The sequence below is a fragment of the Paraburkholderia sp. RL18-101-BIB-B genome (assembly GCF_046026985.1).
Classification (GTDB): domain Bacteria; phylum Pseudomonadota; class Gammaproteobacteria; order Burkholderiales; family Burkholderiaceae; genus Paraburkholderia.
In genome coordinates, this window is sequence record NZ_JARESV010000003.1 from 345131 (window position 1) to 402259 (window position 57129).

50 protein-coding genes (2 of these 50 only partly in view) are annotated in these 57129 nt (G+C 62.7%); 21 read left to right on the forward strand and 29 right to left on the reverse strand.

Going from position 1 to position 57129, the window contains the following annotated elements; translation table 11 throughout:
* Together P0D73_RS07405 and P0D73_RS07410 are read left to right on the forward strand one after the other, a co-directional pair.
* Positions 1-1005 carry the 3' portion of an efflux RND transporter permease subunit gene (locus P0D73_RS07405; RefSeq protein WP_408430603.1) on the forward strand. Its footprint begins 2133 nt before the window's first position, so only the last 1005 of its 3138 coding nucleotides appear in the window; the start codon falls outside the window, past its left edge; it ends in the stop codon at positions 1003-1005.
* Positions 1006-1007: 2 nt separating this feature from the next.
* The gene (locus P0D73_RS07410) at positions 1008-2507 is read left to right on the forward strand and encodes an efflux transporter outer membrane subunit (RefSeq protein ID WP_408430606.1); all 1500 of its coding nucleotides are present in this window, start codon (positions 1008-1010) and stop codon (positions 2505-2507) included.
* 361 nt (positions 2508-2868) lie between these two features.
* Here the strand turns inward: P0D73_RS07410 and P0D73_RS07415 are convergent, their stop codons facing one another.
* Together P0D73_RS07415 and P0D73_RS07420 are read right to left on the reverse strand one after the other, a co-directional pair.
* Positions 2869-3747 (reverse strand): lipid A biosynthesis lauroyl acyltransferase, encoded by an 879-nt coding sequence (locus tag P0D73_RS07415; protein WP_459252072.1) that lies wholly within the window; start codon positions 3745-3747, stop codon positions 2869-2871.
* 403 nt (positions 3748-4150) lie between these two features.
* Positions 4151-6652 carry a penicillin-binding protein 1A gene (locus tag P0D73_RS07420; protein WP_408430609.1) on the reverse strand — a complete coding sequence of 834 codons (2502 nt, stop codon included), beginning with the start codon at positions 6650-6652 and terminating at the stop codon, positions 4151-4153.
* A 490-nt stretch (positions 6653-7142) separates the two neighbouring features.
* On the opposite strand from P0D73_RS07420, the gene P0D73_RS07425 reads away from it, so the two are divergent.
* The 3 genes from P0D73_RS07425 to P0D73_RS07435 all read left to right on the forward strand — a co-directional run bounded on the left by P0D73_RS07425 (position 7143) and on the right by P0D73_RS07435 (position 10316).
* Positions 7143-7778: a hypothetical protein gene (locus P0D73_RS07425; RefSeq protein ID WP_408430612.1), complete on the forward strand. Its 636-nt coding sequence runs from the start codon at positions 7143-7145 to the stop codon at positions 7776-7778.
* 569 nt (positions 7779-8347) lie between these two features.
* Positions 8348-9028: a PspA/IM30 family protein gene (locus P0D73_RS07430; protein ID WP_132374200.1), complete on the forward strand. Its 681-nt coding sequence runs from the start codon at positions 8348-8350 to the stop codon at positions 9026-9028.
* Between the two features lie 88 nt (positions 9029-9116).
* Complete coding sequence (locus P0D73_RS07435) at positions 9117-10316, forward strand: tetratricopeptide repeat protein (RefSeq protein ID WP_132374199.1); 1200 nt, start codon at positions 9117-9119, stop codon at positions 10314-10316.
* 101 nt (positions 10317-10417) lie between these two features.
* On the opposite strand, the gene P0D73_RS07440 is transcribed toward P0D73_RS07435, so the two are convergent.
* On the reverse strand, positions 10418-11116 hold the full coding sequence (locus P0D73_RS07440; protein ID WP_408430615.1) for a TetR family transcriptional regulator: 699 nt from the start codon (positions 11114-11116) through the stop codon (positions 10418-10420).
* 145 nt (positions 11117-11261) lie between these two features.
* Here P0D73_RS07440 and P0D73_RS07445 point away from each other — a divergent pair, with 145 nt between their 5' ends.
* The 3 genes from P0D73_RS07445 to P0D73_RS07455 all read left to right on the forward strand — a co-directional run bounded on the left by P0D73_RS07445 (position 11262) and on the right by P0D73_RS07455 (position 15821).
* Positions 11262-12752 carry a flavin-containing monooxygenase gene (locus tag P0D73_RS07445; RefSeq protein ID WP_408287417.1) on the forward strand — a complete coding sequence of 497 codons (1491 nt, stop codon included), beginning with the start codon at positions 11262-11264 and terminating at the stop codon, positions 12750-12752.
* A gap of 106 nt (positions 12753-12858) precedes the next feature.
* Positions 12859-13848: an alpha/beta fold hydrolase gene (locus P0D73_RS07450; RefSeq protein WP_408430617.1), complete on the forward strand. Its 990-nt coding sequence runs from the start codon at positions 12859-12861 to the stop codon at positions 13846-13848.
* A gap of 566 nt (positions 13849-14414) precedes the next feature.
* Positions 14415-15821, forward strand: a complete 1407-nt coding sequence (locus tag P0D73_RS07455; RefSeq protein ID WP_408430620.1) for a methyl-accepting chemotaxis protein — start codon at positions 14415-14417, stop codon at positions 15819-15821.
* Between the two features lie 159 nt (positions 15822-15980).
* On the opposite strand, the gene P0D73_RS07460 is transcribed toward P0D73_RS07455, so the two are convergent.
* The 5 genes from P0D73_RS07460 to P0D73_RS07480 all read right to left on the reverse strand — a co-directional run bounded on the left by P0D73_RS07460 (position 15981) and on the right by P0D73_RS07480 (position 20602).
* Positions 15981-16346 carry a fimbrial protein gene (locus tag P0D73_RS07460; RefSeq protein ID WP_408430623.1) on the reverse strand — a complete coding sequence of 122 codons (366 nt, stop codon included), beginning with the start codon at positions 16344-16346 and terminating at the stop codon, positions 15981-15983.
* Between the two features lie 152 nt (positions 16347-16498).
* Positions 16499-17317: an ABC transporter permease subunit gene (locus tag P0D73_RS07465; protein WP_132374193.1), complete on the reverse strand. Its 819-nt coding sequence runs from the start codon at positions 17315-17317 to the stop codon at positions 16499-16501.
* A complete protein-coding gene (locus P0D73_RS07470) occupies positions 17317-18246 on the reverse strand; it encodes an ABC transporter permease subunit (protein ID WP_408176150.1) in 930 nt (309 codons plus the stop codon). Before P0D73_RS07470 ends, P0D73_RS07465 begins: the two co-directional genes overlap by 1 nt.
* Positions 18243-19409 (reverse strand): ABC transporter ATP-binding protein, encoded by a 1167-nt coding sequence (locus P0D73_RS07475; protein ID WP_408430626.1) that lies wholly within the window; start codon positions 19407-19409, stop codon positions 18243-18245. Before P0D73_RS07475 ends, P0D73_RS07470 begins: the two co-directional genes overlap by 4 nt.
* A gap of 92 nt (positions 19410-19501) precedes the next feature.
* The gene (locus P0D73_RS07480; protein ID WP_132374191.1) at positions 19502-20602 is read right to left on the reverse strand and encodes a polyamine ABC transporter substrate-binding protein; all 1101 of its coding nucleotides are present in this window, start codon (positions 20600-20602) and stop codon (positions 19502-19504) included.
* Positions 20603-21123: 521 nt separating this feature from the next.
* Here P0D73_RS07480 and P0D73_RS07485 point away from each other — a divergent pair.
* From P0D73_RS07485 to P0D73_RS07495, 3 genes are all read left to right on the forward strand, one after another.
* Complete coding sequence (locus P0D73_RS07485) at positions 21124-22428, forward strand: Nramp family divalent metal transporter (protein WP_408176147.1); 1305 nt, start codon at positions 21124-21126, stop codon at positions 22426-22428.
* 277 nt (positions 22429-22705) lie between these two features.
* Positions 22706-24034: a phospholipase A gene (locus P0D73_RS07490; RefSeq protein WP_408430630.1), complete on the forward strand. Its 1329-nt coding sequence runs from the start codon at positions 22706-22708 to the stop codon at positions 24032-24034.
* A gap of 159 nt (positions 24035-24193) precedes the next feature.
* A complete protein-coding gene (locus P0D73_RS07495) occupies positions 24194-24397 on the forward strand; it encodes a DUF1289 domain-containing protein (RefSeq protein ID WP_132374188.1) in 204 nt (67 codons plus the stop codon).
* A gap of 149 nt (positions 24398-24546) precedes the next feature.
* Here P0D73_RS07495 and P0D73_RS07500 read toward each other — a convergent pair whose 3' ends face one another.
* The 3 genes from P0D73_RS07500 to P0D73_RS07510 form a co-directional block, all read right to left on the reverse strand.
* On the reverse strand, positions 24547-25203 hold the full coding sequence (locus tag P0D73_RS07500; protein ID WP_408430633.1) for an OmpW/AlkL family protein: 657 nt from the start codon (positions 25201-25203) through the stop codon (positions 24547-24549).
* Positions 25204-25274: 71 nt separating this feature from the next.
* Positions 25275-26465 carry an NAD(P)H-dependent flavin oxidoreductase gene (locus P0D73_RS07505; RefSeq protein WP_408430636.1) on the reverse strand — a complete coding sequence of 397 codons (1191 nt, stop codon included), beginning with the start codon at positions 26463-26465 and terminating at the stop codon, positions 25275-25277.
* Positions 26466-26594: 129 nt separating this feature from the next.
* Complete coding sequence (locus P0D73_RS07510) at positions 26595-28019, reverse strand: aldehyde dehydrogenase family protein (protein WP_132374185.1); 1425 nt, start codon at positions 28017-28019, stop codon at positions 26595-26597.
* Positions 28020-28322: 303 nt separating this feature from the next.
* Here P0D73_RS07510 and P0D73_RS07515 point away from each other — a divergent pair, with 303 nt between their 5' ends.
* A complete protein-coding gene (locus P0D73_RS07515; protein WP_408430639.1) occupies positions 28323-28814 on the forward strand; it encodes a hypothetical protein in 492 nt (163 codons plus the stop codon).
* A 321-nt stretch (positions 28815-29135) separates the two neighbouring features.
* A complete protein-coding gene (locus P0D73_RS07520; RefSeq protein ID WP_408430641.1) occupies positions 29136-30332 on the forward strand; it encodes an acyltransferase family protein in 1197 nt (398 codons plus the stop codon).
* An 87-nt stretch (positions 30333-30419) separates the two neighbouring features.
* Here P0D73_RS07520 and P0D73_RS07525 read toward each other — a convergent pair whose 3' ends face one another.
* A complete protein-coding gene (locus P0D73_RS07525) occupies positions 30420-32012 on the reverse strand; it encodes an ABC-F family ATPase (protein ID WP_408310817.1) in 1593 nt (530 codons plus the stop codon).
* A gap of 83 nt (positions 32013-32095) precedes the next feature.
* Positions 32096-33037, reverse strand: a complete 942-nt coding sequence (locus tag P0D73_RS07530) for an NAD(P)-dependent oxidoreductase (protein ID WP_408430644.1) — start codon at positions 33035-33037, stop codon at positions 32096-32098.
* Positions 33038-33210: 173 nt separating this feature from the next.
* Here P0D73_RS07530 and P0D73_RS07535 point away from each other — a divergent pair, with 173 nt between their 5' ends.
* Complete coding sequence (locus P0D73_RS07535) at positions 33211-33417, forward strand: dodecin (RefSeq protein ID WP_091793652.1); 207 nt, start codon at positions 33211-33213, stop codon at positions 33415-33417.
* A 123-nt stretch (positions 33418-33540) separates the two neighbouring features.
* Here P0D73_RS07535 and P0D73_RS07540 read toward each other — a convergent pair whose 3' ends face one another.
* The 4 genes from P0D73_RS07540 to P0D73_RS07555 all read right to left on the reverse strand — a co-directional run bounded on the left by P0D73_RS07540 (position 33541) and on the right by P0D73_RS07555 (position 38445).
* Positions 33541-34635 carry a BMP family ABC transporter substrate-binding protein gene (locus P0D73_RS07540; RefSeq protein ID WP_408287450.1) on the reverse strand — a complete coding sequence of 365 codons (1095 nt, stop codon included), beginning with the start codon at positions 34633-34635 and terminating at the stop codon, positions 33541-33543.
* 53 nt (positions 34636-34688) lie between these two features.
* Entirely contained in the window at positions 34689-35618 is a 930-nt protein-coding gene (locus P0D73_RS07545; RefSeq protein WP_012433315.1) for an ABC transporter permease, read from the reverse strand.
* Between the two features lie 43 nt (positions 35619-35661).
* Complete coding sequence (locus tag P0D73_RS07550) at positions 35662-36768, reverse strand: ABC transporter permease (protein WP_132374181.1); 1107 nt, start codon at positions 36766-36768, stop codon at positions 35662-35664.
* A gap of 75 nt (positions 36769-36843) precedes the next feature.
* The gene (locus tag P0D73_RS07555; RefSeq protein ID WP_408176137.1) at positions 36844-38445 is read right to left on the reverse strand and encodes an ABC transporter ATP-binding protein; all 1602 of its coding nucleotides are present in this window, start codon (positions 38443-38445) and stop codon (positions 36844-36846) included.
* 251 nt (positions 38446-38696) lie between these two features.
* On the opposite strand from P0D73_RS07555, the gene P0D73_RS07560 reads away from it, so the two are divergent.
* Entirely contained in the window at positions 38697-39629 is a 933-nt protein-coding gene (locus P0D73_RS07560) for a LysR substrate-binding domain-containing protein (RefSeq protein ID WP_074764203.1), read from the forward strand.
* A 63-nt stretch (positions 39630-39692) separates the two neighbouring features.
* On the opposite strand, the gene P0D73_RS07565 is transcribed toward P0D73_RS07560, so the two are convergent.
* Complete coding sequence (locus P0D73_RS07565) at positions 39693-41090, reverse strand: 8-oxoguanine deaminase (RefSeq protein WP_408310811.1); 1398 nt, start codon at positions 41088-41090, stop codon at positions 39693-39695.
* Positions 41091-41627: 537 nt separating this feature from the next.
* Between P0D73_RS07565 and uraH the strand changes: the two genes are divergently transcribed.
* The 4 genes from uraH to P0D73_RS07585 all read left to right on the forward strand — a co-directional run bounded on the left by uraH (position 41628) and on the right by P0D73_RS07585 (position 45401).
* Positions 41628-41981 (forward strand): hydroxyisourate hydrolase, encoded by a 354-nt coding sequence (gene uraH, locus P0D73_RS07570; RefSeq protein WP_132374179.1) that lies wholly within the window; start codon positions 41628-41630, stop codon positions 41979-41981.
* A 346-nt stretch (positions 41982-42327) separates the two neighbouring features.
* Entirely contained in the window at positions 42328-43521 is a 1194-nt protein-coding gene (locus P0D73_RS07575) for a urate hydroxylase PuuD (protein ID WP_408176135.1), read from the forward strand.
* Positions 43522-43788: 267 nt separating this feature from the next.
* The gene (locus P0D73_RS07580; RefSeq protein WP_011488637.1) at positions 43789-44055 is read left to right on the forward strand and encodes a helix-turn-helix domain-containing protein; all 267 of its coding nucleotides are present in this window, start codon (positions 43789-43791) and stop codon (positions 44053-44055) included.
* The gene (locus tag P0D73_RS07585) at positions 44052-45401 is read left to right on the forward strand and encodes a type II toxin-antitoxin system HipA family toxin (RefSeq protein WP_408430647.1); all 1350 of its coding nucleotides are present in this window, start codon (positions 44052-44054) and stop codon (positions 45399-45401) included. The genes P0D73_RS07580 and P0D73_RS07585 overlap by 4 nt, the downstream gene beginning before the upstream one ends.
* A gap of 128 nt (positions 45402-45529) precedes the next feature.
* Here the strand turns inward: P0D73_RS07585 and P0D73_RS07590 are convergent, their stop codons facing one another.
* The 10 genes from P0D73_RS07590 to P0D73_RS07635 form a co-directional block, all read right to left on the reverse strand.
* A complete protein-coding gene (locus P0D73_RS07590; RefSeq protein ID WP_408176132.1) occupies positions 45530-46042 on the reverse strand; it encodes an ureidoglycolate lyase in 513 nt (170 codons plus the stop codon).
* Complete coding sequence (alc, locus tag P0D73_RS07595; protein WP_408430650.1) at positions 46039-47052, reverse strand: allantoicase; 1014 nt, start codon at positions 47050-47052, stop codon at positions 46039-46041. Before alc ends, P0D73_RS07590 begins: the two co-directional genes overlap by 4 nt.
* 73 nt (positions 47053-47125) lie before the next feature.
* A complete protein-coding gene (uraD, locus tag P0D73_RS07600; protein ID WP_408430653.1) occupies positions 47126-47647 on the reverse strand; it encodes a 2-oxo-4-hydroxy-4-carboxy-5-ureidoimidazoline decarboxylase in 522 nt (173 codons plus the stop codon).
* Positions 47644-48594, reverse strand: a complete 951-nt coding sequence (gene puuE / locus P0D73_RS07605; RefSeq protein WP_408310801.1) for an allantoinase PuuE — start codon at positions 48592-48594, stop codon at positions 47644-47646. The genes uraD and puuE overlap by 4 nt, the downstream gene beginning before the upstream one ends.
* 238 nt (positions 48595-48832) lie before the next feature.
* The gene (locus P0D73_RS07610) at positions 48833-49699 is read right to left on the reverse strand and encodes an aspartate/glutamate racemase family protein (protein WP_132374172.1); all 867 of its coding nucleotides are present in this window, start codon (positions 49697-49699) and stop codon (positions 48833-48835) included.
* Between the two features lie 26 nt (positions 49700-49725).
* Positions 49726-51207, reverse strand: a complete 1482-nt coding sequence (locus P0D73_RS07615; RefSeq protein ID WP_408250989.1) for an NCS1 family nucleobase:cation symporter-1 — start codon at positions 51205-51207, stop codon at positions 49726-49728.
* A gap of 334 nt (positions 51208-51541) precedes the next feature.
* A complete protein-coding gene (locus tag P0D73_RS07620) occupies positions 51542-52282 on the reverse strand; it encodes a GntR family transcriptional regulator (RefSeq protein WP_408430658.1) in 741 nt (246 codons plus the stop codon).
* Between the two features lie 312 nt (positions 52283-52594).
* Positions 52595-53521, reverse strand: a complete 927-nt coding sequence (gene ldcA, locus P0D73_RS07625; RefSeq protein WP_408310793.1) for a muramoyltetrapeptide carboxypeptidase — start codon at positions 53519-53521, stop codon at positions 52595-52597.
* A gap of 28 nt (positions 53522-53549) precedes the next feature.
* On the reverse strand, positions 53550-54107 hold the full coding sequence (gene tadA / locus P0D73_RS07630) for a tRNA adenosine(34) deaminase TadA (protein ID WP_408176192.1): 558 nt from the start codon (positions 54105-54107) through the stop codon (positions 53550-53552).
* Between the two features lie 173 nt (positions 54108-54280).
* Positions 54281-54682 carry a DnaJ family domain-containing protein gene (locus tag P0D73_RS07635; RefSeq protein ID WP_132374168.1) on the reverse strand — a complete coding sequence of 134 codons (402 nt, stop codon included), beginning with the start codon at positions 54680-54682 and terminating at the stop codon, positions 54281-54283.
* A 262-nt stretch (positions 54683-54944) separates the two neighbouring features.
* Between P0D73_RS07635 and P0D73_RS07640 the strand changes: the two genes are divergently transcribed.
* Positions 54945-55178, forward strand: coding sequence for a hypothetical protein (locus tag P0D73_RS07640; RefSeq protein ID WP_408430660.1), 234 nt, complete (start codon positions 54945-54947; stop codon positions 55176-55178).
* A gap of 43 nt (positions 55179-55221) precedes the next feature.
* Here the strand turns inward: P0D73_RS07640 and P0D73_RS07645 are convergent, their stop codons facing one another.
* Positions 55222-55827: a 2'-5' RNA ligase family protein gene (locus P0D73_RS07645; RefSeq protein WP_408430663.1), complete on the reverse strand. Its 606-nt coding sequence runs from the start codon at positions 55825-55827 to the stop codon at positions 55222-55224.
* Between the two features lie 322 nt (positions 55828-56149).
* Between P0D73_RS07645 and P0D73_RS07650 the strand changes: the two genes are divergently transcribed.
* Positions 56150-57129 carry the 5' portion of a putative DNA modification/repair radical SAM protein gene (locus tag P0D73_RS07650; protein WP_408430665.1) on the forward strand. The gene runs 229 nt beyond the window's last position, so only the first 980 of its 1209 coding nucleotides appear in the window; the start codon lies at positions 56150-56152; its stop codon lies off the right edge, out of view.

A 57129-nucleotide genomic window follows, 5' to 3' on the forward strand; every position in this document is an offset into this window, starting at 1 on the left:
CAGTTCGATTGGGACGAACCCGCCGAGCGCTCGGTGCGTTTCGAAGTCGATCAGAAAAAAGCGCGCGAACTCGGCGTGAGCTCCGACGACATTTCGAGCTTCCTTGCGATGACGCTCTCCGGCTACACGGTCACGCAGTACCGCGAACGCGACAAACTGATCAGCGTCGATCTGCGCGCGCCGAAGGCCGAACGCGTCGACCCCGCGCAGCTCGTCACGCTGGCCATGCCCACGCCGAACGGTCCCGTGCCGCTCGGTACGCTCGGCCATTTGCGCAACGACCTCGAATACGGCGTGATCTGGGAACGCGACCGTCAGCCGACCATCACCGTGCAGTCCGACGTCGCGCCCGGCGCGCAAGGCATCGACGTCACGCATGCGGTGGACAAAGCGCTGAGCCAGATTCGCGCTACTCTGCCGGTCGGCTACCGGATCGAAATCGGCGGCTCGGTCGAGGAAAGCGGCAAAGGCCAGACGTCGATCAATGCGCAGATGCCGATCATGATCATCGCCGTGCTCACGCTGTTGATGGTCCAGTTGCAAAGCTTCGCGCGCGTGCTGATGGTCGTGCTAACCGCGCCGCTCGGGCTGATCGGCGTGGTGCTCACGCTGCTGCTGTTCGGCCAGCCGTTCGGCTTTGTCGCGATGCTCGGCGTGATCGCGATGTTCGGCATCATCATGCGCAACTCGGTGATTCTGGTCGATCAGATCGAGCAGGACATTGCCGCGGGGCATAAGCGCTTCGATGCGATCGTCGGGGCGACCGTGCGGCGGTTCCGGCCCATTACGCTGACCGCGGCGGCCGCCGTGCTCGCGCTGATTCCGCTGTTGCGCTCGAACTTCTTCGGCCCGATGGCCACCGCGCTGATGGGCGGCATTACGAGCGCCACGATCCTCACACTGTTCTATCTGCCCGCACTGTACGCCGCGTCGTTCCGCGTGCGTGTCGATGAACGCGAGCCGCAGACACCGTCCGCGTCCGGCGCGACGCATACGGGGAATTGAGCATGGCCACCTTCGCACTCTCCCGATACCCGCGCATCGCCGCGCTCACCGGCATGGCATGCGCGCTTGCCGCTTGTTCGTTCGGACCGAGCGGCGAGCCGCCCGCGATGCCGCAACCCGCGCACTATGGCGCTCAGGATCAACCGACGCAAACCGTGCCCGCACAAGGCATCACGCAACAGTTCGTGCTCGGCGCGAAGCCGGTGCCCGAATGGTGGAAGCTGTATCGATCGGACGCGCTGAACGCGCTCGTCGATGAAGGCTTGCGCAATAGTCCGACGCTCGCGGCGACGGACAAGAGCCTCGCCGCCGCGCGTGAGCAGTTGCGCGCGCAGATCGGCAGCTCGATGTTGCCGACCATCGACGCCGGTGGCCAGGTGACGCGCAATCGCGCGCTGGCGATTCCCGAGATCGGGCCGAACACGTTTCTGTACAACGTCTTCGTCGGTCAATTGCAGGCGCACTATACGTTCGACCTGTTCGGCGCGGCGCGGCTGGCCGACGCGGCGCTCGCCGCGCGCGTCAACGTTCAGGCGTATCAATTCGACGCCGCGCGTCGCGCGCTGGCCGCCAATATCGTGACCGCGGCGATCACCAGTGCCGCGCTGCATGCGCAGATCGAGACGACCGAACGGCTCGTGACGATCGCCAACGATCAGGCGCGCGACACGCAGCGGCGCTATGCATTAGGCGCGGTCTCGCATGCCGATCAGTTGAACGCGCAACAAAGCGCGGCCAGTCTGTCCGCGAGCTTGCCGGGCCTGAAGCAGCAATGGCTGACCACGCGCCACGCGTTGGCGGTGCTGCTCGGCCGCACACCGGACGCCGCGCCGGACGATCTCGAACTCGCGCAACTGCATGTGCCTGAGCAGGTGCCCGTCGTGGTGCCATCGGAACTGCTGCGCGCGCGTCCCGACATTCAGGCCGCCGATGCCGCCTTGAAAGCCGCGGCTGCCGACGTCGGCGTCGCCACCGCGCAGATGTTCCCAAGCCTGTCGCTCAGTGCGTCGATGGGCCAGGGCGGCTTTAGCTGGCCGGTGGCGCTCTCGGGCGCGGGCGCGATCTGGAGTATCGGTGCGTCGCTGTCGCAGCCGCTGTTTCATGGCGGCGCCCTGTTCGCGCAACGGCGCGCGGCGATCGACACGTATGACGCCACGGTCTCGCAGTACAAGCAGACGGTGCTGACCGCGTTCCAGAACGTCGCCGACACGCTCGCCGCGCTCGAACACGACTCGCAGGCGCTGGACGCCGCGAATATTGCTGCGCGCTCGGCGCAAGGCATCTTCGACGAAACCTCGGGGCGTTATCGGTTGGGTGCGTTGCCGATCGCGTCGGCGCGTTCGAGCGAGCAGCAGTTGCGCAACGCGCAACTCGATGAGATCCGCTATACGAGCGCGCGTCTGACGGATACGGCGGCGTTGTTTCAGGCGATGGGGAATCCGCCGGTTGAGTCGGCGACGGTTTCGGCGGTTCCAGCGGCGAAGGCGAGCGTTGCCGAATAGTCAAGCTGGATTCCTGTGCAGTTCACTGCGGACTTATCCCCACTTTTTGTTGATGAGGCTGTTGAAAACTATCTGACAAGCTGACTAACACCTTGAACTCACGGGGAATTGTGCTGACGGTACGGAATGAACCAGCGGGCGCTGCAGGGCGGTCTTTCTCGGGATAAAGCCACTGAGATGCTTCAACGTTATTCCCCTGCCAGTTGATTCCTGCTGCCTCGCACATATCAGCCCCGCAAGAAGAAGTCGTGGACCGGTCGAGGGTGCGAGCCGTTAAGCTGACGATCGCATGGAAAGCTTTCCAGCCGGCTCCTTGGGGAGCGCCGCGCCGGCTTCAACCATGCGCCCTCGCCGCCCCGCATCAATAAACACTCGCCTCACCCGCCGGCCGATTCTTGAACCGCTTGTGCACCCAATAATATTGATCAGGAATCCGTCGCACCTGCGTCTCGAGAAATTCGGTGATGCGCCGCGCGTCGACGGCCACGTCGTCGGACGGGAAATCGCTTAGCGCTTCGAAGATGCTCAGCTTGTACCCGCGATAATCCGGCAGCACTTCTGTCACGAACGGCACTACCCGCGCATTCGCCGCGCGCGCCATCCGCGAGACGGAGGTCAGCGTGCAGGCCGGCACGCCGAAGAACGGCACGAACACCGAATCCCGCAAGCCGAAATCCATGTCCGCGGCCAGCATCACCGGCTTGCCGTCGCGCAGCACGCGCAACGCTCGCCGCACGCTATCGCTGCGTGGAATCATCTCCGTGCCGAAGCGGCCGCGCTGCCGCTTGGCCATCGCGTCGAGCAGGAGATTCGACATCGGCGTATAGAGCGAAGCGACCGGATGCCGCGTCGAGTACATCATGCAGCCCGCCTCGATACCGACGAAATGGAAGCCGACGAAAATTGTCGGCTGACCCGCCATGTCGGACAGATCGATCGCGCTCTCCACTTCGACGAGGCGTGCCAGCGCCTGCGCATTGCCGAACCATTGCGGCCCGCGCTCGACATAACTGCGAATCACGTGACAGAAGTGCGCGCGCGCCAGACGTTCGCGCGCCTCGTCGCTCATGTCCGGGAAACACAGCTTCAGATTGGTATGCACGACACGCCGGCGCGTGCTGGGAATGCGGTACAGCAACGCGCCGATACCGCTGCCGATTCGCGCGACAACGCTATACGGCAGAAAGGCAAATGCGCGCAGCAGACCTGTCATCAGACAGATCAGGATTCGACTTTTCACAAGGCGGGACCCGGTGGATGCTGGATGGCAAACACGTCGGCCGCGGCAACCTCAACATTGCCAGCGGACGAAGTGGCATGCGCGCGCGTCATACCGGGTCTCGCGCGGCGCGGGGGTTCGAGAATGGACGTCTCGCTCGAGGCGAGATGCAGTGGTGCTGGAGACCGAAACCGGTTAGGGATCAGGCGTCCTTCAGGACCCTTGATAAAAGCACCGCCGGTGTGATTAGAACACACCGCGCATGCCGGGCACACAATCTGCTGGGTGGCCCACCCGACAAGCGGCGCGAAAACCGCACCGGGCGGCGCTTTCCTGCTCTTTCAAAACCTTGCGTGGGCGGGGCCGCAAGACTCACACGGCCCGCAAATCTCCGTTGCTTTCCAAGGGTATCCCCTGGAGAACATCACGGCTTGTTCGATTCGAACAGATCCATGATTTGCTTCTTCTCGTTCGACGAGACACTCGGCGGCGGCACCGCCGGCGGAGTCATGCCCGCCGGGCCCACGCCGCCGACCGCATCGCTCACGCCGGCGGTCGGATTCGCGGAATCCAGACCGATGCTGGCCACGAAACCATTGCCCGGCGTCATGTCGGTATAGAACAGCTCGCCGTCGACCGAGGTCACGCCGTCCGGCTGCGCCGGTTCGCCTTGCGGCACTCCGCGCAACGCGCGCTGCATGTATTCCACCCAGATCGGCAACGCCAGCTGCGCGCCGAATTCGCGGCTGCCGAGGCTCTTCGGCTGGTCATAACCCATCCAGGCCACTGCCACGAGCGACTGCTGATAACCAGCGAACCAGCCGTCCTTCGCGTCGTTGGTCGTACCCGTCTTGCCCTGCAAGTCCGAACGATGCAGCGCGTTGGTGCCCGCGCCCGTGCCGGCCGTCGCCACCGAATGCAGCAGGCTGTTCATGATGTACGCGTTACGCGGTTCGAGTGTACGCGGCGCATCGCGTCCAGCGGTCAGCGGCTGCGCTTTGGAGAGCGGTTCGCCGCGCGCGTCGGTCACCTCGTTGATCAGATACGGATTGATCCGGAAGCCGCCGTTTGCGAACACCGAATACGCGCCCGCCGACTGCAGTGGCGTGACGAGGCCCGCACCGAGCGCCATCGGCAGATACGGCGGAGTCTTGTCGGCGTCGAAACCGAAACGCTGCGTGACGAAGTCTTGCGCGTACTTGGTGCCGATGAACGACAGAATACGGATCGACACGAGGTTCTTCGACTTCTGCAACGCGAGACGCAGCGGCATCGGACCGTCCGGCTGGTCGTCGTCCTTCGGCTCCCACGCGTCGCCGCCCGGCGTGCTCGACGGGAAATACAGCGGCGCGTCGTTGATGATCGTGGCCGGTCCGAGACCCTTGTCGAGCGCGGCCGAATAGATGAACGGCTTGAAACTGGAACCCGGCTGACGCCACGCCTGCGTGACGTGGTTGAACTTGTTCTTGTTGAAGTCGAAGCCGCCCACTAGCGCGCGAATCGCGCCGTCCTGCGGCGTGAGCGACACCAGCGCGCCTTCCACCTGCGGCAATTGCGTGATCTGCCAGTTGCCCTTGTCGTCGGCAACCAGACGCACGATCGAGCCTGGCTTGATCTTCGTGGCCGCCGTGGCGCGCGCGCTCAACCCGCCCGCCACGAAGCGCAGACCGTCGCCGCTGATCGTCACCTGCGTGCCGTCCACCAGTTGAGCCTTGACCTGCTTCGGACTCGCGTCCGTCACCACGGCGGCGATGATCTCGCCGTTGTCGGGGTGATCGGTGAGCGCGTCGTCGATGGTCTGATCGCGGTCGTCGCCCGGCGCGGGCAGTTGCACGAAACCTTCCGGCCCGCGATAGCCGTGGCGCCGCTCGTAATCCATCACGCCCTTGCGCACCGCGCGATAGGCGGCGTCCTGATCGGCGGAGTCGATCGTGGTGGTGACGTTCAGGCCGCGCGTATAGGTTTCGTCCTTGTACTGCGCGTACATCATCTGCCGGACCATTTCGGCGATGTACTCGGCATGCACGCTATATTCGTTGCCCGGATTCTTGGTGTGAATCTCTTCCTTCACGGCCTGATCGTACTGATCCTGGCTGATGTATCTCAGCTCGAGCATGCGCCGCAGAATGTACTCCTGACGGATCTTCGCGCGCTTCGGATTGACCACCGGGTTATACGCGGACGGCGCCTTCGGCAAGCCGGCCAGCATCGCCGATTCCGCCAGCGTGATGTCTTTCAGATCCTTGCCGAAGTACACGCGCGCGGCCGCCGCGAAACCATAGGCGCGCTCGCCCAGATAAATCTGGTTCATGTACAGCTCGAGAATCTGATCCTTGGTCAGCGCGCGCTCGATCTTGTACGCGAGCAGCATTTCGTAGATCTTGCGCGTGTAGGTCTTCTCGCTCGAAAGGAAGAAGTTGCGCGCCACCTGCATGGTGATCGTGCTCGCGCCCTGCGACGCGCCGCCGTGCGCGAGGTCGGCAAAACCGGCGCGCAGAATGCCCAGGAAGTCGACGCCGCCGTGCTCGTAGAAGCGATAGTCTTCGATCGCGAGCACCGCTTTTTTCATCTGATCGGGAATGTCCTGGAAGCGCACGAGACTGCGCCGCTCCTCGCCGAATTCGCCGATCAGCACATGGTCGGCGGTATAGACCCGCAGCGGCACCTTCGGACGATAGTCGGTCAGCGCGTCGAGCGACGGCAGTTGCGGCCCCATCACCACCAGCGCATAGCCGACGATCAGCGCGCCCACCACCGCGATGGTCGCAAGCAGGCTCGCGAACCAGACGGCAATGGTCGCGCCGAGGGAACGGCGGCCGGCCTCGGCGTCGCGCGAAGCTGCATTGCGTCCTGGAGTGCGTTGGTAGGAATCCCGGTCTTCACCAGACGGAGAATTGGATGAATGCGGTCGTTTGATGATTGGCATGACTGGAGTAGTGGGCGCATGACTGAACGCCTTTCTGCATGCGCTCCTGGCGCACACATGGATCGTGATCGAGCATCGTAGCCTGAGGCGCAAACCACCGCACGGCCCTTTGCCCCCGGCCGGCCGCACGGCGCGCCTGGACCGGGCCCGGCGCAACGTAACAGCGCATTTTAAAAGAAATCACGCGCGGTCCAAGTTAGTTTTTTTGTAAGAATTCCCTTCGCGCGAAAGGAGTCTGTAGTTCCGGGCAGTCTTGCGAGCGTTTTCCACGTGGCCGGAGTTATACACAGAAAATGTTGAAAGGCCTGTGGACAAGCCGCCCGCAAACGCTACAACTCATTGATGTCACGGGATTTTCATGTCGCGCCCGTTCCGCATCGGGGCTACTCGTCATATGATGGACTCGGCGCGCGCTAACACCCGCTCGCGCCACGGCGTCCGCCAAATGCACGCTTTGAACCGCCCATGCCAACAAGTATGCGAGCCGACTATGAACAAGCCCAGCGAACGCATCGTCGTATTCGTCACAACCGCGCAGAAACGCGCGATCACTTCCACCGCCGAGAATCTGGGGATTAGCGTCAGCGAGCTGATGCGCCGCGCGGTGTTGAGCTTCGGCGCAACCAGCGAGCAGGTGAAAGCGGCGAGCATCGTCGACCGGTTGCGCGCGCCCCGCGCGCCGGACGCGCTCGACGCCGCGCTGCAACGGGTCGCGCGCGGCACGCGGCATGCGCGCGCCGCATTGCCGCCGGCTTTACAAACGCGCGGCGACCGCGCGACAGGGGCGTCCGCGGATAGCGCGGCGGGTTCCAATGCGCCGGCGCCGGCTGCGAACGTGTTGCCGGGTGCGCCAGCACGGCAAGCAGAGGCTGAACTCGCGCCGTTGTTGCCGGCAGGTCTGGCCGCTGCCCTCGCCGCCGGCATCGACGAGGAAGCCGCGGCAACCGCCGAAGCCGTCGCGCGCATGGCAGCGGCCGAAGCAGCTTCGGCGGAAGGATCCACGCCCCAGCAAACCGATCCGGAAGCGCAATTGCGCGGCGTGCTCAAACGCCCGCGCCTCGACACCCCACGCGACGACGACGATCCGCTCGGCGATCCGAGCACAAAAGGCGGCCGTTTCGCGTAGTGGGCACGTGCGCCGCATATCGCACGACGTGTGGCGACGCGTTGCATATCGTTACATCGGCGTCATTCAAAATGCGCGAGCTTTCGGCATTGCAAGCTTGGCATTCACCGAGCGATTGGCAGCGGCTGTTGCGCATTGAAAATACCGTCGGCATAGGCGTCTTTAGTGTCGTTGAATGCACGGCTACTGGACGTATTCAGCCCGACTCGCTTGCGGTGACAACGGACGCAAACACGGCGCACACGCACCGCGTCCATTCACGCCAGCGACACTTGCCGCGCGCAAAGTTGGCCAACTTGTCATCGCGCCCTTTAAGTCGGTTTTAAGAGAGCGCGTGGTGTAATATCCGCGAGCGGCTGAATGACGCGCCGCGCGATTTAACCTTTGAGCTGTTTGTCACTCGATATTCGAATCGAACAATTTACGTCGCCGCTATTGCAATCGGCGCGCACGCCCCGAACTCCGGTCCGAACGTTGCGCAGCTTCGCGCGCAGCGGCGTAAAGTAGCAGTTGAATGCAGTTAAGCGCGCGGGATTATTCAGCGCCGTTTACATTCTTTGGAGGTTTTCATGTCGCTTTTTGACAGCATTTCGCGCACGCTTAAAGGTCTCCTGAACGACGCAGCCGATTCCGTGCAGGATCCGTCGCGCGACTCGCGCCAGATCGTGCGCGAACTCGACGAGAGCATCGCCAAAGCCGAGAACTCGCTGATCGAGATCCAGGCGCAAGTGGCCACGCAGCAAAGCAAGCGCGATGTTGCCGCGGACAAGGCGAAGAAATACGAAGACGGCGCGAAACGCGCGCTGCAATCCGGCGACGAAGCGCTCGCCCGCGAAGCCCTCGGCGCGCAAGCCACGGCCGAAGCCGAACGCGATGCGCTCGCGAAGGAACTGACTACGCTGGAGCCGTCGGTGGCGCAGCTCAAGAGTCAGATCGAAGACATGCGCACGCGTCGCAACGACCTGAACGCACGCTCGAACATTCTGCAAGCCAAGCAGCAGATCGCGCAGGCGAAAGACGTGGCAGCCACGGCATTGGGCGGCATCGGCGGCAAGAATCTGTCCGAAGATTTCCAGAAGCTCGAAGACAAGGTCGCGTTGTCGAATGCCCGTTCGGACGCACGCCTGAATTCGGCTGATGTGAAGAGCGGCAAGGCGCTCGAGGACAAGCTCGCGGATCTGAACCGCGGTCCGTCCGTCGAAGATCGTCTCGAAGCATTGAAGAAGCAGATCAATACGCCGGCCCAGTAATTGCGTCGGCAGCAGTACATACCGGCGGCCTTCGTGTGAGCCGCCGGAATCGACTGAAGGAGACGGGCGCAATGCGCCCGGTCCGTAAATGAAAAAATTTCTCGCAACCGCGTTTGCCTCACTGCTGTTCGTGTCGGCCGCGGCGTTCGCTGTGCCCACCGTTCAGCAGATCGAATCGGCCATGTCGCAAGGCAACTGGCAACAGGCCGACGCCGGTCTGAGCGAAGTGCTGCAGGCGCATCCGAACAATGCGCGCGCCCACTATCTGTACGCCCAGGTGCTCGATCGCGAAGGCCGTTCCGCCGACGCGCTCGCCCAGGTACAGCAGGCCAAGACACTCGACCCGCAAATCCGCTTCACGGACCCGACCCGCTTCGCGCAAACCGAAGCGCGTATTCGCAAGGACGCGGAACGCGCAGGCGCCGCGGGCGGCAACACGACCAGCCGCGCGCCCAACCCGTTCGCGCAGCAGCAGACGGCGCCGTCCGTGCAGCAACAGTCGGCGATGGTCCCGCAAGCGCCGCAACGGCATGGTCCGGGCATGGGTATGTGGATCGGCATTCTGGTCCTCGTCGGCGTGATCGCGCTGGTGCTGCGCTGGACCTTGCGACGCGCCCGCACGCAAGGCGATACGCGCGCCGACGACGAGCGTCGCGTGCAACTCAAGCGCGCCACGGAGATGCTCAACACCGTCCGTTCGCTCAAGCTCGATGTGAAGCTCTCCACCGTGCAGGGTCATGAGGCGCTGGAGAAGGAAGTCGAAGCGACTGAAGACCAGTTGCGCGGCCTCGTCGAAACACTGTCGGGCAGCAAGAATCCGCTGCCGCCGTATCAGCTCGACGAACTCGAGCAACGCCTCGGCAGCATGCGCGCGCGCCTCGAAGGCCGGCCCGATCCGTATGCCGCGCCGGCCGCCAGCTCGCAGCAGCAGTCGCCGTATGCGCAGGAAGCCGAACGTTTCGGCAATCCGCCGCAAGCGCCCTATCCACAGCAAGGACCGTATCAGCAACAGCCGCCTGTTATCGTGCAGCAAGGCGGCGGCGGTTTCGGCGGCGGCATGGGTGGTCTGCTGACCGGTGTGCTGCTCGGCGAAGCGCTGAACTCCGGGCGTGAGCGCGTGGTTGAGCGCGATGTGGTCGTCGACGACGAAGCGCGCCGCCGTGGCAACGATGGCGGCAATGGCGGCGGCCTCGACTTCGGCCAGGGTTCGAACGACTGGAACGACAACGGCGGCGGTGTCGACCTGGGCAGCAGCGACGACTCCGGCAGCTGGAACGACAACACCTGAGCTTCGCTGCGCGGCTGAAATTGAATCAGCCGGACAAGCATGCGTCACGAAAACAGGCTCCATTACGGAGCCCGTTTCGTTTTGGCGATTCGTTTAAGGCTTCACACGTGTATCGGTGCCAACGCCCTTTCCGGCTCGTGCTGCGCCATCAACACCGCCCCCGCGAACAGCCTGACGATGAAGCGCTCCGCATACGCGATCAGCGCATCGCGGCGCGCGTCGTCCGCGTCGTCCGCGTCGATATAGTCAGCCGACAGATGAAAGAGTTGCAGCACGATCTGCGTGCAGACTTCGTCGACGGTTTCACGCGTAAGCGTCGGCATCAATTCCAGTTGCACCACGTCGTCGGCCATTTCCGCCGACACCTCGTGCAGGTTCGCGCGCACCGCCTCGCGCAATGCCCGCGATGTACCATGATATTCGGCGAGCGCGCTCAGAAACGCCTCGCGGTTTTCCAGCGCGAACGCAAAGAACGCGACGCAGGCGCGACGCGGCACGCTATGCGGTTCGTCGTGCGCGGCGAGCCAGCGCTCACGCCGCAGCATCGGCCGCAAACGGCGGCTCACGGATTCGACGGCTTCGCGCGCCAGATCGTCGAGCGTGTCGAAATGACGATAGAACGTATTGGGATTGAGCCCGGCCTCGCGCGCCAGTTCGCGCAAACCCAGGCTCGTAAAACTGCGGCCGCCGGCGGTCAGACGCAACGCGGCTTCGATCAGTTTGCGCTTGCCGGCCGGCAATTCCTGGCCCGCGGCAGCGCCGTGCTCCGCGGCGGCTGCCGCTTCCGGTACGGATGTCATGTGTTTTCAATCGATGCGCGCCTGGCGCGTTTAATAGCAGTACTCTAAACGATCTTGACGTCAGGTGCACAGTTGTCTACCCTGCGCGTTATGCTGCAGTAGACACATGTAGACGCCTGAAACTCGCCCCCTGCCGGAGACCGCCGTGACGCCTGCCTCATCCGCCCCACCTGCCGCGCCACGCATCGCGATTATCGGCAGCGGCTTTGCCGGCATCGGCATGGCGATTCGTCTGCTGCGAATGGGCATCACGTCGTTCACGATTTACGAGGCGGCCGGCGATATCGGCGGCACCTGGCGCGACAACACCTATCCCGGCGCGACCTGCGACGTGCCCTCGCATCTCTATTCGTTTTCGTTCGAGCCGAATCCCGCGTGGTCGCGCGCGTTTGGCGGCCAGGCGGAAATCTTCGCCTATCTGAAGCACTGCGTCCGCAAATATGGCGTGGAGCGTTACGTGCGCTGCAACGCGCGCGTGGCTGCGGCCCGTTTCGACGAAGCGCGCCAGGTTTGGCACGTCGAGATCGACGTGAACGGCGTGCACGAAACCATCGAGGCCGATGTGGTGATCGCCGCAAGCGGTCCGCTGTCCCGTCCGGCGATGCCGCGGATTGCCGGGCTCGAACGCTTCGAAGGCAAGCTGTTTCATTCGGCGCGCTGGGACCATGCGTATGCGCTCGAAGGCAAACGCGTCGCGGTGATCGGCACCGGCGCGAGCGCGGTCCAGTTCGTGCCGCAAATCCAGCCGCGCGTCGCGCAACTCGATCTGTTCCAGCGCACCGCGCCTTGGGTCATGCCCAAGCCCGACAAGCCGATCGACGCGCGTGCCCGATGGCTGTTCCACCATCTGCCGTTCACGCAGCGCTTCGTGCGCAGCGCGATCTACTGGCAGCTCGAATCGCGCGCCATCGCGTTCGTGGTCAATCCGAAACTGATGAAGGTGCCGATGAAGTTCGGCCTGAGTTATCTCGAACGACGCGTCAAGGACCCTGCCCTGCGCGCCAAGCTCACGCCGAACTATAGGTTCGGCTGCAAGCGCGTGCTGCTCTCGAGCGACTACTATCCCGCGCTTAGCCAGCCGAACGTCGACGTGGTGACGAGCGGCATCCGCGAGATCGTCGCCGACGGCATCGTGACCGAAGACGGCGTGCATCACCCCGCCGACGCGATCATTTGCGGCACGGGCTTTCAGGTCAACGACGTCGGCGCGCCGTTCGACGTGACCGGCGTCGACGGCGCGGATCTCAGCGCCCTGTGGCTGCGCGACGGGCCGGAAGCCTACCTCGGCGTCAGCGTGGCGAACTTCCCGAACTTCTTCATGCTCGTCGGCCCGAATACCGGGCTCGGCCACAACTCGCTGCTCTACATGATCGAGTCGCAGGTGCAGTACATCGCCGATTGCCTGCGCGTACTGCGTCGCCGCAACGCACGCACGATGAATCTGCGGCCCGACGTGCAACGCGAATTCAACGCGCGTTTGCAGAAGGATATGCAGCACTCCGTGTGGGCGAGCGGATGTCGTAGCTGGTATCAGACCCGCAGCGGCAAGGTCACCGCCTTGTGGCCCGGCTTCACCTTCAGCTTTCGCAAACGGACGCGGCGTGTGCGTCCGCACGACTATCGCTTCGCGCCCTGAGGCCATGCGCTGCGGCTGATGGACTGGGAGAGCGAGACGCCGCCAATGCAATCCGATTCGCGGCCAGGCGAACCACAAAATCGAACTGCACGGGAGACAACAAAACATGGCAAGTATCGACTCCGGCACGCCCGCCTCGACATCCCCGCTGCCGCCGCGCTCGCTCGCCGCGCGCCTCGGCATCACCAGCGTGCCGCGCGACGAATTGCGCCGGCGCTACACGCAAAGCGGCTCCAGATTCGTGAAGATCATGGGCGCCGACGTGCATTACGTCGACGAAGGCAGCGGCGAACTCATCGTGATGATTCACGGCTTCGCGTCTTCGTTGCACACGTGGAATCGCGTCGCCGATGAACTCAGGCACGAGCATCGCGTGATCCGCCTCGACCTGCCGCCGTTCGGCGTGACAGGACCGCTGCGCTCCGGCAGCGGCGAAATCGAAACGATGAATCTGCACACCTATCGGCGTTTCATCGACACGTTCCTGCAGGCACTCGGCATCTCGCGCGCGACCTTCATCGGCAATTCGCTCGGCGGGCTGATTGCGTGGGACTATGCGGTGCGCCATCGCGAAGCCGTTGAACGGCTCGTGCTCATCGACTCGGCCGGCTTTCCGATGAAACTGCCGATTTACATCGCCCTGTTCAACAGCGCGCTGGTGCGGGTCAGTTCGCCGTGGTTGCTGCCTGAAGTCATCGTCAAGAGCGCGGTGCGCAACGTCTATGGCGATCCGCGCAAGATCGACGCGGTGACGCTGCGGCGTTACGTCGAGTTCTTCCACGGTGAAGACACGCGCACCGCGATCGGCAAGATGGTGCCCACGCTCGACTTCAAGGACGTCGACACCGACGTGCTGAAGACACTCGATGTGCCGACGCTGGTGCTGTGGGGTGCGAAGGATCGCTGGATTCCGACTGCGCACGCAGCCGAATTTGCAAGCCGCATTCCGGGCGCGAAGTCGGTCATGTATCCGGGGCTCGGCCATATTCCGATGGAAGAAGCGCCCGAGCGCGTGATGGCCGATCTGCGCGCGTTTCTTGGCACGCGCGGCGCGGATGTTTCAGTTGACGAAGGCACCCGTCGCGCGCCGGCCTGACCTGGCTGCTTTCTTCCTGTTGTTCCAATCATTCGATCGATGCTTCGCGCGTGCACGCCGAGCGGATCTCGCACGCCCTTCCCTCGCGCCGCGCCGACGCGCTCAGCCGCCGCCCAGCAAACGCAACAGTCCCCAGAGAAATTTGCAGAGCATGACGATCAGCTGCCACAGGTGATAGAGCTGTTGCCAGCCCGAAACGCGCGCGAAGGAGTCGATCATCGGTTGCCGGTAAGAAACGGAAAGGTCTACGGGTAAGGCTGTGGATCACAGTTTGACCGCACATCATAACGACTGCGGGATACCCCGTATCAAGTCGCTTGAAAGTCCGCCGTAAACGCATCGAGAAGACGCTGCATCCGTTCAGGGTGGCTGCGCCAACTGAATGCGCCGAGCGCGCCATCAGCAAACTGTTGCATGGGACCAGAGTAAGTGCTTCGCATGGGACCGGAGTAACGCGCAAAGCGCGAACTCCGGCCGACAGCTAAAGCGCCAACTCTGGTCGACCGCTTTGCATGGGACCAGAGTAAGCGCTAAAGCGCCAACTCTGGTCGACAATGGAGACCACCATGACGCGTTTCAGCTTTCGCCGGGCGGCCCGTTCGCACACGGTCGTCGGCGATATTGCCGCGCAAGCCGGCAAACTGGGTATCGAGATCTGCGACGTATCGGGACACGTCGAGGAAGTGGCCGCGCGCGTGCAACGTCAGGCGCAAGTATGCCGCGCGCTGCGCGAATCGGCTGCGCAGACGCTCGCGGGCAATCATCGCATTGCCGCTGCCGCGCGGAAAATGAGCCACGTATCCACTGAAGCCGCGACCGGCGTGCAGGAATCGCAGCAGACGCTCGAAGCGTCGCTTGCCGACATCCACGGACTCGTGGAAGGCGTGACGGTCATCGAAAGCCAGATCGGCGCGCTGCGCAGCGCGTTGGCGCACGTGAGCCGCGTCTCCGAGGAGATCTCGCTGATCGCGCGTCAGACTCATCTGCTGGCGTTGAATGCCGCGATCGAAGCCGCGCGCGCCGGCGACTCCGGTAAGAGTTTCGCGGTGGTCGCGGCCGAGGTGAAGAACCTCTCCGCGAAGACCGCGCAAGCCACCGGGCAGATCGAGACGACGCTGGCGCAGCTCACGCGACAGACCGAGCAGTTGATCAGCGAAGGTTCCGTGAACACCGCGCGGGCGCACCGGGTGCGCGAAGGCACGCGCAAGATCGGCGACGTCGTGCATGCAACTGGCGATGCGATCGCGCATCTGAACGACGAGGCGGGACAGATCGCCGTGCTGACCGGCGAGATCGAATCGCAGTGCGGCGGACTCGAGGCGCAGGTGCTGGAAATGGCGAGCGGCGTCGAGGATTCGAGCGAAAACTTCGTGCAGGCGAAAGACCGTTTGGGGAATCTGCTCGGTGTTTCCGAAACCCTGATCGAACTGACCGCCGCGACCGGTGTGGAAACGGCGGATACGCGTTTCATCGAGGCCGTGCAGCACGCGGCAGCCGCCGTGAGCAAGGCATTCGAAACGGCCGTGGCGCGTGGTGAAGTGTCGCTTGAGGATCTGTTCGATCAGCACTATGTGCCGGTGGCTGGAAGTAACCCCCCGCAGTTTTTGACGCGGTTTACTGCGTTGACCGACCGAGTGTTGCCGGCTATTCAGGAGCCTTTGCTTGATCTCGATCCGCGAGTAGCGTTTTGTGCGGCTGTCGATTTGCGGGGTTATTTGCCGACGCATAATCTGAAGTTCTCTTTGCCGCAGCGTGATGATGATGTGGTCTGGAATACGGCGAATTGCCGGAACCGGCGGATGTTCGATGACCGGACCGGGATTGCTGCGGCTTCACATACCAAGCGGTTTTTGCTGCAGACGTATCGGCGGGATATGGGGGGTGGAGAGTTTGTGTTGATGAAGGATGCGTCGGCGCCTGTTTTTGTTAACGGGCGGCATTGGGGTGGGGTTCGGGTTGGGTATAAGGTTTAAGTTTTTTTGGTTTTGTTCCGGTTTGTTTCTTATTGTGTTGGCCTTCGGACAAAGTTGCACTGTTCGCTTTCCGCATCAAACAACGCGATCTGCAACTGACCTCACACGTATCGGAGAGTGACATCGAGCGGAAGGTCTGCTTGATGATGCCTGGTGATCCTACTCGTACGCCATCGTGAAAGTCGCCAGACCTCGCACCGTGCCGGGGGTCAGCGCGTCGTCCGTACGGACGTACTGAACGGTCAGCGGAATCGTCATCGAACTGCCTGACGCAGTGCCGGCAAACCATTGATTCTGATTGCCCGCCGACGCGGAGTCTGTGCCATAGGCGATAGTCGTTGATCCATTCAGCAGCTGCAGGCCTACGCCCGCCGCGGTAGAGTCTGGCGCAAGGCTCAGCGTGGTGGAACGATTCGAGATATTGGACGCATCGGTGAGCGTTACGCTGACGGCGGTGCCTTGGTCGCAATTGTTTAGTGCGATATTGAATGGCGTGGCTGTTTTCTGACCAGATGCTTTGCGCAAGGTTGTCGAATCGCACGAATCGCACGAATCGCAGGTTAGAAAAAAGGAGGGTTTCCCCCAACGTTGCCCCCGTGCGGGGCAACGCTAATAGACCGACATGAATTGAAGGAAGGCCAACACCACAAGACCAACCCCAATAAAAACCAAAAAATTCAAACCGCCATCACCGCCCGCTTCCTCTCCGCCCGCTGCATAAAATAATTAGCAACCACGACCCCAACAGTCACCACAGCAATAAACAGCGTAGCCAAAGCATTCATCTCCGGATTCAACCCCAACCGCACGCGGGAAAAAACCACCAGCGGCAAAGTCGTCGACCCAGGCCCCGACAAAAACGCCGACAACACCAGATCATCGATCGACAGAGTAAACGACAGCAACCACCCAGAAACGAGCGCTTGAGAAATCAACGGCAACGTAATAAAGAAAAATACCCGCAACGGCGTAGCCCCAAGATCCAGCGCCGCCTCTTCAAGCGAAGGATGCAACTCCTTCACCCGCGACTGCACGATGATCGCCACATAAGAAATACACAGCATCACATGCCCGATCCAGATCGTGAAAATGCCACGCCCGGCGGGCCATCCCAACCACTTGGCCATTTCGATGAACAGCAGCAGCAGCGAAATCCCCTGAATCACCTCAGGAATCACCAACGGCGCATTGATCATCCCGGTATACAGCGTGAAGCCGCGAAACCGCCCCATCCGCGCGAGCACGAAGCCGGCCCACGTCCCAATGATCACCGACGCAAACGCCGTCAACAGCGCCACCCGCAACGACAACCACGCCGCCGCGATCAGCTCGTCATCCTGCAACAACGCCGCATACCAGCGCGTAGAAAACCGCGTCCACACCGTGACCAGTTGCGATTCGTTGAACGAATACACAATCAGACTGACGATCGGTATATAAAGAAACAGAAACCCGATCCCCAGGGCAATCAACTGCAAAATCCGGTTCGGCTTCATCAGCGCCTTTCCTCCATCGCCTTCGCCTGCGCGTACTGGAAAAACGCCATCGGCACCAATAACAGCAACACCATTGCGCACGTCACGGCGGACGCCATCGGCCAATCGGCATTGTCGAAGAACTCATTCCACATCACGCGGCCGATCATCAACGTGTTCGCGCCACCCAGCAATTCGGGAATCACGTACTCGCCCACCGCCGGAATGAACACCAGCAAACAACCGGCGATAATGCCGTTCTTCGAGAGCGGCAAGGTGATCTGCCAGAACGCCTTCCACGGTTTCGCGCCGAGATCGTAGGCGGCTTCCAGCAGCGTCATGTCCATCTTCACCAGATGCGCGTACAACGGCATGACGAGGAATGGCAGATACGAATAGACCATGCCGATATAGACGGCGGTATTCGTGTGATACAGCTCGATCGGCGTGTGAATCAGCCCGATCGACATCAGGAAGTTATTCAGCAAGCCGTTGTTCTTCAGAATCCCGATCCACGCATACACGCGAATCAGAAACGACGTCCAGAACGGCAGCATCACGGCCATCATCAGCAGATTGCGGCTGGCCGGATTCGATCGCGCGATGTAATACGCCATCGGATAGCCGATCAGCAAACAAAACAGCGTCGAGATCGCGGCGACCACCACGGAATTCACGTAGGTCGCGAAATAGAGGCTGTCGGTCAGCAGAAACGCGTAATGCGACAGGTCGAGCGTGATGTGAATCGCGCCGTCCGCGAATTTGGTCAGCTCCGTGTAGGGCGGAATGCCGAGCTGCAAATCGGCAAAGCTGATCTTGACGACCAGCAGGAACGGCACGAGGAAGAACAGCAGCAGCCAGATGAACGGACCGGCCACCACCGCGGTGCGGCCGGTCAGATTGAAACGCCGCACCGGCCACGTGGCGAAAGAATTGAACGAGCGCTTCATGACGTCAGCACCACGCCGGCCGATGCGCTCCAGCGCACGTACACTTCATCGCCCCACGTAGGCGGATCGATCTCGGTCAGCGCGAGGCTCGTCACGTTGGCGATCACGGTTTTGCCGGCGCCGAGTTTCACGTGATAGAGCGAATAGCCGCCCATGTACGCGATATTCGTGACAACGCCCTTGCCCCAGTTGTACGCGCCTTCAGGCGGTTTGCGCGTGAGCGCGATACGCTCGGGGCGCACCGAAATCGTCACCGGCATACCGAGCGGACCGGTGATGCCGTGGCTCACATACAAACGGCACGGCAGGTCGGGCGTTTCGATGAACACATGATCGGGCTCGTCTTCGACGGTATGGCCTTCGAACAGATTCGTCGAGCCGATGAACTCGGCCGAGAAACGGCTATTCGGATACTCGTACACTTCGTGCGGCGTGCCGAGCTGAACGATCTCGCCTTCGCTCATCACGGCAAGGCGGTTCGCCATGGTCATCGCCTCTTCCTGATCGTGCGTCACCATCATGCAGGTCACGCCGACCTTGTCGAGAATGTTGACCAGTTCGATCTGGGTGCGCTGACGGATCTGCTTGTCGAGCGCGGACATCGGCTCGTCGAGCAGCAGCAGCTTGGGCCGCTTGACCAGCGAACGCGCGAGCGCCACGCGCTGCTGCTGGCCGCCCGACAGCTGATTCGGCTTACGCTTCGCGAAGCGGCCCATCTGCACGAGTTCGAGCACGGTCTGCACGCGATCCTTCAGCTCGGCCTTCGGCACACCTTCCTGCTTCAGACCAAAGGCGACATTGCCCTCCACCGTCATGTGCGGAAACAGCGCGTACGACTGGAACATCATGTTGACCGGCCGGCGGTACGGCGGCAATTGCGCGAGGTCTTCACCGTCGATCAGGATCTTGCCCGAGGTCACACTTTCGAGTCCGGCCATCATGCGCAACAAAGTGGACTTGCCGCAGCCGGAACTGCCGAGCAGCGCGAACAGCTCGCCCTTCTTCACCGACAGATTGACCCCTTTGACCGCCACGGTCTCGCCGAACTTCTTCACGACATCGACGACCTGGACGAAGTTCTCCGTGGCGTCGTCTGTAACGGCGTTCAGGCTCGGGGACGGCGCGACAGCCCCTGCCAGCGCGCCCGACTGGTCACTACTCATCACAATGCTTTACTCCGGCGTTTGACGAACAAAGCCCCCGGTGAACACCGAGGGCTTCATGATGATGCTTACCCGTTCACTCTGGCCGCGGGTCAGCGGCCGGACTTGAATTCAGTCCACAGCCGCGTTTGCAGCCGCTGGATTTCCGGCGGCAACGGCTTCAGCAGGAACAGGGTCTTGATGACGTCAGGCGGCGGATACACGGCCGGATCGTTCGCCACGTCCTTGTCCACGTACTTGCGCGCTTCGAGGTTGGCGCTCGGGTAGTAGACGGCGTTGGTGATCGCGGCGTGAACCTGCGGCGTTTCGATGTAGTTGATCCACTCGAGCGCGGCTTCCTTGTTCTTCGCGTCCTTCGGAATCGCCATCACGTCGAACCACACCGGCGCGCCGCCCTTCGGAATGTAATACTCGACCTTGTAAGACTTCTTCGCTTCGACCGCGCGATGCTTGGCAATCACGACGTCGCCCGACCAGCCGTACGCGAAACACACGTCGCCGCCGACCAGGTCGTTGATATAGCCCGACGAGTTGAACTGCGTGATGTACGGGCGGATCTTCTTCATCATCTCGAGCGCGGCGCGGTAGTCGGCCGGGTTCGTGCTCATTGGATCCTTGCCGATGTAGTGCAGCGCGGCGGCGAACATCTGGTCCGGCGCGTCGAGCACGGAGACGCCGCAAGCCTTCAGCTTCGAAATGTTTTCCGGCTTGAAGAGGACGTCCCAGCTATCGAGCGGCACGTTCTTGCCGAGAATCTGCTGCGCCTTGGTGACGTTGTAGCCAAGGCCGGTGGTGCCGTATGCCCAGGGCACCGTGAACTTGTTGCCCGGATCGGCCCCGGCGACGAGCGCCATCAGCGAAGGATCAAGGTACTTCAGATTCGGCAGCTTGGATTTGTCGAGCGGCGCGAAGATACCGGCGGCGATCTGCTTGCCGGCGTAGTTGCTGGTCGGCACGACGATGTCGTAGCCGGAATTGCCGGTGAGGAGCTTGGCTTGCAGCGTGTCGTCGCTGTCGTAGTTGTCGTATTTGACCTGGACGCCGGTCTGCCTTGTGAAGTTCGGGATGGTGTCCTTGGCGATGTAATCGGACCAGTTATACACGTTGAGCTGCGTGTCTTTCGCAGCAGCCGTCAACCACGGCGTCGCGCACAAGACCAGCGCCGCCACCTGCCCCACTACCCGTCTTTTCATTCCGTTCTCCAATCCTGACCGGCCCGTTGCCGACCGTCCCCACCTACGCCGCGGCACTGCGCCCGCGGCTCCCCTGAAAAACCCGAAAAGTACCATCAATTATTGCGCGCTCCAAAAAAATTGCCAGGCTGTCGCGCAAACGGTACAGCGCAAGCCGCACCGCTGGAAAATTGGCCGCAATTTTAGCGGGTTATGCGCGCGTGTCTACCCGAAAAAAACACCCTTAACGGCCGCGCCGTTATCTTGTTGTCAAGTTGACGCCGTGTAGGGCGCGCCTCGCTCGCGCAAACGGTGGTGACCGATGGCCGCATGGCGTGACTTTTATGCCGGACGGCTAAGGTCGAAGCGCACTCAAGCCGCGAAGCGTTCGACAGTGCACAATAGCTCTCGAAGGCTCTCGAAGGCCGAACGACAGCGCGCCGCAAATCGCGTTATCGCTTCCTGGCCTCGACGCGCCGCCCGCCGCACACGCAGCGGGCACGTGGCTTGCAAGAGGATGCAGTCTTGAACCTCAGGCATCGATGAACACGAATCCGTTCGCATTGCGTCCCAACCGCCGCAGGCGTCTGCCGGGCGATGGGCCGGCACGTCCGCCGCACTGGTTCTCGTTCGTCGGCGCGGGCGCGTTGATCGCGGTCGGCTATATCGATCCGGGCAACTGGGCGACCGCGCTCGGCGCCGGCGCCGGCTACGGCTATCGCCTGCTCGGCATGGTGCTGCTGTCGAGCCTGATGGCAATGCTGCTGCAATGGCTGTCGTCGCGCCTGGGCGTCGTGACCGGGCGCGATCTCGCGCAGGTCTGCCGCGAACGCACGGGCCGCCGCGGCACCCTCTTCCTGTGGCTGACCAGCGAGGTTGCGATCATCGCGTGCGATGTCGCCGAGGTGGTCGGCAGCGCCGTCGCATTGCAAATGCTACTTGGCGTGTCGCTCACGGTCGGGGTGCTGATGTCGGCGGTCTGCACCTTCGCGCTGCTCGCGCTCCAGCAGAAAGGCGGCCGCAAACTGGAAGCGGTGATCGCGGCGCTGATCGGCTTCGTCGGCCTGTGCTTCGTGGTCCAGCTTGCACTGGCGCGCCCGGACTGGCACGCGGCGCTCGCCGGCAGCGTGCCGAGCGTCGAGTTGCTGCGCAATGCGGGCATGGTGTGGCTCGCGGCGGGCATCGTCGGCGCGACGGTGATGCCGCACAACCTCTATCTGCACTCGGCGCTCGTCAAGCATCACGCGCCGGACGGCAGCGACGCGCAGATCAAGGTCGCGCTGCACGTCGTCAATCTGGATACCTTTGGCTCGCTTTCGTTTGCTTTCGTGATCAATGCGGCGCTGCTGATCGTGGCCGCCGCCGTGTTCTATGTGAGCGGCCATCGAGACGTGACCGATCTCGCGGATGCCCACCGCCTGATCGCGCCGCTCGTCGGCACGCATTGGGCCGGCATCCTGTTCGCGGCGGCGCTGCTCGCCTGCGGACTGAGCGCGACCGTCACCGGCACGCTGGCCGGCCAGGCGGTCATGGAAGGCTTTCTGCGCATCCGGCTGCCGCGCTGGAAGCGCGCCCTGCTGACCCGCGGGCTGGCGATCGGACCGGCGCTCTTCGCGGTCGCGCTATTCGGCCAGCACGGTTCCAATCAGTTGCTGGTGGCAAGCCAGGTGGTGCTGAGCCTGCAATTGCCGCTCGCGGTCGTGCCGTTGATCCGCTTCACGTCGGACGCGGCGCTAATGCGCGGCTGGCGCGTGCGCGGCGCGCCGCTCGTGCTCGCGTGGCTGTCCGCCGCGTTCATCATCATGCTCAACGGCGCATTGTTGTGGCAACTGACGTTCGGCAGCTGAAAGACCGTTTCTCGACCAGGCTGTCAATGAAGTGACTTTGTAAGTATTCTCTGAGTATCTCGCCATGACCGGCGACGCTGCCCGCTGCTGCGGCGCGCCGGCCGTGCGGCCTGTTTCCATCTCGGCTGCCGGGTTTCTTGCGGCAGCCGTTTTTGTGCCCATTTTTTGCGCCCTTCAGCGCTTCCGCGCGATCGGTCCGGTGTGCCTTGCACGTGTCGTCTTTCGATGGCTGCCGCGTCCGTTTCGCTCGCTGCCCTTGCTCCAGGACGACAGCCCCATGCGCTTTGACGCCTCGATCGACCGCCTTGCCCGCAACGCCTTCCCTCAGTTTCGTCAACTCATGGCGCGCTTCTCCCGCGTCACGCTGCTCGCCACGCTCGTCGTCTGCGCTGTGCTGTCCGGCGAGGCGCGCGCAACGGTCGCGATGCTGCAACCCGCTCGCGTGGCCGCGGCCAACGAGCCGTTGCAGATCACGCTGCTCTACTCCGCCGACGACGCCAAGCCCCTGACCATCACCGTCCCGCCGACCATTCGCGTGACGCTGAGCGCCGGCGAAGTGTCACCACAGCCGCTCGATTTGCAGCGCGAAGCGGGCGTGCCGGACACGTTGCATCTGCGCTCGGGACAATTCCGCAAAGTGCGTTTCTCGGCGCCCTGGCCGCAGTCGGCGCGTGGCGAGGTGCGCATCGACCCAGTGGGTTTCGATGCGTCGCCGGCGCTCGTCGCGATCAATCGCGGACCGCAGCAGGACGCGATTGCCCAGGCGGAACGCGCGGAAACTCAAGCGACCACGCCCGCTGAAGCCGCGGCGACGGCAGCCGTGGTCGGCGGCCCGACCGGCGACGCGATCTCGCCGCCTGGCGACTCGCTCGCGACCACGGGACGCGGCGTGCTCTCGCACCTCTCCTATTACGATCCGATGTACATCGCCTTCGGTCACAACGGCGACACGAACGCGCGGCTGCAATTGAGCTTCAAATACCGCATCCTGATACCGGACGATTTGCGCTCGAAGGCCTTCCTCGACAACCTGTACTTCGCGTACACGCAAACTTCGATCTGGGATCTGTCCGCCGATTCGCGCCCGTTCCGCGACACGACCTACTCGCCGCAATTGTTCTACTACGTGCCGGATACCGGCTGGCAGAGCCCGTTCTTCACTCGCATGGGTTTTGCGGCAGGCGTCGCGCACGAATCGAATGGCAAGGCCGGAGCGGACTCGCGCAGCATCAACATGCCATTCATCCGGCCGACCTGGGAATTCGGCGATCTGACGGCCAACCACCTGAGCGTGTCGCCGAAGATCTACTACTACCTCGGCACGAGCAGCAACCCCGATATCGCCGACTATCGCGGCTACGTCGACTTGCTGGTCAAATACGGCAGTCCGGACGGCTGGCAACTGGCGACCACGCTGCGCAAAGGCACCAAGCACTGGTACGGCAGCGTGGATACGCAATTCACCTATCCGCTCGCCAAACTGCTGGGCAGCGCGTGGGGCGGCTATGTCTGGGTGGGCTACTTCAACGGCTACGGCGAGGACCTGCTCGACTACAACAACCGTCAGCACTGGATGGCGCGGATCGGCTACAGCATCGCGCGCTGACACGAGCGGGCGCTACCGTGTCTCGAAACATGCGGCAAAACGTGCGGCGGATGCTGCCAACCGTGCGCGAACCGCAGCCATGCCGGTCGCGTACGGCGAGGCGCATCGCGCGCATCGGTTAACATAGCGGAACTTCGCTTCTCCGCCCCAAGGTTTCCGATGGCCTCGAATCTCCACGATCTTCCCGACAGCCCGTGCATCGGCGTCTGTTCCACGCTGTTCGACGACGTCTGCAAAGGCTGCGGCCGCACTGCCACCGAGGTGTCCAACTGGGTTTTCCTGAGCGACGAGGAAAAGCGCGCCGTGTGGGTTCGCATCGAGCAGGAAGGCTCGGCGATGCGCTTTGCGAACGACAAGCTATAGGATTGCTTTCCCAGCTTCCCCGGTCGCATGGTTGCGCTCGGGTCGCGCTCAAACTTGAAACCTGAAAGAAAACGCCGAGGCGCGAACCGCGCCGCGGCGTTCCTGCATGGCGACTACGGCTGATCAAGCGCGCAAGCAACGTGTGACGATCAGAACCGCATCCCGACACCCAACCCAACCACCACCGGATCGATGCTCAAGCGGCCGAGCGCCTGACCGCCGAGCGAAGCATCCGTGTGCATCCAGATCTTCTTGATATCCGCGTTGACGAACAACGACTTGGTGACTTGCACGTCGACGCCCGCCTGCAACGCCGGCCCCCAACTGTGATTGGTGATCGAGATCGGCCGGCCGCCCGCGTTCAGGCCGTTGTTATAGAACAGCGTGTAGTTGAGACCCGCGCCGACATACGGACGAATCCGCCCCGCGTGGTTGAAGTGATATTGCAGCAGCAGCGTGGGCGGCAACACATTCACGCCGCCGAGACCGCCGAGGCTCGAAGTCACTTGATGCCGCGACGTGCCGAGAATCAGCTCGACGCCGAGGTAGTCACGGATCATGTACGTCAGATCCAGCTCCGGCACGATCGCATTGTTCACACCCACGTTGAGCGTGGTCAGCGATCCGGTCGTGCTCACGTTCGGCATGATGCTGATCGCGCGCAAACGCACCAGTACGTCGCCGGCGTGAATGCCGCTCATCGTGTCGTCGCCAGCGGCATGCGCTTGCGGCGCGAGCGCGCCCGCGAACAGCAGGCTCGAAGCGATGACGGTCGTTCTGATTCTGTTTCTGGATGAGTACTTCATGTGCTTCCCCGCTTTGTTTGTTTGCGTGCGGGGATTGTCGAAGTTCTCGTCGCGCGGCAGGTTGACGCGTATCAACCCAGCGAGAATGCCCAGCGCCCTGCGACAGCCGGTCGCGTCGAGCCTGTGAGCAGCAGTTCGAGCAGGTCGTGCACGCTGCGAATCGCCGTGCCGAACGGCAACGCTTCACGGCCGCGGAAGAACAGACCATTTGCCACATCGCCGCGCAATGCCGCCGCGAGCCGTGTGTCGATGCAGAAGTGGCCGAACTTCTCGATACCGTCGCGCCAGCCGCACGCGCTGAGGCATTCGAGCGCAGTCGGACAGACGTGTTTGAGCGCGCCGACTTTTTCGCGGATCTTCGTCTCGTGGCGCAAATAGCGCATCAACCATGGCGTTTTCACGGCGCGCGCGGGCAGTCCCGTCACGCTGACGAATTCGACGATGTCCTCCGGCGTGGCTTCGGCCAGCACGCGCTTGAAGTTCGGATGCGCGTCGCCTTCCTCGGTGACCGCGAACGGAGTGCCGAGCTGCACGCCGCTCGCGCCCGCGCTCAACAACTTACGGACGGCTTCGTGACTATTGATGCCGCCCGCAACGATCAAGGGCACGTCTTGACGGTTCAGGCCGAGCGAGGTGAAGACCGTGTCGAGTTCTTCGAGGATGCGGAAGAAATCGAAGCGTCGATCGTGCTGATCGGCCAGGTTGTTGACGCCGAGATGGCCGCCCGCATGCGCCGGATGTTCGATCACCACCGCGTCGGGCAAACGGCCTTTTTTCATCCACTTCTTCAGCACCAGCGCAACGCCGCGACTGTCCGACAGAATCGGAATCAGCGCAATGTCATGGCCCTGGGTCATGTCCGGCAGATCGAGCGGCAGGCCCGCGCCCATGACGATCGCGTCGGCGCCGCTCTCGCACGCGACGCGCACGTAGTCGGCTTGCGCGCTGAGCGCTTTCATCACGTTGACGGCGATCATGCCGCGGCCTTCGCTCAGTGATTTGGCGGCGTGGATTTCGCGGGCCAGCGCGGTGAGATTGGCTTCTTCCAGCGTGGCCCGATCGGGCGACTCGCGGCAACGTTCGATCAGATCGCGATGATGATGCCGCAAGTCGATACTGGCGATGGTGCCCAGCCCGCCTTCACGGGCGACACTGCCGGCCAGCCGGTGCGCCGAGATGCCGACGCCCATGCCGCCTTGCACGATCGGCAGTAACGAGCGGCCGCGAATGACGAGCGGTGGGAAGGAATGAGAGGTGAGCATGACTGGCCCGATGGCGGATTATCAAAACGCTGATAATCGTCGGTCGGGCGCAGTCTGCGTTGCTTCAGGTCAATGAGCCGGCGAATGTCCAGGTCATGTGTGCTCTTCGGTTGACGTCGGTCAGCTGAATCACGCCTTGAACTGCATGGACTTGAGTTCGAGATACTCTTCGAGTCCGTAGACCCCGTTTTCGCGGCCGAAACCCGACTGCTTGAAACCGCCGAACGGCGCGGCCATGTTCCACGTGCCGCCGTTGATATCGACCTGGCCGGTTCGAATCCGCCGAGCGACGCCGGCGGCACGCTCGTCGCTGCCGGCCCATACCGCGCCGCCGAGACCATACGGCGAATCGTTGGCGATCCGAACGGCTTCCTCTTCGTCCTTATAGGTCAGAATCGACAGCACCGGGCCGAAGATTTCTTCTTGCGCGATCGTCGCCTTGGGATGCACGCGGCCGAACACGGTCGGCTTGACGAAGAAGCCTTTCGATAGTCCATCAGGCAAGCCCGCGCCGCCCGTCACCAGGTCGGCGCCCTCCTCGATCCCCTTCGCGATGTACTGCTGCACGCGCGCCTGCTGTGCCGCCGACGCCAACGGGCCGAGACGTGTCGTTTCATTGCGCGGATCGCCGGCGACGTAGGCCTCGGCGGCCTGCTTCGCCAGCGCGCGTGCTTCGTCGTAGCGCGATTCGGGCACCAGCATGCGCGTATGCGCCGAACAGGTTTGCCCGGAGTTCAGGAAGCACGCGCTGACCGTGCCTTTCACCGCCGCGGCAAAATCCGCATCGTCGAGAATCACCGACGCCGACTTGCCGCCGAGTTCGAGCGCCACGCGCTTGACCGTCGCCGAAGCCAGCTCGGACACACGTTTGCCGGCGCGAGTCGAGCCGGTGAACGAGACCATATCGACCGACGGATGGCTCGCCAGCACCTCGCCCACCACCGGTCCATAACCGCTCACGAGATTGAACACGCCGGCCGGCAGCCCGGCTTCGTGGATCGCCTCGGCCAGCACGAACGCATTCAGCGGCGCAATCTCCGACGGCTTGAGCACCACCGTGCAACCTGCGGCGAGCGCGGCCGCGACCTTTAGCGTGACCTGGTTGAGCGGATAGTTCCACGGCGTGATCGCCGCCACCACGCCGACCGGTTCGCGCACCACCAGCGAATTTCCGACGCGTTCCTCATACTGGAATTCGCTCGCGAGCTTCGCGTACGCGCCCCAGTTGTAGACGGGGCCGCCCACCTGAATGGCGCGCGCGAGCTTCAGCGGCATGCCGACTTCGCCCGCGATCAAGCCGGCCAGTTCGTCGGTGCGCGCTTTCAGGTTCGCGGCGATCTTGCGCAGATATTCGCCGCGCTCGGCGGCGGGCGTCGCGGCCCAGCCGTCGAACGCCACGCGGGCGGCGGCGATCGCGCTTTCGGCATCGGCCTCGACGCCTTCAGGGATGCGGCCCATGATCTCTTCCGTGCCCGAGTCGATCACGTCGATCGTGCCGGTGCCGCACGGTGCGATCCACTTGCCGTCGATATAGAGTTGCTCGTAGGTCTTCATGATGGTCGGTCCCTGTCTGTGTCTCCGGAATGGTCTTCTATTCTAACCAGCGCTGTGGGGAAGGCCGATGCGCGAGGCGCGTGCCATGAAAAAAGCCCGCTTCGAAGAAGCGGGCTTTGCGGGTGCAACGTGATGCGGCGAAGAGTGGCTCCTCGGGCCGTGGCAGTCTCAGAAGCCCAGCGTACGTGCAGACGCGGCGACGAATAAACCACGCAATCGGGTAGCCAGCCGCGCTTCGCTCGCTTACTATCCGACTTCATAAGAAAGTGCCGCCCTCCGGCGCGCGCATCGTCGAGACCAACCATGAACCCCACACGACACACCGAACTTCGGCTGATTGCCGCATTGCTTGCTATCGGTATCACGGCAAGTCCCACGCATGCGGCTGAGTCTTCGGCGGAAGCCACATCTGAGACCGAACTCAACACCACGGCAGCGCCACACTCGGCGGTTAATCTCCCAGGCGGTCTCGGTGACTTCTGCTTCTTCGCACATCTCCCGCCCGTGAGCCAGAAATACAGGATCATCAAAGATCTGAAGATCGGCAAGGGCACCTACGGCAGCGTCGAGGACATCCTGCCCAAGATGGCTGAGTACGCCCAGGTGCGCGGTGCGGACGCGATCGTCGAGTACACCGGATCGCAGCGTTTCGGCTTCTGGCCGTGGCGCATGGTCCGCCCGGTAGTGCGCGGCGTTGCCGTGCAGTGGACGGAGCCTAAGCCACCGGGTTGCGAGTCCATCGGCGGCACGAAGTTAAGCACAATCCTGTCGTCGGGTCAGCCGCCCGCGCAGTAGTGCGGCGGGTAGGGCCCCGCGATGCGTCAGTCTTGCTGCACACCCTGATTCAACAGGAAGTCTTCTTGGTTGGCGCCGAAGTCGCTGGGCCGTCGGTCATCATTTCGATGGTGCGATTAGCGAGACCGCTCACGAACTCACGGTCGTGCGACATGGCGCCAATGCATCTTCGAAATCAACCACCCAGAATATGCACGGACTCCATCAACGTGCGTGGGACAAAAAAACCGTCGGGAAATCGTTGGTACTGGATGTAGTACCATCCGGCATCGACAAATGCCAGGTCCCCGCTCGGAAAGCCCCGGCCAGGGGAAAACTTTTATGAATATGCTTTCAATATGGCCTACCCTGGTCATTCTCGGTCTCACGATCCTCATTCTGTCGCCGAAGCGGGCTTTTTCGTTTCTCGATACCGCCCCTGTTGCGCATCAACATCGACTGGATTCGATTGACGGATTGCGTGGGATTCTTGCTTCAGCGGTTGTATTTCATCACTTTGTGATGACCGCATACAACATGAAGCAAGGAACATCCGGGTTGCCGCCATCACCTTTCTATGCGTTCATTGGGCCAGGTGCAGTGTCGATTTTCTTCATGATTACCGGGTATTTGTTTTGGGGACGCCTGCTTGATCGCCAGGGAAACATTAAATGGCTTGAGCTGTATATCAATCGCGCATTCCGGATTTACCCTCTCTACCTGCTGCTGATTGTCGCGTATTTTATATTTGTCATTCGTCATGTGGGCATCGCTACCGCTCAGACGCATGGTGAAACGGTTGCACAACTCTCGCAATGGCTTTTTTTCGGCCTCGTCAATCAACCTATCCCATTTCTCAAACATCCTGAGTATCTGGGGGTAGTCGGACAAACGTGGAGCCTTCATTACGAATGGCTCTTCTATATGTCACTTCCGCTGCTCGCAATTGTCGCCCGCGAAAAGGCTACGGTTGCAATCACCGCTTCAACCTTGATCGTTTTGCTCTTTGGCAGTGGTGTGGTCGACGATCTGAACGTCGTCTTCATCGAGCACTTTGTAATCGGAATGCTCACGGCGAGCCTGCTTCGCTCATACCCCAAACTTAGGGGACATGGTGTTATTCGCTCAGTTTTCGCGATTGTCGCCGTTGCCTCGGCAATCTTCCTTTCCGGTAGCCCTTATTCGAAGCTCGGAACCGTTCTTCTTGGCATATCTTTCTTTCTCGTGGCTTCAGGTGCTTCGGTATTTGGAATATTGACCGCCTCGGGCACGAAGCGGCTTGGCAATGTGAGTTACAGCATTTACCTGTTGCATGGGCTGGTTATCAATGTCCTGATGCAATTCCCCCGTTACAACGCGAATCTTGTATTCACCGTCCAAAGATTCTGGCTCGTTACGTTTCTGACCTATGGTTGTATCATCGCTATCTCGATTGCTACCTATTACGTCATAGAGCGAGGCGGCATTCGCCTGGGGCGCCGGGTCATTCAACATCTTCCGACCGGCGCCACAAGATCGAGCAGCGTGCTGGTCGAATAGCATCGGGCCCGATGGGCCGCCAGCAATAAAAAAAAGGCGTGCAACCGTTTCGAGTTGCACGCCTCTGATAGTCAGAAAACCGACGATTTACTGCACGCCCTGGCTCAGCAAAAAGTCTTCGTAATTGCCACCAAAGTCGTTCAACGTGCCATTGGTCTTCACTTCGATGACGCGATTCGCCAGACCGCTCACGAACTCACGGTCGTGCGACACGAAAATCAGCGTGCCTTCGAACTTGTCGAGCGCGATCTGCAGCGACTCGATCGATTCCATGTCCATGTGGTTGGTCGGCTCGTCCATCAGCAGCACGTTGTGGCGGCCCAGCATCAGCTTGCCCCAGATCATGCGGCCCTTCTCGCCGCCGGAGAGCACCTTGACCGACTTGCGGATGTCGTCGGCATTGAACAGCAGCCGGCCGAGCGTGCCGCGCACCATCTGCTCGTCGTCGCCTTCCTTGCGATAGCCGTCGATCCAGTCCATCAGCGTGACGTCGTCCGGAAACTCTTCGTACGTGTCCTGCGGCATGTAGCCGACGTTCGCGTTCTCGGCCCACTTCACCGTGCCGTGATCGAGCTCCAGCCTGCCCAGCAGCGAGCGCAGCAGCGTGGTCTTGCCCGCGCCGTTCTCGCCGATGATCGCGATACGCTCGCCCGGCTGCACGCTGATGCTGAAGTCGTTGAAAATGCTGCGCTCATACTTCTTCGAGATCTTGTCGGCCACCACCGCGATGTTGTGCAGCTTCTTCTCGTACTCGAAGCGAATGAACGGGTTCTGCCGCGACGACGGCTTGAATTCCTCGATCTTGATCTTGTCGATCATCTTCAGGCGGCTGGTGGCCTGACGCGCCTTCGACTTGTTCGCCGAGAAGCGGCGCACGAAGTCCTGCAGATCGGCCACACGTTCCTTCGCCTTCGCGTTGGCGTTCTGCTGACGCTCGCGCGCCTGCGTGCTCGCCAGCATGTAGTCGTCGTAGTTGCCCGGATAGACCTTCAGCGTGCCGAAGTCCATGTCGGCCATGTGCGTGCAAACCTGGTTCAGGAAGTGTCGATCGTGCGAGATGATGATCATCGTCGAGTTGTACTGGTTGAGCACGTCTTCCAGCCAACGGATCGAGTTGATGTCCAGGTTGTTGGTCGGCTCGTCCAGCAGCAGCACGTCCGGCTTCGAGAACAGCGCCTGCGCGAGCAGCACGCGCAGTTTCCAGCCGGGCGCCACGTTGCTCATCGGGCCATTGTGGTCCTCGATCGCAATGCCGATGCCGAGCAGCAGTTCGCCCGCGCGCGCTTCGGCGGTGTAGCCGTCGTACTCGGCGAACTTCGCTTCGAGTTCGGCGGCGTGCATGTAGTCGTCGTCCGTCGCGTCGGGGTTCGCGTAGATCGCGTCGCGCTCGGTCATGGCGGCCCACATTTCCGTGTGGCCCATCATCACGACGTCGAGCACGCGCACGTCTTCGTAAGCGAACTGGTCCTGGCGCAGCTTACCGAGGCGCACGTTCGGCTCGAGCATGACGCTGCCCGAACTCGGCTCCAGGTCGCTGCCCAGAATCTTCATGAAGGTGGATTTGCCGCAGCCGTTCGCACCGATCAGGCCATAGCGGTTCCCTTCCCCGAATTTGACCGAGATGTTCTCGAAGAGGGGCTTTGGCCCGAATTGCATGGTGATATTGGCGGTAGACAGCACGGCGCGTCCCTTTGAATGTGATATCGGCGAAAAACCTAACATTCTAGCAGGTTATCGCGAATTCAACCCGCACGCGCGTCGCGCTACCGGGTTTGGGCGCCGCGCGGCGTCTGCAAAACGTCGATGAAGGCCGACAGGTCGGCCTCGCCGAGCCCCATCGCCGCGCCGAGCCGCAGCAATTGCTGGACCGTCGACGACACCGGCATCGGCGTGCCCGTCTCGTACGCGGTGGCCGCCACCGTGTCGATATCTTTCTGAAAGGTCCGAAACGCGCCGATCGGCGCGAGGCCGCTTTGCGTCATGCGCGGCACGAACGTCTGCAGCAGCACCGAATCGGCCCAGCCGCCGGCGAGACCCTCAGTCAGCCGGGAGGCGTCGAGGCCGCTGCGCTGCGCGAGGCTCACCGCCTCGGCAATCGCCGCCAGCGTCGCGGTGACGATGGCCTGATTGCACAGCTTCGCGGTCTGGCCCGCGCCAACGTCGCCCATGTGCGTGACACGCGCGGCGTAGGCGCTGAGCAGCGGTTTGACGGCCTCGACGTCCGCTGCGGCGCCGCCCGCCATGACCGCCAGCGTGCCGGCCGTCGCGCCGGCCACGCCGCCGGACACCGGCGCGTCGATCCAGCCGACGCTGCCGACCGCCTCGCGCTCGCCCTCGCCTGCGTCCGCGCGAACCGCCGTTAGCGCCGCCGCGCGCTGCGCGAAGGCGCGCGTCGCGGCCGGCGGAATGCTGGAGTGATCGACGATCCAGCGCAACCGGCCCGGTACGGGCACATCGGCGCTCAGCAGGCCCGCGGCGCCGAACACGGTTTGCTCCACTGCCGCCGCGTCCGCCACGCACAGCAGCACGGCTTCACACCGTGCGACGAGTTCGCGCGGTGTCTCGACCACTTGAGCGCCGTCCGCCAGCAGCACTTCCGCCTTGGCCCGCGTGCGATTCCAGACATGCACCGTATGCCCCGCGCGCAGCAGATGCCGGATCATCGGCGCGCCCATCAAACCAGGACCGCAAAAACCAATTTCCACTTTGGAACCTCGTCGCATGTCAGATTGAGTTGCGCGGACATGATAACGGCGGCGTCCCGCCACCGCATACCGGGCACGGCATGTGCGGCATGACTTGCTCACGCGGGGGCCGTTCGCGGCGCTTCCGTTGCCTATACTTTTTGAACACCAACGAAGATCAAAGGAGGAAGTCCATGTCCGAACACGTCTATAAACAGATCGAACTGACCGGCTCGTCGACCAAATCGATCGACGACGCCATCAGCACGGCAATCGCGAAAGCGTCGAAGACGCTGCGCAATCTGCACTGGTTCGAAGTGACGGAAACGCGGGGCCAGATCGAAAACGACAAGGTGGCGTATTGGCAGGTGACCATCAAGGTTGGTTTGCGCATCGACTGATGTGCCGGCCGCCTGGCCATCGGCGCGTTAAAAACCCAAGGCAAAAAAAGCTGCGTCCGTACAGGACGCAGCTCCTCAAAGCAGCGGTTGCTGAGACCGCCGCCTGGTCGACCTTTGGCGGCGTTACTTCGGCAGAGTGCCGTCCACGCCTTCCACATACCAGTTCAGGCGTTGCAGTTCCGGATCGGTCAGCGTCTTGCCGGCCGGCACCTTCACCGCGCCGGATTGATCCTTGAGCGGACCCGTGAACACGTCCCACTTGCCGCCCGCCAGTTCGTCGCGCTTGGCCGCGACCTGCTTCTGCGCGTCAGCCGGAATCGCGGACGTGTTCAGATCTTCCAGGTTGACGGCTTTCTGCGGAATGCCCCACCACACCGGATCGTTCTTCCACTTGCCATCCAGCACCTGCTGGATCGCCGCGTTGTAATAGACACCCCAGTGCGCGACCACCGAACCGAGGTGCGCGTCAGGACCGAACTTCTTCATATCCGAATCCCAGCCGAACGCGTGCACGTGCTTGGCCGACGCCGTGGCGAGCGTGGCGCTCGAATCGGTGTTTTGCAGCAGCACGTCGGCGCCCTGGCCGATCAGCGTTTCAGCCGCCTGCTTTTCCTTGCCCGGATCGAACCAGCTATTGATCCAGATGACCTTGGTGTGCACCTTCGGATTCACCGAGCGCGCGCCGAGCGTGTACGCGTTGATGTTGCGGATCACTTCGGGAATCGGCACCGACGCCACGAAGCCGAGCGTGTTGGTCTTCGTCACGTAGCCCGCGGCGACGCCGGCCAGGTACGCGCCCTGGTACATGCGCACGTCATAGGTGCCGAAGTTCGGCGCTTTCTTGTAGCCGGTTGCGTGCAGGAAAACGGTATCCGGGAAATCCTTCGCGACCTTCAGTTCGAAGTCCTGATAGCCGAAGCTCGAACCGATGATGATCTTGTTGCCCTTGTTCGCCAGATCGCGGAACACGCGCTCGGAGTCGGCCGATTCCGGCACGTTTTCGATGCGCGTGATCTTGATCTTGTTGCCGAACTTCGCTTCTGCTTCCTTCGAGCCCTGATCGTGCGCGAAGGTCCAGCCCGCATCGCCCGGATTGCCCAGGTAGACGAACGCGACGCCCGGCGCATCGGCGGCCTGCGCGCTTTGCGCGAGCGGCGCGGCGAGCGCCAGCGAGGCCGCGCCCCAAGCGAAAGCGGTCAGCAGATTTCTTCTCTTCATGTTTTCTCCTGTCGTGTTTATCGAATGATGTGAAAAGCGGAGTCGATGGTCGGTCAGCCCGCCGAGAAAAACGGTTTGCCCAGCGAGGCCGGCGCATTCAGACGGATCGTGTTCGGATTGCGCGAAATCAGCACCAGCACGACGACCGTCGCGACGTACGGCAGCATCGCGAGAAATTGCGTCGGCACCGGCACGCCGATCGCCTGGGCGTAAAACTGCAGGCCCGTCACGGCGCCGAACAGCAGCGCGCCGATCAGCAGGCGCCCCGGGCGCCACGTCGCGAACACGACCAGCGCGAGCGCGATCCAGCCGCGGCCCGAGGTGAGCTGTTCCTGCCACAGGTGCAGATTGACGATCGAGTAGTACCCGCCCGCGAGTCCGGCCATGCCGCCGCCGAACGCCACCGCGCCGTAACGCACACCGATCACCGGAAAGCCGACCGAGTGCGCGACCTGCGGCGATTCGCCGACCGAGCGCAGCACGAGGCCCGCGCGCGTGCGGTACAGGAACCAGCCGATTACCGCGAACATCAGGAACGCGAGGTAATCGAGCGGCGTGAGGCTGAAGAACGCTGGACCGAGCACCGGGATCTTCGAGAGGCCGGGAATCGTCCACGTGTCGATGGTCGCGCGCACCGCAGCCGACGTGTACGGCTTGCCGACGTACGCCGAGAGGCCGATGCCGAAGATCGTCAGCGAGAGACCCGTGGCGACCTGATTGGCGAGCATGGTGAGCGTGAGAAACGCAAACAGCAGCGACATCGCGAGACCGGCGCCGATCGCGGCAAGCACGCCGAGCCACGGGCTGCCGGTGATCGCGGTGACCGCGTAGCCGGTCACAGCGCCCATCAGCATCATGCCTTCGACGCCGAGGTTGAGGACGCCCGATTTTTCGGTGACGAGTTCGCCCGCGCCCGCGAACATCAGCGGAATCGCGGCGGTGACGGCGCTCGATGTGAGCGAGCTGGCTTGTTGAATGTCCATGTGGATCCGGCGATAAATCAGTGAGCGAATGTCAGAGAGCTGATCAGTGAACCTGGGCGGCCAGCGTTCGGCGGCGCACGCGGTAGTTCACGAACAGGTCGGCACCCAGCAGGCAGAACAGCAACAGCCCCTGGAACACGCCGGAAAGCGCCTGCGGCAGTTGCATCGAGGTTTGCACGGCTTCGCCGCCGAGGTACAGCAACGCCATCAGCAGGCTCGCGAGCACGATGCCGAGCGGATGCAGCCGCCCCACGAACACGACGATGATCGCGGTGAAGCCGTAACCCGGCGACCACGTGGCCTGCAACTGCCCGATCGGACCGGAGATCTCGCCCATGCCGGCGAGGCCGGCGAGACCGCCGCTGATCAGCAGCGACGTCCAGATGGTCTTCTTGTCGGAGAAGCCGGCGTAGCGTGCGGCGAGCGGCGCGAGACCGCCGACGTTCATGCGGTAGCCCGCGAAGCTCTTGCGCATGAAAACCCACACGAGCGGAATCGCGATCAGCGTGACGAACACCGATGCGTTCAGACGCGTGCCGCGCAGCCATTTCCAGTGCCAGTCGCCGGAGAAGGTCGGATAGAGCGCGTCGCCGCTGAACATCTCCGAGAGTGGGAAGTTCATGCCCTGCGGATCGCGCCACGGGCCGCTCACCAGGTAGATCAGCAGTTGCGTGGCCACATACGTGAGCATCAGGCTGACGAGAATCTCGTTGGTGTTGAAGCGGCTTTTGAGCAGCGCCGGAATCGCCGCCCACGCCATGCCGCCGAGCACGCCGGCAATCATCATGGTCGGCAAAATCCACCAGCCGGTGGCCTGATCGAAATAGATCGCGACGCCGCTCGCGGCGATGCCGCCGAGCAGCATTTGCCCTTCGGCGCCGATGTTCCAGACGTTGGCGCGATAGCCGATGGCGAGACCCAAGCCGATCAGGCACAACGGCGATGCCTTCAGCAGCAGCTCGGACCAGCCGTTCACGCTGGACAGCGGTTCGATGAAAAACGCGTGCATGGCCTGCAGCGGATCGCGGCCGACGAGGCTGAAGATCAGAAAGCCGATCGCGAGCGTGAGCAACGCGGCGATCAGCGGCACGGCGAGCTGCATGGTGCGCGAAGGCGTCGTGCGTGCTTCGAGTCGATACGGAAGAATCATGGGTAGCGTGTGATTGATATGGTTCTCGTTCTGATGCCGGGCGACGTCACGCGTATTCGCGCGACAGACGCCCGCTCAGGCATGCGCCGGTTGTTCCGCCGAAGGCGCTGCGCCCTCGCGATCGCCGAACAGCCCCGCCATCCAGCGGCCGATTTCCTCGGCGTTGGTCGCTCCCGTGGCGCGTACCGGCGAGAGTCTGCCGCCTGCCAGCACCGCGATGCGATCGCAGATGTCGAACAACTCTTCTAACTCCTCCGAGATCACCAGAATCGCCACACCGCGCGCCGACAGATCGAGCAACTGCTGGCGAATGAACGCCGCCGCGCCGACGTCGACGCCCCACGTAGGCTGCGCGACCACCAGCACCTTGGGCGCCTGCAGAATCTCGCGGCCCATGATGTATTTCTGCAGATTGCCGCCCGACAGACTTTGCGCGAGCGCTTCCGAGCCGCCGCAGCGCACGTCGAAAGCGTCGATGCAGCGCTTCGCAAACGCGCGCATCGCGCCGGCCTTGATCCAGCCCGAACTCACCATCTGTTGACGATGCGCGGTGAGCAGCGCGTTTTCCGACAGCGTCATGGCCGGCACCGCGCCGCGGCCAAGACGCTCTTCCGGCACGAAGCCGAAGCCGAGCGCGCGTCGGCCGCCTGCGCCGAGGCGTCCCGCCGCCTTGCCGCAAATCGTGACCGCGTCGGCACGCACGCCGCGCTTTTCGCCCGACAGCGCCGACAGCAGTTCCGCCTGTCCATTGCCCGAGACGCCCGCGATGCCGAAGATCTCGCCCGCATGCACGCCGAACGACACGTCACGCAGCGAGGTGCCGAACGGGTCGTCGCTTTCCACCGAGAGTTGCTTCACGTCGAGCAGCACCGCGCCCGGGTTGTGTTCGCGCCGCGTGTAATCCGGCAGCGAATGGCCGACCATCAATTGAGCGAGCGACGCGTGGGTTTCGCCCTTCGGCTTCACGTGACCGGTCACGCGGCCGCCGCGCATCACCGTTGCGGTGTCGCACAGTTCCTGGATTTCGTCGAGCTTGTGGCTGATGTAGAGAATGCTGCAGCCTTCGGCGGCGAGCCGCCGCAGCGTCTCGAACAGTTTGCGGACCGCTTGCGGCGTCAGCACCGAAGTCGGCTCGTCCATGATCAGCAGACGCGGGTTCTGCAGCAGACAGCGCACGATCTCGACGCGTTGCCGCTCGCCCACTGTCAGACTATGCACGTGACGCTGCGGGTCGATGTCGAGCCCGTAGTCGGCCGAGACTTCGCGGATGCGCTTGGACAGCGTCTTCAGATCGAACGGTTCGTCGAGTGCGAGCGCGATGTTTTCGCCGACCGTGAGCGTCTCGAACAGCGAAAAATGCTGGAACACCATGCCGATGCCGAGCTTGCGCGCCGCCGCCGGATTGGCGATCTCGACCGTCTGGCCTCCCCAGCGAATCTCGCCGGCGTCGGGCCGCACCGCGCCGTAGATGATTTTCATCAGCGTGCTTTTGCCGGCGCCATTTTCGCCGAGCACGGCATGGATCTCGCCCGGCGCGACGATCAACGTGACGTCGTCGTTGGCTCGCACGGCCGGGTATTGTTTGGTGATGCCTTGAAGCACCAACCGGGGCGCCGCCTGTTCCGGCCTGTCTGCCGGCTGCGCGGCGGCGCCGTCGCTATAAGAAGAGTCGCTCATGTGATTCCGTAGTACGTCAGTGACTGCCGGTTACAGCGCGTCCGTCCACCTTGCCGGCGGCCGATCCGTCACCACAACCGGATGACAATACCTAATTCGACCCAGTCAGTCGAGCCGCCAAAATTCCCCGCAAACCCGCGCCGCAGCGCGCTCTGCGGGTATCCCACTCTTGACGCGGCGTCTCGTTCATATTAAAAGTCATATACCCCCACGCCCGTTCGATCAGCCAGCACATATATTTCGGAGAAGTCATGAGTCAGCAACGCGAGGCGATCGATACGTATCTATTACGCGTCTTGCACACCCTCTTGATGGAACGCAGCGTCACGCGCGCGGCCGTCAAACTGAATCAATCGCAACCCGCCATCAGCGCGGCGCTGCGCCGTTTGCGCGACATCACCGGCGACCCGCTGCTGGTGCGCGGCAAATCCGGCATGGTGCCGACGGAATACGGCCTGCGCCTGCTCGAACCGGTGCAGAACGCGCTGCGCGAGATCGAACGCATCAAGTTTCAGCAGCACAACTTCGATCCGGCCACGTCCATCCGTTGCTACCGGATCGGCTGCCCGGACTACCTGAACGTGCTGTTCGTGCCGACGGTGGTCGAACGCTTTCGCCAGGCCGCGCCGAACGCGACGCTCGAGTTTCACTCGCTGGGACCGGCCTTCGACTACGAACTCGCGCTCGAGGACGGCAAGCTCGACATCGTGGTCGGCAACTGGCCAGAGCCGCCGGAGCAGTTGCACCTGTCGAACCTGTTCGTCGATCAGATCGTCTGCCTGATGAGCAACACGCATCCGTTCGCCAAACGCGGCGGCCTCACGCTCGACCAGTACCTGAATGCGCCGCATCTCGCGCCTACTCCTTATTCGGTGGGCCAGCGCGGCGCGATCGACGTGCACCTCGCGCGCGAGCGCTTAAAGCGTCATGTGGTCGTGACCTTGCCGTACTTCAATCTGGCGCCGTACGTACTGATCAAGTCCGATCTGATCTTCACGACGACGCGTCTCTTTGCCGATTACTACGCCAAGTTCCTGCCGCTCACGGTCGTGCCCGCACCGCTCGATTTTCCGCCGATGCAGTACTACCAGTTGTGGCACGAGCGCGTGCATTACTCCGATGAAGTGCGCTGGTTACGCAGCCTGGTTGCTGAAGCGACCAAGACGTTGATCGACAAGCCTTGAGTCTTTGCGTTTGTGGGTTATCGGCGGTTACGTGTCTCGTCGCCGATAACCTCACCCTCCCCGTTACGCCGCCGCTTCGTAAAGCGTCTTCGCCAACCGGTTGTGCTGCTCGATGACCGGTCCGAGTTCCAGCGTCGTCAACTGCCCTTCCTTCACGACCACCTTGCCGCCGATCACGCTGTAGCTCACTTGTGACGGCGCGCAGAACACGAGCGCCGCGACCGGGTCATGCAACGCGCCCGCGAAGAGCGGCTGACGCAAATCGAACGACACGAAATCCGCCGCCATGCCGGGTGCCAATGCGCCGATGTCGTCGCGATTGAGCACTTTCGCGCCACCGAGCGTCGCGATTTCCAATGCCTCGCGCGCGGTCATCGCATCCGGCCCGAAGCCGACTCGCTGCAACAGCAACGCCTGACGCACTTCGGCGATCATCTGCGCGCCGTCGTTCGACGCCGATCCGTCGACGCCCAAACCCACCGGCACGCCCGCCAGACGCATGCGCTTGACCGGCGCGATGCCCGACGCAAGCCGCATGTTCGAACACGGACAATGCGCAACGCCGGTGCCGGTGCGCGCGAACAGCTCGATGCCCGCGTCGTCGAGTTGCACACAGTGCGCATGCCACACGTCATGACCGACCCAGCCGAGGTCTTCCGCATACTCCGCCGGCGTCATGCCGAACTTCTCCCGGCTATACGCGATGTCGTTGACGTTCTCCGCCAGGTGCGTATGCATCGACACGCCATACCGCCGCGCCATGACCGCCGATTCACGCATCAGATCGCGGCTCACCGAGAATGGCGAGCATGGCGCGACCACCACGCGCAGCATCGCGTAACGGCCTTCGTCGTGGTATGTCTCGATCAGGCGCTGCGTGTCCTTCAGAATGTCCGTTTCACGTTCGACCACCGAATCCGGCGGCAGGCCGCCGTCTTTCTGCCCCACGCTCATGCTGCCGCGCGCCGCGTGAAAACGCATGCCGATCCGGCGCGCCGCCGCAATGCTGTCGTCGAGCCGGCTGCCGTTCGGATAGATATACAAGTGATCGCTCGAAGTCGTGCAACCGGACAGCAACAGCTCGGCCATTGCTGTCAGCGTCGAGACTTCGATCATCTCCGGTGTGAGGTTCGCCCACACCTTGTAGAGGTTGGTCAGCCAGCCGAACAATTCGGCGTTCTGCGCGGCGGGAATCGCGCGCGTCAGGCTCTGATACATGTGGTGGTGCGTGTTCACGAGACCCGGAATCACCAGATGTCCACGCATGTCCAGCACTTCGTCGGCGGTTTGCGGCAGTTCCGCCGTCGGTCCGACCGCGACGATGCGGTTGTCCTCGATATACAGGCCGCCGTCGCGCAGTTCGCGCCGGGCGCCGTCCATCGTAACCAGCACGTCCGCGTGCTTCACCAGCATCGTTTTTTTGGGCTTATTCGTTTGATTAGCCGCTTGTTCCATCGTCATTCGTTTCTCCGCTTCATTGCTTCCGTGCAAAGCCGTTCGAACGCGATGTGACGGCACGCCACCGTGCCGCCGCGTCCCGTCGAACGCCGTTGGCCCGGTTACCCAGCGTGTTTCCGCCGTCTTCGGGGTGCGTCGCGGCTGAATCGTCGTCGATTCGCGTTTGCTGCAACGCACAGACGTAACCTTCGACGGCCAAAATAATGCTGACAACTCACGCCAATGCGATACCCAACTTCACGCCGTCGATATAGTGGGCCTTTTTTGGCGCCGGTACGATCCGCCGGTAAGGCAAATGCGCTGTAATAGTCGAAGGAATCGAGTCGTTGCGGCGTTCAGCAGGCTGTCCGTCATGCGCCAGCTATTATCTTTCCTATCTCGCGCGCGCTGGACGGAACAACCTTTTTACAATGGCTGTCACGGCGCTCGCTTCAATTCGCCGACGGGTATGTAGCCACTGACGTGGAGCCTCGATCCGCCGCAAACGTATCTGGATCGGGCTGCCGCCGAAACCTCGCATTCACATAAGGAAAATTGCGAATGGGAAAGCTCACTACCCATGTGCTCGACACCGCGAACGGCCGTCCCGGCGCGGGCATCAAGGTCGAACTCTTCGCGCTCTCAGGCGATACGCGCCGCGCGCTCAAAACCACTACCACCAATGACGACGGTCGTTGCGACCAGCCGCTGCTCGAAGGCGAGGCGCTAGTTGCGGGCGAATACGAACTCGTGTTCGGCGCCGGCGACTACTTCGCGTCGATCGGCACGAAGGTGCCGGAGCCGCGCTTCGTCGATCGCGTCGTGTTGCGCTTCGGCGTGGCCGATGCCAGCGCGCACTATCACGTGCCGCTGCTCGTGTCACCGTGGTCGTACAGCACGTATCGCGGCAGCTAGGAGACATCTGCCACGAGGTGCGGGAAAGGTGTTAGACAAAGCGAGGTCGAGTTCGCGCAGCATACCGGTCGCGCTCGATTGCATTGCGCAGATGCTCATGGAGACACATGCGAGCACCCGCGAAACGCAATCGAACGCATGCGGCTCGACCCGCTTCGCCCCATACGCGACCCAACCGACGAGCCAATAAAAAATGGCGCTGTGCGAACTGAGCGCATCGCGTCTTCACCCCGCAGTCTGCGCAGTGACGTGCCGCTCGTGCTGCCCTGCCAGCGACCCCTCAGCCGGGTTTTAGAAGGCACACAACGTCATTGCGTGTACAACGAATCAGAAGTGGAGGAGTTTCATGGAAGGCTTTATCACAGACTGGTTGAATCTGGCGATTCGCTGGTTCCACGTCATCGCCGCGATTGCATGGATCGGCGAATCGTTTTATTTCGTCGCGCTCGACAACAGCCTGAAACCGCCGATCGACCCGAACCAGCGCAAGCGCGGCGTGTTCGGCGAACTGTGGCACGTGCACGGCGGCGGCTTCTACAACATGCAGAAGTACACCGTCGCGCCGCCGGAAATGCCGGACGATCTGCACTGGTCGAAGTGGCCGTCGTACACCACGTGGCTGTCGGGCTTCGGTCTCTTCACCGTGCTGTATCTGTTCTCGCCGAGCACTTACCTGATCGACAAGAACGTGCTGGATATGGGCCCGGTGGTCGCGGTCGCGTCGGCGCTCGGCTTCCTCGCCGCCGGCTGGATCGTGTACGACTCGCTGTGCCGCATTCTCGGCAACAAGGACAAGGTGCTCGGTATCTGTGTCGGCGTGTACGTGCTGATCGCGGCGTGGCTCGCGTGCCATATCTTCGCGGGCCGCGCGGCTTACCTGATCATGGGCGCGATGCTGGCGACGATCATGTCGGCCAACGTGTTCTTCGTGATCATTCCGGGCCAGCGCAAGATGGTCGACGCGATGCTCAAGGGTGAAACGCCGAACCCGATCTACGGCAAGCGCGGCAAGCAACGCTCGGTGCACAACACGTATTTCACGCTGCCGGTGGTGTTCGCGATGCTGTCGAACCACTACGCGATGACCTACACGCATCCGTACAATTGGGCCGTGCTGCTGGTCATCATGCTGGCCGGCGCGCTGATCCGTCAGTTCTTCGTGATGCGTCACCGTGGCCAGGTGCTGTGGTATCTGCCGCTGGTTGGCATCGCGCTGATGTTCGTCGCCCTCTTCTGGACCATGCCGAAGCCGATCGTGCCGCAAGCGCAAGCGGCGAATGCGCCGACGGTCAAGGTAGCCGACATCGCACCGGTGCTGCAGCAGCGCTGCGTGGCTTGCCACTCCGCGCATCCGACGATGATGGGCAGCGCCCCGGCCGGCGTGCTGCTGGATACGCCGGATGAAATCTCGCAGAACGCGCAGCGGATCTATCAGCAAGCGGTGACGCTGAAGGCCATGCCGCTCGGCAACGTGACGCACATGACCGACGAGGAGCGGATGAAGATCGCCGCGTGGTTCGAAGGTGGAGCGGTGAAGTAGTGACCGGGCCGGGCGCGTTGCCCGGCGTGGCGATGGATGAAGCTACAAACGGCGGGCTTTTCGCGCGAGCGGGAAGCCCGCTTTTCTTTGGCCGCGTCGGTGTCGGCTCCTCAAAGGCGCGTTTTGGTATCTTGTAGCCTGCGGGCTACAGGATACCAAAAACTGGTCAGAATGTAGCCCTTGAGACACAAATCTTATCGGCTGTTTTGTACCTCATGGGCTACAATAACGAACTAATTAGTCAAAATTGCTGCCGTGGGACTACAAATGACCAATCTCGCCGATGTATCGGACATGCTGAAGGCCGTGCGCCGCGAAAGCAATCTGTCGCAAGAGGAACTGGCGCACCGGGCGGGCGTCGCGCGCACCACCGTCGCGCGTATGGAAACGCTCGCCAAAAACGACATGAGCGTGTCCGTGCTCGTGCGCCTCCTCGAAGCGGCAGGTTACGACCTCAAGTTCGTCGCGCATGGACACGGGCGCACGCTCGAAGACATCCTCGCTGAACAACGCAATCCGGACGCGAACTCATGAGGCTCGACGTTCAGGTACTGGGCAAGAACGTCGCCACGCTATTTCGCGAGCGCGACGACTACGTCCTCAAATACAACCGCGACGCGAGCGCGGCGGACTTCGTCAGTCTGGCCATGCCGGTGCGTGAAGAGGCCTGGCGCTGGCCGCGCGACCTGCATCCGTTTTTCCGGCAAAACCTGCCGGAGGGCTATCTGCTGAATCTGATCCGCGAGCAATTCGGGCCGTTGCTCGACGGCACCGACCTGTCGCTGCTCGCCGTAGTCGGCGCCATGGGGATCGGCCGCGTCACCGTGACACCCGAAGGCGTCGCGCCGGGCACGGAACTGCGAGCGCTCGACGTGCAGGACATTCTGCACGGCGACAACACGGCCGAACATTTCGCGCAACTCGTGCGCGAATATGCGCGCGCGGCCATCTCGGGCGCCGTGCCGAAGTTCATCGCGCCTCAAGACGCGACGTCCGGCACGTCTACGCCGATGCCGCTCGGCAAACCGACCATCCGGACGAGCCGCCACATCGTCAAAGGCTCGGACGACAACACGCCGTTTCTCGGCTTCAACGAGTTCTATTCCATGCGCGTGCTGGAACGGCTCGGCGTCGCGCCGGTCGCGCGCACGCAGATGTCGGACGATGGCCGGGCGCTGATCGTCGAGCGCTTCGACGTCGACGCACAAGGATTACCGGCCTACGGCGTCGAAGACATGTGCGGTCTATTGGGTTTGCCGCCACATGAAAAATACAACTCGACCAGCGAGAAAATGCTCAATGCCGCGCGAGCGTATCTGCTCGATCGCAACACCATGCGACAGCAACTGGAATATCTCGGCTGGCATTTGCTGACGAACTACGTCGTACGCAACGCGGACTGCCATACGAAGAATGTGGCGTTGTTCTATACGTCGGTCGACGATGTCGCGTTCACGCCCGTCTACGACATCGTCACGACGCAGGCGTACCCACGCTACGCGGCCAATCCGCCAGGCTTGCCGATCGACGGCCGCAAAACCTGGGCGGCCGGCAAAACGCTGGAGCGTTTTTTCAACACGCGCATGGGCATCGCGCCACGACAATACGCGCAGATGGTCGAGGCGCTGTGCGATTCGGCCGTCGCCGTCGGCCATGAGTTGATCGAAGCGGCGCGCAACGAGACGCAATGGCACACCGTCGCGAAGCACATGCTTCACGCGTGGGACGACGGCATGGCGTCCTTGCGTTCGCCGAAGAAGAGCCTGCAATTCAAAGGGCTCAAACCGGCTATCGAAGCCGCGGGTTTTTCCGCGCCTGAACCAGCGGAACGCGCGCGCGAGGTGATCGGGCATTCGCCACTTCTTGCCAAACGCAGCTAAACGCAGCTAAACGCGGAACGACAGCGTCGCGCTAACTTCGCGGTTCGCCGCCAAAACAAAAAACCCACAGCACTGATGCTGTGGGTTCTTTTTAAGTCAACCGGCTCGCTACGTCAAAGCGATAAAACTCAAACAGCCACCGCGCTCAACGCATCTTCCGTGAGCCACAACGACTCCGCGAGATCCTGCTCATTGAGGTTGAGGCCATCTCCGCCACGATCGACGACGATAAAGTCGCTCACGTCGCCCAACGCGATCAGCGGATGGTGCCATACGCCCTTCGCATAGTTCACGCCCTGCCAGCCGCTCGTCACGAACGCGCGAATCTTCGACGCATCCAGTTCGCCCGCCGGCGCCACGACCACCAGATACGGCTTGTCGTTCAGTGGCACGAACGCCTGACTGCCGAGCGGATGACGTTCGAGCATCTTCAGTTCGAACGGCAGCGTGCGCGGCTGCCCGCGAAACAGGTTCACGAGCGTGCGGCCATTCTCGTCGTCGACGTCCACTTTCGCGAGATCGTGATAGCGGATCGTCGTGCCGAGATTGATCGGAATCTGCTTCGCGCCTTCGAGTTCGATCACGTCGCCGAATGCGGCGAACGCTTCCTTCGTCAACGGTTCGATCGCGAGCGTTTTCATGATGCGAGCGTACCCCACAGACGCAGACGCGACACGCCGCCGTCCGGAATGATGTTAAAGCCCACGTGCGTCACCGGACCCAGCGCTGCGATTTCGCTTTCGAAATAGTGCTGGTTGTCCATCTTCAGCTTCTGTTCGCCGAGCAGCACCGGCCAGAACATGGCTTGCGTGATCAGCGAACTGTCCGTGCCGCCCGTCACGTACGCGGCCTGAATCGAGCAGCGGTCCGGATAATTGCCCTTGAAGTGCGCGGTATCGACTTCGATCTTCCTGATCACGCCCGGTTGCGCCAGCGCGATGATCGCCCAGTCGTTGCCCGGCTCGCGACGGCGGCGCGTTTCCCAGCCGTCGCCCATGTTCACGCCGCGGCCCGGCATCAGGATCGTCGACGCAGCGCCGAAATGCTGGTTGTTCGCCGCGACCAGATACGCGCCGTTTTCCATCGCGGCCAGATCGAACTGCTCGGTGCGGCTCGCGCCGGCCCAGTCGACTTGCGGTTGACCATACACACGCAGTCGCGCGATACCGCCGTCCGGATAGATGTTCACGCGCAGGTGCGTGTACGCATTCGCGTCGCTGACTTCGTGATAGTGGTGGCTATTGCCTTGCAACGTGGTCGACGGCACGATTTCGGTCCATTGCGTGGACTGGGTCGGCGCGCCATCCACCACGCGCGCGGCTTCTACCGACGCCGCCGGCGGGAAGTTGCCCGTGAAGTGGCTGGTGTCGAGATCGAGACCCTTGATCACGCCCGGACGCGCCAGCTTCACGACGCACCAGTCATAGCCGTTGGCGCGCTTGCGGCGCGTTTCCCAGCCGTCCATCCACTTGCCGTTGTCGTCGTACTTGCCTGGAATGAAGACGGCCGGCTCCGGATTCAGCATGCGTTCCTTCGGTGCGAAGAAATCGTCGCTGGCCTCGAGCGCCTGCGCGCCCAGGCGCGGGTCCGCCAGATTCACATAGCGGCGCGTGAATTCCGGTGCGTTGGGGTCGAGAATCGGGAGTGCCATCTTTGTCTTCCTTAGTGTTTGTCAGTGCTGAAAAAAACGTTTCGGCTCGAGTCCAGCGACCCGTGATAAGACCTTACGCGTCGATCAGGTCGTCGAGCCGGAAACGTGCGATGCGGTAGATCTGATCGAGGCTCGCGCGCAGTTCGTCGGCGCGGCTATTGCTCACGCGCGCCTCGAAGTTCGCGATGATGCCGTGGCGGTCATACCCGCGCACGGCCAGAATGAACGGAAAGCCGAACTTCTCGCGATACGCGGCGTTCAGCGCGAGCAGCTTGTCGAATTCTGCCTGCGTACACTGCGCGAGGCCGGCGCCGCTCTGCTCGCGCGTGGATTCGGCCGTCAGTTCGCCGCGCACGGCAGCCTTGCCGGCGAGTTCCGGGTGGGCATTGATCAACGCCAGTTGCTTCTCTTCACCGGCCGTTTCGACGATGTTCGACATCTTGCGATGCAACTCGTCAATGCTGGCGAAAGGCCGTTGCTGCGCGGCAATTTCCGCGACCCACGGCGAGTGCTCGAAAATGCCCGACAGCGCTGCCACGAACGCGTCGGTCGAGGTGCTGTTGAGTTGGTCCAGAGTGTATTGCATCGCCTTCATGCCGCAGCCCCGCGGTTGTTTTGTTGGTAAGGATGATGTTCGCGCCAGTGGCGCGCAATATCGACGCGTCGCGTCACCCACACGCGATCGTGCTGTTCGATATGGTCGAGAAAACGTTGCAGCGCGCGGAAGCGCCCAGGGCGCCCGAGCAGGCGGCAGTGCATGCCGATGGACAGCATCTTCGGCGCTTCATCGCCTTCTTCGTAGAGCACGTCGAATGCGTCGCGCAGGTACGTGAAGAAGTGGTCCGCCGTGTTGAAGCCTTGCGGGCTCGCAAAGCGCATGTCGTTGGTATCGAGCGTGTACGGTACGATCAGTTGCGGCACTTTCGCGCCGCCGGTGACGTCAACGTCCATCCAGAACGGCAGATCGTCGCCGTAGTAATCCGAGTCGTACAGAAAACCGCCGTATTCAGCGACGAGGCGCCGCGTGTTGGGACTGTCGCGGCCGGTGTACCAGCCGAGCGGACGCTCGCCCGTCACGCGCTCGATCGCTTCCATGCCGAGGCGCATGTGTTCCGCTTCTTTCTCCGGCGCCATGTCCTGATAGTGAATCCAGCGATAGCCGTGGCACGCAATCTCATGACCGAGTTCGACGAAGGCACGCGCCAGTTCCGGATGCCGTTCGACCGCCATGCCGACGCCGAACACCGTGAGCGGCAGCTTGCGCTTTTCGAATTCGCGCAGGATACGCCAGACGCCCGCGCGCGAGCCGTACTCGTAGATCGACTCCATGCTCATGTGGCGCGCCGGAAAAGACGCGGCGCCGACGATTTCCGACAGAAATTGCTCCGAGCCGGGATCGCCGTGCAACACGCAGTTTTCACCGCCCTCTTCGTAATTCAGGACGAATTGCACCGCGACACGCGCTCGACCCGGCCAGTTTGCCTGCACCGGGTGGCGGCCGTAGCCGATCAGATCGCGTGGGTAGTTCGGGTCGAGTGACATGGTTTGACGAATGCGTGGTGACGGTACGTAAAATTCGCGTGGAACTCACGTGGCATGCACGTGAGGTTGGCGTGAGTTTGCGTGCTGAGTGCAAATGGCTCACGCGGGCGTGGGTGGAAAAACACCAGAAGCCGTACCGAAAGCAGCAGAAAAAAACCTTTCAGGCAGCCCGCGCCGAGTTGGACCAGTGTAGCGAAAACACCCGGGTGCGCCCATACACCCGGGCAGATAGTGCGTGTCAGACTGAATGTATGTGCGGCCCCGATTCTGTAGTGTTTACCCGCAATAAATCGGCCGTTCCTGCGGTTTGCGGCGCATTTGCGGCTGAAATGACAGCAGAACTTCGCGGCGTGAGCGGATTCGGATCGGTGTCGGTCGGGCTGAAGGATGCCAGCGCGCCGTCGTAGCGCTTGGCCAGCGGCCGCGCATAGTCGCCGCGTTTGGCCGTTGAAAGACGCAGCGCGACCAGCGCCTCGGTCCACTTCACAGCGGCTGTCACGCCTTCGATCACCGGTGCGCCGAGCGCGTCTTCGATCTCCGCGCACAACTCGGCCATGCCCGCGCAGCCGAGCACGATCGCGTCCGAACCGTCTTCCGCGAGCGCGCGCCGGCATTCGTCGAGGATGATGCGACGCGCCGCCGAGCCTGGCTTGTCGAGGTCGAGCACGGCGACGTCGGTGGCGCGCACGTTGCGGCAAAACCGTTTCATGCCGTACCGCTCGGCGAGGTGCCACGCCATGCCGCACGTGCGCGCCAGCGTGGTCACCACCGAGAAGCCCGGCGCCAGCACGCTGGCCGCGTGCATCGCTGCTTCGGCAATGCCGATCACCGGGCCGCGCGCCAGCTCACGCGCGGCGTATAGACCGGGATCGCCGAAGCAGGCGATCACGTAGCCGTCGCAACCTTCGCGCTCGCCGGCGGCGACTTCGGCGAGCAGGCCCGGCGTCGCAAGCGCTTCGTCGTAATAGCCTTCAATCGACGGCGGCCCCATAGTCGGATTCACCGCGATGATTTCAGTGCCCGGCGCGGCGACTTCGCGCGCGCAGCGGCCCATCGCTTCCGTCATGCGTTGGGTCGTATTCGGGTTGATCAGTTTGATGCGCATATCGACTCCTGTTGCGTCTGCAAGCTTCAGCGTGCGAGAACGCGATAGAACACCGCGGCGAGGCCTGCGCCAATGAACCACGAGAAATTCGCCATGCCGTCGAGCGCGGGCACCATCACGCAGATTACCGCGATCACGGCAGCCGGCAGCAGCGCGGCAACAGCCCGGTAGTTGACGCCGTTGCGATACCAATACGAACCGGTGGGCGCGACCGTGTACAGATCGTCGAGGACGATCTTCTGACGCTTCACCAGATAGTAGTCAACGATCAGTACGCCATACAAAGGTCCGATGAAACTGCCGAGGACGTCGAGCGTGTAGTGGATCACGGCCGGGTTGTTGAACAGATTCCACGGCGTGATGAAGATCGACGCGACCGCTGCGAGCATACCGCCCATGCGCCAGCTAATCAGGCGCGGCGCCACGTTGGAAAAGTCGAAAGCCGGCGAGACGAAGTTGGCGACGATGTTGATGCCGATAGTCGCGATCGTGAAGGTCAGCGCGCCGAGAATCACCGCGGTCGGATAGTCGATACGGCCCACGGTTTCGACCGGGTCCGTGATCAGTTCGCCGAACACCGGCAGCGTGGCCGCGGTCGTGATCACCGTCACCAGCGAGAAGGCCAGGAAGTTGACCGGCAGCCCCCAGAAGTTGCCGCGCTGCACGCTGCGAAAGCTCTTGCCGTAGCGCGAGAAGTCACCAAAATTCAGCATCGGTCCGGAGAAATACGACACCACCAGCGAGATCGCCGTGATCATCACCGGCACGACCTGCATGCCGTGATATTTGACGCCGCCCAGGTTGATGCCGATGTTGCGCCATCCCGCGCGATACACCATGTAGCCCGCGAGAATGAACATCACCACGTAGACCGCGGGACCGGCGAAGTCGATGAACTTCTTGATGGTCTCCATGCCGTGCCAGAACACCAGTGCCTGCAACACCCACAGCAGCATGAATCCGGTCCAGCCGAGCGTCGAGAGTCCCATGAAGCCATGATGATGAACATCGGCGTAAGGCAGCAACTGCGGAACGAACTTCAACACGACGATCACCAGCGCGCTCGAGGCCAGATAGGTCTGAATGCCGTACCACGCGACCGCGATCAGGCCGCGAATCACCGCGGGAATATTCGCGCCGAGCACGCCGAAGGTCGCGCGGCACGCCACCGGATACGGCACGCCGTTCGCCTGGCTCGGCTTCGCGATCAGGTTGCACAGCATGTTGACGATGGTGATGCCGACCAGCAGCGCGATCAGCACTTGCCAGCTCGTCAGGCCGAGCGCGAACAGACTGCCCGCGAACACGTAGCCGCCGACGCTGTGCACGTCCGACATCCAGAACGCAAAGATGTTGTAAGCGCCCCAGGTTTGATGACGCAACGGCGCGAGATCCTCGTTATAGAGGCGGTCGCTGTAGCCTGCGGGCATCGACGGTTCGCTGGGCGCGCCGTCATCTGCATAAGTGGGAATTGCGGGATTGCCGGGCGCTGCACTGAACTGAGCCATGATTCCTCCTTGGAATAGGGACCGTCGATAGCGAATCGAAGGACGTTGCATCGGCCATGCCAGTCGCGCCCGCCTCGTCCGTGTGAGACGAAGGGTCTTGGCGCGTCCGTCCGGCCGTGCCGCGGATGTCTCCGTACTTGAAGTACTGTGTTTATCGCACCGCCAGCAGCCGCGACTTCCCGGCGATGCGTTACTACTCGAAGCCCGTCGCCCGGCGGCGGACACGCGTGCACAAGCCGGCAGCGCTCACGCCGAGCCGCCTTGCAACGCTTGATTGGTTCAGTTCAATTCAGTGCGGCGCGCACCGGTAACGGGCGCGCGCCGGCCGCTTGCCTCAGCCTTGCGCGGACTTTGTCTTCGATGAATCTCTGGCTGCACCGTTGAGTGCGCCGAACACTTCGTGCAGATCGGCCGCGCCACGTGCGGGGCGGTCCAGCATCTTCAACTCGACGCTTTGCAGATGGCGCGACATCAAGGCCGCCGCCTCTTTTGCATCGCCGGCGTCTAGCGCGGCGAGAATGGCTTCGTGGTCCTCGAACGAGCATGGGCTGCGTCCGAGCGACTCGTACAGCGCGGAAATCAGCGTGGAGCGCGCCACCAGACCGTTCAGGCAGTCGCACAACACGGCGTTGCCGGTGAGTCCCGCCAACTCGGTGTGAAACTCGCCCGACAGGCGAATCCACGCCGGAAAATCACGTGTCTCGAACGCTTTGCGTTCCCGGCCGATCATGCTGCCGATGCTCTTCAAACGCCGCATGCCGTGACCGGTGCAAATCTTTTCGACCACTGCCAACTCGATGATGCGACGCATCTCGAACACTTCGTGCACTTCCTGCAGCGACGGGCTTGCTACGAACGCTCCGCGATTCGGTTCGAGGTCGACGAGGTGATCAGTCGCCAACTGCGCCAGCGCCTGCCGGATCGGGCCGCGCTTCACACCGAATACTTCGCACAAACGCGCTTCTGTCAGCTTTGAGCCCGGCGCGAGCCGATGCTCGAGGATCGCGGCGCGGATGCGCTCGGCAATCACTTCGGGTTTCGAACTATTAGCGGCTGCGGACTCTGTGTCGGACATGATGTTCGTCTCGGTATGTAGGTCATCATAGGATGGACATAAAGATTGTCAACAATTTTTGCTTAGAATTTCGACAATCTTCGCGGTGACGGCGGGCTGGCGGGCTGCCGGCTCGGCTTGAGTGCCTAGTGCCGCCTCAGTACGAGGTTAATTAGGTGAGGCTGGGGTCGTCTATTGGTGGCGGATTTTGTCAACAAAATCGAAGGACCTGCACGAGTCGTTCTGTGGGAGGTGGTCGATTAAATTGACCGTTAGTTGCGTTAATGGTCTTAAAAGAAAGCGGGCAAACGCCCGCTTCCCTCCTCCGCCGGTTCAGGCGAGGTACGGATAGCCCGACAAACTCAGTTTGAACCCGTGTGCGTCGGCGACGAGATGCGCGTCCGCGCCCACCGGCAGCGTCAGCATGTTGCGGACATGCCCGAATTGGAGGCCGGTGACGACCGGAATACCGATCACCGACCTCACCTGCTCGATCATGGCGTGCAGGTCGTAACCATTGTCGTAGTCGTAGGGTTTGGCGCCGGAGAAATCGCCCAGCACGAGCGCCTGTTGCTGCGCGAGGATGCCGGCCAGGTGCAACTGATAGATCATCCGCTCGACCCGGAACGGTTGTTCGTTGACGTCCTCGACAAACAGGATGCCGCCCTGCACCGGCGGCATATACGGCGTGCCGATCAGCGATGCCAGCACCGCCAGATTGCCGCCCCACAACATGCCCGAGACGTCGACCGGCTGCGCTTGCGGCGTGTTGCTCGAGACCGTCATGGTCGGCTTCGTCAACGCCGACCAGAAGTGCTGCATGGTGAATTCGCTCAGTTCGTCCGCGCCGAAGTCGCTCATCACCATCGGGCCGCCGAAGGTCTTCACACCGGCGCGCGCCAGCAGCGCAAGCTGGATCGCGGTGAAATCGCTGTGTCCCACCAGCGCGATCGGCTGATCGGTCAGCCGCCGCTGCAGCCCGTCGTAGTCGAGCCCGTGCAGGATGCGCACCGCGCCGTAGCCGCCGCGCACGGCCAGCACGATGTCCGGCAACTTGCGCGACGGGTCGGCGAGCCGGTTCAGATCGGCCGCGCGCTCGCCATCGGTGCCGGCAAAGCGCTGATAGCGACGCCGCGCCGCCTCCACGCCCTCGACGTGATGCCCTTGCGTATGGAAGCGCTGCAACGCGCGATGCAGCACCTCGGGATCATGCGGATACCCGGACGGCGCGATCAGTTCGATGGTGCGATGGACGGCCATTGGCAAGACCTTGTTGGACGTTGTTGTTTTAGAGCGACTCAGCCGGACCCGGTTCGTTGTCCGGTTCGCTGCCTGCGTCGGCGCGTGCCGCCGCGCGTGCTGCGCGGCTCGCGCGCCGCCGCTCGGCAAAAAACGACTTGAGCGCGGCGCCACATTCATTTTCGAGCACGCCGCCGACCACCGTGGTGTGATGATTCAACTGCGGATTCGCGAAGGCATCGACGACACTGCCGCACGCGCCGGTTTTCGGATCGCGTGCCCCGAACACGACACGGGCGATGCGCGCGTGCATGATCGCGCCCGCGCACATCAGGCACGGCTCGAGGGTTACGTAGAGTTCGCAGCCCGGCAGACGGTAGTTCTCGACGGCCTGCGCCGCGGCGCGCAACGCGGCCATTTCCGCATGTGCCGACGGGTCGTGCCCGCCGATCGGGTGATTGAAACCCGTGGCGATGACTTCGTCGCCGCGCACGAGGACTGCGCCGACGGGCACTTCGCCGGCAGCGCGCGCCTCTTCGGCGGCGGCTTGCGCCAGCGCCATGAAGCGACGATCGCGCTCCGGGACTTCGGGAACAGCGGGAAATATGAACGGCTCGCCAGGCGTGGGATCTGAACTCGCCGAGGCGGCGGCAGCGCCCGGCTCGGCCGTAGTCAATTCAGCGACACCGCTGATCGAGGCCTGAGAACCCTGCGTACTCAGCACATCGCGAGACTCAACAGAATCCGAATCCGGCAAGGCGGCGTGGGCAAGCGGCTCGCTCACTGCGAACCCGCGTCTGCCGTATTGAGGTTGCCGGCGCGCTCGGACAGCCGCTCGGCAATGCGCCGGCAGTACTCGCGCGGCAGAACCAGCGGCCCGCCACGCAATGATTCAAGTGCCATATCCAGCGCCAGCATGCGCGCCTGGAGACGGCAACGGGTAGCCTGGTCGCTCACGGCATTCAACTCCGCTTGCAGGTCGCGCAACGCGCGCAACTGCTCGACAGCGGGCGGCACGAAGCCCGCATTCTTCAAAATCCGGTTGGCGACGCGCACTTCTTCGGGAACCAGAGCATCGTCGTCCAGCGACAGCGGCGCGCCCGCGCCAGGTAACTCGTCGAATTCGCCTCGCGCGGCGGCGGCGGCAATACGCTGTTCGACTAACGCATCAAGCAATTTCATCTGCAATCCACTACGTTGCGGCCCAAGCATTCTATCAGGGAGCGCACGATCGTTCCGCTTCTCGAACCGACGAAACCTCCTACGTTTTCAGATTCTGCGTATTTGAGGGACATAGGGTCGTGCGCTAGCCTCAGCGATTCGCGGCCGCGCCGCATGCCGCCCCTTTTTCTCCGCACAAACCTGACAGAAGACTTGCGACGAACGACGCCGTTCGCGCCTTTGCTCTCCGCTCCCCTAAGCCATTGACGTTATGAAATCCCGAATGACCAACTCAAGCCTTACCTGCGCCACCATCGGTTTCGACGCCGGCATCAGCCCGCATGCCGCTCCCGATCTCGCACACCTCGGCGAACGCATTCTCAAACCGAGATTGCGCGCAACGCTGGCCGCCGTGGCGATGTCGCTCGCGCTATCCGGTTGTGGCGTGTTCTGCGGCGGCGCGGGCGGCAGCGGTGGCGGCTTCGCCGGCGGTTGCGCGACGGGCGTGCGGTTCTAGCCCGGCGCGTTCGACACGCCGCCGTCACCTTGGGCGACGCGCGCTATGACTCGGCGCCCGCCAAAGTCCATCGAGCCAACGCGACATGCCGCGTACGCCCGAGCAAACTGTGCATCAACGCAAACTCACGCACGTTCCAGCATATCGGGTCAACGGGACGCGCCGCGGCCCATGGCATACCGTACGCCAGTGTGACATGCGGTATGTAGCGCGCCGCCGATGAGACGGCGTGGTCCCCCAAACCAGCGTCCTGCAATGCATGGCCCAAAGCGCCGTGCAGCATGTGCAGGCCAGCGACGCCCTTGCCTCCGCCCAGCACCAGCGGTCCCGGTCGCGGCTTCGACGCAAAGCTGACCGCCGTGTCGAATTCGACGCTGAACGGCTCCATTTTGATCGAGGCGGCCGCCTGCATCGCCGCGTCGACTCGCTCCTGCGGCAAACCGCCCGCGAAATTTCCCAGATGATGCAAGGTGACATGCAGACGGCCCGCCGCAAGCGGCTTACTCCGCGCGCGCGTCTCCCCGCAAAGCTGTTGCGCGAGCTTCGCGATGCTGGCCGCTGTCGTGGCATCGGGAAACACGGCGAAGAACAGACCGTCTGTGGGCGTTGGCGGCGCCTCGAGCCCAGGCAGCCAGAGTTGTTCAGGCATGGCGTTCCTGACCGGATAAAGCCGGCATGTAGATGAATCTCCGTTCATTGTGCGGGCTCACCCGCGTACTTGATCTATTCAGACCGCTCGCCGGTGCGAGGTTCCGCGATCGTCTTGTTATTAATCCCATCGCGCCGCTGGAGCTGCAAGCAAGCGCAACGCCGTTCGGCATACACCCGATTCCCGTTGTATTGCTTCAGCTCGCCCCGTTTGTTCACCGGGCGCGCCCCCGTGGAACAACGCCCGCTTCTCATTAAAAACCGCTTGCAGTCACGACCCGCCCACGTACAATACTGTACATCCATACAGTATTGGCGGCAACGTGGAACTGCTCAAAAAGCTGGAAGTATTGGCCGACGCGGCGAAGTACGACGCGTCATGCGCAAGCAGCGGCGCACCCAAGCGCGGCTCTCGCGGCATTGCCGGTCTGGGCGCCAGCACCGGCGCGGGCATTTGCCACAGTTTCACGCCGGACGGGCGCTGCGTCTCGCTGCTGAAAATTCTGCTCACCAATTTCTGTTTGTACGACTGTCAGTACTGCGTCAACCGGCGCTCGAGCAACGTGCCGCGCGCACGCTTCACGCCCGAGGAGGTCGTCGAACTGACGCTGGATTTCTATCGGCGCAATTACATCGACGGACTGTTTCTGAGTTCCGGAATCATTCGGTCATCGAACTACACGATGGAACAGCTCGTGCGCGTCGCCCAGTCTTTGCGTGAAGATCATCAGTTTCGCGGCTATCTTCATCTGAAGACGATTCCCGACGCCGATCCGCAATTGATTGCGCAAGCCGGGCGCTATGCCGACCGCTTGAGCGTGAACATCGAACTGCCCACCGACGGCAGCCTCGCGCGGCTCGCGCCGGAAAAGAACGTCCGCACCATCAAACTCGCCATGGGTTCGATCCGTCTTGCGCAGGAAGAGGCGCATAGCGACGCCAGAGCGCCGAAGTTCACGCCAGCGGGTCAAAGCACGCAGATGATCGTCGGCGCGGATCAGACGAACGACAGCACGATCTTGCAAACCGCCGCGACGCTCTACGGAGCGTACAAGCTCAAGCGCGTGTACTACTCCGCCTTCAGCCCGATTCCCGATAGCCCTTCCGCATTGCCCGCTCAGGCACCGCCGTTGTTACGCGAACATCGCCTGTATCAGGCCGATTTCCTGATGCGCGGCTACGGCTTCAGTGCAGGTGAGCTGTTCGAACAACCCGGCAACCTCTCGCTCGATATCGATCCGAAGCTCGCGTGGGCGTTGGCGCATCGCGAGCAGTTTCCGGTCGACCTGAACCGCGCGCCGCT

What these genes read in the sequence shown, in the direction of transcription:
- P0D73_RS07610 (WP_132374172.1), bottom strand. Translation starts at nt 49,699, where the DNA reads ATGCGCATCAAACTGATCAACCCGAATACGACCCAACGCATGACGGAA.
- P0D73_RS07585 (WP_408430647.1), top strand. Translation starts at nt 44,052, where the DNA reads ATGAGGCTCGACGTTCAGGTACTGGGCAAGAACGTCGCCACGCTATTT.
- P0D73_RS07435 (WP_132374199.1), top strand. Translation starts at nt 9,117, where the DNA reads ATGAAAAAATTTCTCGCAACCGCGTTTGCCTCACTGCTGTTCGTGTCG.
- P0D73_RS07640 (WP_408430660.1), top strand. Translation starts at nt 54,945, where the DNA reads ATGACCAACTCAAGCCTTACCTGCGCCACCATCGGTTTCGACGCCGGC.
- P0D73_RS07545 (WP_012433315.1), bottom strand. Translation starts at nt 35,618, where the DNA reads ATGGACATTCAACAAGCCAGCTCGCTCACATCGAGCGCCGTCACCGCC.
- P0D73_RS07590 (WP_408176132.1), bottom strand. Translation starts at nt 46,042, where the DNA reads ATGAAAACGCTCGCGATCGAACCGTTGACGAAGGAAGCGTTCGCCGCA.
- P0D73_RS07510 (WP_132374185.1), bottom strand. Translation starts at nt 28,019, where the DNA reads ATGAAGACCTACGAGCAACTCTATATCGACGGCAAGTGGATCGCACCG.
- P0D73_RS07485 (WP_408176147.1), top strand. Translation starts at nt 21,124, where the DNA reads ATGAACACGAATCCGTTCGCATTGCGTCCCAACCGCCGCAGGCGTCTG.
- P0D73_RS07490 (WP_408430630.1), top strand. Translation starts at nt 22,706, where the DNA reads ATGCGCTTTGACGCCTCGATCGACCGCCTTGCCCGCAACGCCTTCCCT.
- P0D73_RS07475 (WP_408430626.1), bottom strand. Translation starts at nt 19,409, where the DNA reads ATGAGTAGTGACCAGTCGGGCGCGCTGGCAGGGGCTGTCGCGCCGTCC.
- P0D73_RS07580 (WP_011488637.1), top strand. Translation starts at nt 43,789, where the DNA reads ATGACCAATCTCGCCGATGTATCGGACATGCTGAAGGCCGTGCGCCGC.
- P0D73_RS07455 (WP_408430620.1), top strand. Translation starts at nt 14,415, where the DNA reads ATGACGCGTTTCAGCTTTCGCCGGGCGGCCCGTTCGCACACGGTCGTC.
- uraH (WP_132374179.1), top strand. Translation starts at nt 41,628, where the DNA reads ATGGGAAAGCTCACTACCCATGTGCTCGACACCGCGAACGGCCGTCCC.
- P0D73_RS07425 (WP_408430612.1), top strand. Translation starts at nt 7,143, where the DNA reads ATGAACAAGCCCAGCGAACGCATCGTCGTATTCGTCACAACCGCGCAG.
- P0D73_RS07635 (WP_132374168.1), bottom strand. Translation starts at nt 54,682, where the DNA reads ATGAAATTGCTTGATGCGTTAGTCGAACAGCGTATTGCCGCCGCCGCC.
- P0D73_RS07615 (WP_408250989.1), bottom strand. Translation starts at nt 51,207, where the DNA reads ATGGCTCAGTTCAGTGCAGCGCCCGGCAATCCCGCAATTCCCACTTAT.
- uraD (WP_408430653.1), bottom strand. Translation starts at nt 47,647, where the DNA reads ATGAAGGCGATGCAATACACTCTGGACCAACTCAACAGCACCTCGACC.
- P0D73_RS07420 (WP_408430609.1), bottom strand. Translation starts at nt 6,652, where the DNA reads ATGCCAATCATCAAACGACCGCATTCATCCAATTCTCCGTCTGGTGAA.
- P0D73_RS07555 (WP_408176137.1), bottom strand. Translation starts at nt 38,445, where the DNA reads ATGAGCGACTCTTCTTATAGCGACGGCGCCGCCGCGCAGCCGGCAGAC.
- P0D73_RS07470 (WP_408176150.1), bottom strand. Translation starts at nt 18,246, where the DNA reads ATGAAGCGCTCGTTCAATTCTTTCGCCACGTGGCCGGTGCGGCGTTTC.
- P0D73_RS07465 (WP_132374193.1), bottom strand. Translation starts at nt 17,317, where the DNA reads ATGAAGCCGAACCGGATTTTGCAGTTGATTGCCCTGGGGATCGGGTTT.
- P0D73_RS07450 (WP_408430617.1), top strand. Translation starts at nt 12,859, where the DNA reads ATGGCAAGTATCGACTCCGGCACGCCCGCCTCGACATCCCCGCTGCCG.
- P0D73_RS07550 (WP_132374181.1), bottom strand. Translation starts at nt 36,768, where the DNA reads ATGATTCTTCCGTATCGACTCGAAGCACGCACGACGCCTTCGCGCACC.
- P0D73_RS07645 (WP_408430663.1), bottom strand. Translation starts at nt 55,827, where the DNA reads ATGCCTGAACAACTCTGGCTGCCTGGGCTCGAGGCGCCGCCAACGCCC.
- P0D73_RS07560 (WP_074764203.1), top strand. Translation starts at nt 38,697, where the DNA reads ATGAGTCAGCAACGCGAGGCGATCGATACGTATCTATTACGCGTCTTG.
- P0D73_RS07430 (WP_132374200.1), top strand. Translation starts at nt 8,348, where the DNA reads ATGTCGCTTTTTGACAGCATTTCGCGCACGCTTAAAGGTCTCCTGAAC.
- P0D73_RS07505 (WP_408430636.1), bottom strand. Translation starts at nt 26,465, where the DNA reads ATGCTCACCTCTCATTCCTTCCCACCGCTCGTCATTCGCGGCCGCTCG.
- P0D73_RS07540 (WP_408287450.1), bottom strand. Translation starts at nt 34,635, where the DNA reads ATGAAGAGAAGAAATCTGCTGACCGCTTTCGCTTGGGGCGCGGCCTCG.
- puuE (WP_408310801.1), bottom strand. Translation starts at nt 48,594, where the DNA reads ATGTCACTCGACCCGAACTACCCACGCGATCTGATCGGCTACGGCCGC.
- P0D73_RS07535 (WP_091793652.1), top strand. Translation starts at nt 33,211, where the DNA reads ATGTCCGAACACGTCTATAAACAGATCGAACTGACCGGCTCGTCGACC.
- ldcA (WP_408310793.1), bottom strand. Translation starts at nt 53,521, where the DNA reads ATGGCCGTCCATCGCACCATCGAACTGATCGCGCCGTCCGGGTATCCG.
- P0D73_RS07410 (WP_408430606.1), top strand. Translation starts at nt 1,008, where the DNA reads ATGGCCACCTTCGCACTCTCCCGATACCCGCGCATCGCCGCGCTCACC.
- P0D73_RS07500 (WP_408430633.1), bottom strand. Translation starts at nt 25,203, where the DNA reads ATGAAGTACTCATCCAGAAACAGAATCAGAACGACCGTCATCGCTTCG.
- P0D73_RS07480 (WP_132374191.1), bottom strand. Translation starts at nt 20,602, where the DNA reads ATGAAAAGACGGGTAGTGGGGCAGGTGGCGGCGCTGGTCTTGTGCGCG.
- P0D73_RS07520 (WP_408430641.1), top strand. Translation starts at nt 29,136, where the DNA reads ATGAATATGCTTTCAATATGGCCTACCCTGGTCATTCTCGGTCTCACG.
- alc (WP_408430650.1), bottom strand. Translation starts at nt 47,052, where the DNA reads ATGGCACTCCCGATTCTCGACCCCAACGCACCGGAATTCACGCGCCGC.
- P0D73_RS07515 (WP_408430639.1), top strand. Translation starts at nt 28,323, where the DNA reads ATGAACCCCACACGACACACCGAACTTCGGCTGATTGCCGCATTGCTT.
- P0D73_RS07620 (WP_408430658.1), bottom strand. Translation starts at nt 52,282, where the DNA reads ATGTCCGACACAGAGTCCGCAGCCGCTAATAGTTCGAAACCCGAAGTG.
- P0D73_RS07575 (WP_408176135.1), top strand. Translation starts at nt 42,328, where the DNA reads ATGGAAGGCTTTATCACAGACTGGTTGAATCTGGCGATTCGCTGGTTC.
- P0D73_RS07495 (WP_132374188.1), top strand. Translation starts at nt 24,194, where the DNA reads ATGGCCTCGAATCTCCACGATCTTCCCGACAGCCCGTGCATCGGCGTC.
- P0D73_RS07565 (WP_408310811.1), bottom strand. Translation starts at nt 41,090, where the DNA reads ATGACGATGGAACAAGCGGCTAATCAAACGAATAAGCCCAAAAAAACG.
- P0D73_RS07440 (WP_408430615.1), bottom strand. Translation starts at nt 11,116, where the DNA reads ATGACATCCGTACCGGAAGCGGCAGCCGCCGCGGAGCACGGCGCTGCC.